The sequence below is a fragment of the Pseudomonas sp. GD04058 genome (genome assembly GCF_029836855.1).
Taxonomy (GTDB): domain Bacteria; phylum Pseudomonadota; class Gammaproteobacteria; order Pseudomonadales; family Pseudomonadaceae; genus Aquipseudomonas; species Aquipseudomonas bharatica.
This window is the reverse complement of sequence record NZ_JAOECN010000041.1, coordinates 1-42,547: the sequence shown is the minus strand read 5'-3', so window position 1 is coordinate 42,547 and position 42,547 is coordinate 1. Positions and strand designations below refer to the sequence as shown.

At 65.6% G+C, this 42,547-nt stretch carries 37 protein-coding genes and 1 pseudogene; 27 read left to right on the top strand and 11 right to left on the bottom strand.

Features of this window, described 5'->3' with window-relative positions; genetic code table 11:
- The first annotated feature begins 7 nt into the window (after positions 1–7).
- Together N7650_RS23920 and N7650_RS23915 are read left to right on the top strand one after the other, a co-directional pair.
- On the top strand, positions 8–706 hold the full coding sequence (locus N7650_RS23920; protein ID WP_009400292.1) for a hypothetical protein: 699 nt from the start codon (positions 8–10) through the stop codon (positions 704–706).
- Between the two features lie 14 nt (positions 707–720).
- Positions 721–1,323, top strand: coding sequence for a hypothetical protein (locus tag N7650_RS23915; protein WP_279900303.1), 603 nt, complete (start codon positions 721–723; stop codon positions 1,321–1,323).
- 23 nt (positions 1,324–1,346) lie between these two features.
- Here the strand turns inward: N7650_RS23915 and N7650_RS23910 are convergent, their stop codons facing one another.
- From N7650_RS23910 to N7650_RS23895, 4 genes are all read right to left on the bottom strand, one after another.
- Entirely contained in the window at positions 1,347–2,600 is a 1,254-nt protein-coding gene (locus N7650_RS23910) for an arsenic transporter (protein WP_279900302.1), read from the bottom strand.
- A 7-nt stretch (positions 2,601–2,607) separates the two neighbouring features.
- A complete protein-coding gene (locus N7650_RS23905) occupies positions 2,608–3,852 on the bottom strand; it encodes an MFS transporter (RefSeq protein WP_279900301.1) in 1,245 nt (414 codons plus the stop codon).
- 59 nt (positions 3,853–3,911) lie between these two features.
- Positions 3,912–5,411, bottom strand: a complete 1,500-nt coding sequence (locus N7650_RS23900) for a sensor domain-containing diguanylate cyclase (RefSeq protein ID WP_279900300.1) — start codon at positions 5,409–5,411, stop codon at positions 3,912–3,914.
- 163 nt (positions 5,412–5,574) lie between these two features.
- A complete protein-coding gene (locus N7650_RS23895) occupies positions 5,575–6,369 on the bottom strand; it encodes a substrate-binding domain-containing protein (protein WP_037061253.1) in 795 nt (264 codons plus the stop codon).
- Between the two features lie 531 nt (positions 6,370–6,900).
- On the opposite strand from N7650_RS23895, the gene N7650_RS23890 reads away from it, so the two are divergent.
- From N7650_RS23890 to N7650_RS23880, 3 genes are all read left to right on the top strand, one after another.
- Positions 6,901–8,466, top strand: a complete 1,566-nt coding sequence (locus tag N7650_RS23890) for an AMP-binding protein (protein WP_279900299.1) — start codon at positions 6,901–6,903, stop codon at positions 8,464–8,466.
- A 15-nt stretch (positions 8,467–8,481) separates the two neighbouring features.
- The gene (locus N7650_RS23885; protein ID WP_279900297.1) at positions 8,482–9,645 is read left to right on the top strand and encodes an acyl-CoA dehydrogenase family protein; all 1,164 of its coding nucleotides are present in this window, start codon (positions 8,482–8,484) and stop codon (positions 9,643–9,645) included.
- A 66-nt stretch (positions 9,646–9,711) separates the two neighbouring features.
- Positions 9,712–11,022: an MFS transporter gene (locus N7650_RS23880; protein WP_279900296.1), complete on the top strand. Its 1,311-nt coding sequence runs from the start codon at positions 9,712–9,714 to the stop codon at positions 11,020–11,022.
- Here the strand turns inward: N7650_RS23880 and N7650_RS23875 are convergent.
- On the bottom strand, positions 11,007–11,969 hold the full coding sequence (locus N7650_RS23875; protein ID WP_279900295.1) for a LysR family transcriptional regulator: 963 nt from the start codon (positions 11,967–11,969) through the stop codon (positions 11,007–11,009). The genes N7650_RS23880 and N7650_RS23875 overlap by 16 nt on opposite strands.
- Positions 11,970–12,118: 149 nt before the next feature.
- Between N7650_RS23875 and N7650_RS23870 the strand changes: the two genes are divergently transcribed.
- Genes N7650_RS23870 through N7650_RS23860 form a run of 3 tightly spaced genes read left to right on the top strand, consistent with a single transcriptional unit; the run spans position 12,119 to position 14,148 of the window.
- Positions 12,119–13,456, top strand: a complete 1,338-nt coding sequence (locus N7650_RS23870) for a DUF1329 domain-containing protein (protein WP_009402839.1) — start codon at positions 12,119–12,121, stop codon at positions 13,454–13,456.
- A 13-nt stretch (positions 13,457–13,469) separates the two neighbouring features.
- Positions 13,470–13,856, top strand: coding sequence for a DUF202 domain-containing protein (locus N7650_RS23865; RefSeq protein WP_009402840.1), 387 nt, complete (start codon positions 13,470–13,472; stop codon positions 13,854–13,856).
- Positions 13,849–14,148, top strand: a complete 300-nt coding sequence (locus N7650_RS23860; RefSeq protein WP_009402841.1) for a DUF202 domain-containing protein — start codon at positions 13,849–13,851, stop codon at positions 14,146–14,148. The genes N7650_RS23865 and N7650_RS23860 overlap by 8 nt, the downstream gene beginning before the upstream one ends.
- A gap of 18 nt (positions 14,149–14,166) precedes the next feature.
- On the opposite strand, the gene N7650_RS23855 is transcribed toward N7650_RS23860, so the two are convergent.
- A complete protein-coding gene (locus N7650_RS23855) occupies positions 14,167–16,131 on the bottom strand; it encodes an alkyl sulfatase dimerization domain-containing protein (protein WP_279900293.1) in 1,965 nt (654 codons plus the stop codon).
- Positions 16,132–16,234: 103 nt separating this feature from the next.
- Positions 16,235–17,140 carry a LysR family transcriptional regulator gene (locus N7650_RS23850; RefSeq protein WP_279900292.1) on the bottom strand — a complete coding sequence of 302 codons (906 nt, stop codon included), beginning with the start codon at positions 17,138–17,140 and terminating at the stop codon, positions 16,235–16,237.
- Positions 17,141–17,241: 101 nt separating this feature from the next.
- On the opposite strand from N7650_RS23850, the gene N7650_RS23845 reads away from it, so the two are divergent.
- From N7650_RS23845 to N7650_RS23820, 6 genes are all read left to right on the top strand, one after another.
- A complete protein-coding gene (locus N7650_RS23845) occupies positions 17,242–18,480 on the top strand; it encodes a 3-hydroxyacyl-CoA dehydrogenase (RefSeq protein ID WP_279900291.1) in 1,239 nt (412 codons plus the stop codon).
- On the top strand, positions 18,477–20,264 hold the full coding sequence (locus N7650_RS23840) for an acyl-CoA dehydrogenase C-terminal domain-containing protein (RefSeq protein ID WP_279900289.1): 1,788 nt from the start codon (positions 18,477–18,479) through the stop codon (positions 20,262–20,264). Before N7650_RS23845 ends, N7650_RS23840 begins: the two co-directional genes overlap by 4 nt.
- 42 nt (positions 20,265–20,306) lie before the next feature.
- On the top strand, positions 20,307–21,470 hold the full coding sequence (locus N7650_RS23835) for an iron-containing alcohol dehydrogenase (RefSeq protein WP_279900288.1): 1,164 nt from the start codon (positions 20,307–20,309) through the stop codon (positions 21,468–21,470).
- A gap of 2 nt (positions 21,471–21,472) precedes the next feature.
- A complete protein-coding gene (locus N7650_RS23830; protein WP_279900287.1) occupies positions 21,473–21,907 on the top strand; it encodes a thioesterase family protein in 435 nt (144 codons plus the stop codon).
- A 21-nt stretch (positions 21,908–21,928) separates the two neighbouring features.
- Positions 21,929–23,113 carry an acetyl-CoA C-acyltransferase gene (locus tag N7650_RS23825; RefSeq protein WP_279900285.1) on the top strand — a complete coding sequence of 395 codons (1,185 nt, stop codon included), beginning with the start codon at positions 21,929–21,931 and terminating at the stop codon, positions 23,111–23,113.
- A gap of 183 nt (positions 23,114–23,296) precedes the next feature.
- Positions 23,297–25,150: a DUF1302 domain-containing protein gene (locus N7650_RS23820; protein ID WP_279900283.1), complete on the top strand. Its 1,854-nt coding sequence runs from the start codon at positions 23,297–23,299 to the stop codon at positions 25,148–25,150.
- A gap of 414 nt (positions 25,151–25,564) precedes the next feature.
- Here N7650_RS23820 and N7650_RS23815 read toward each other — a convergent pair whose 3' ends face one another.
- Positions 25,565–27,043 carry a TolC family protein gene (locus N7650_RS23815; protein ID WP_279900282.1) on the bottom strand — a complete coding sequence of 493 codons (1,479 nt, stop codon included), beginning with the start codon at positions 27,041–27,043 and terminating at the stop codon, positions 25,565–25,567.
- A 103-nt stretch (positions 27,044–27,146) separates the two neighbouring features.
- Between N7650_RS23815 and N7650_RS23810 the strand changes: the two genes are divergently transcribed.
- From N7650_RS23810 to N7650_RS23795, 4 genes are all read left to right on the top strand, one after another.
- Positions 27,147–27,749 carry a TetR/AcrR family transcriptional regulator gene (locus tag N7650_RS23810; protein ID WP_240500590.1) on the top strand — a complete coding sequence of 201 codons (603 nt, stop codon included), beginning with the start codon at positions 27,147–27,149 and terminating at the stop codon, positions 27,747–27,749.
- A gap of 79 nt (positions 27,750–27,828) precedes the next feature.
- Positions 27,829–28,935: an efflux RND transporter periplasmic adaptor subunit gene (locus N7650_RS23805; protein ID WP_279900280.1), complete on the top strand. Its 1,107-nt coding sequence runs from the start codon at positions 27,829–27,831 to the stop codon at positions 28,933–28,935.
- A complete protein-coding gene (locus N7650_RS23800) occupies positions 28,932–32,054 on the top strand; it encodes an efflux RND transporter permease subunit (protein ID WP_279900278.1) in 3,123 nt (1,040 codons plus the stop codon). Before N7650_RS23805 ends, N7650_RS23800 begins: the two co-directional genes overlap by 4 nt.
- The gene (locus tag N7650_RS23795; RefSeq protein WP_279900276.1) at positions 32,051–33,277 is read left to right on the top strand and encodes a multidrug effflux MFS transporter; all 1,227 of its coding nucleotides are present in this window, start codon (positions 32,051–32,053) and stop codon (positions 33,275–33,277) included. Before N7650_RS23800 ends, N7650_RS23795 begins: the two co-directional genes overlap by 4 nt.
- 38 nt (positions 33,278–33,315) lie before the next feature.
- Here the strand turns inward: N7650_RS23795 and N7650_RS23790 are convergent, their stop codons facing one another.
- Positions 33,316–33,945 carry a TetR/AcrR family transcriptional regulator gene (locus tag N7650_RS23790; RefSeq protein WP_279900275.1) on the bottom strand — a complete coding sequence of 210 codons (630 nt, stop codon included), beginning with the start codon at positions 33,943–33,945 and terminating at the stop codon, positions 33,316–33,318.
- A gap of 190 nt (positions 33,946–34,135) precedes the next feature.
- Here N7650_RS23790 and N7650_RS23785 point away from each other — a divergent pair, with 190 nt between their 5' ends.
- On the top strand, positions 34,136–34,678 hold the full coding sequence (locus N7650_RS23785) for a 2Fe-2S iron-sulfur cluster-binding protein (protein WP_279900274.1): 543 nt from the start codon (positions 34,136–34,138) through the stop codon (positions 34,676–34,678).
- Between the two features lie 68 nt (positions 34,679–34,746).
- Positions 34,747–35,172: an anti-virulence regulator CigR family protein gene (locus tag N7650_RS23780; protein ID WP_279900272.1), complete on the top strand. Its 426-nt coding sequence runs from the start codon at positions 34,747–34,749 to the stop codon at positions 35,170–35,172.
- A gap of 68 nt (positions 35,173–35,240) precedes the next feature.
- Here N7650_RS23780 and N7650_RS23775 read toward each other — a convergent pair whose 3' ends face one another.
- Positions 35,241–36,371, bottom strand: a complete 1,131-nt coding sequence (locus N7650_RS23775) for a HAMP domain-containing sensor histidine kinase (RefSeq protein WP_037060070.1) — start codon at positions 36,369–36,371, stop codon at positions 35,241–35,243.
- A gap of 200 nt (positions 36,372–36,571) precedes the next feature.
- Between N7650_RS23775 and N7650_RS23770 the strand changes: the two are divergent.
- A pseudogene (locus tag N7650_RS23770) lies at positions 36,572–37,150 on the top strand (N-acetyltransferase); the annotation flags it as partial.
- Positions 37,151–37,180: 30 nt separating this feature from the next.
- Positions 37,181–37,540, top strand: coding sequence for a cupin domain-containing protein (locus N7650_RS23765; protein ID WP_205884573.1), 360 nt, complete (start codon positions 37,181–37,183; stop codon positions 37,538–37,540).
- Between the two features lie 68 nt (positions 37,541–37,608).
- On the opposite strand, the gene N7650_RS23760 is transcribed toward N7650_RS23765, so the two are convergent.
- Complete coding sequence (locus N7650_RS23760) at positions 37,609–38,511, bottom strand: LysR family transcriptional regulator (RefSeq protein ID WP_279900271.1); 903 nt, start codon at positions 38,509–38,511, stop codon at positions 37,609–37,611.
- A gap of 93 nt (positions 38,512–38,604) precedes the next feature.
- Here N7650_RS23760 and N7650_RS23755 point away from each other — a divergent pair, with 93 nt between their 5' ends.
- From N7650_RS23755 to aroE, 5 genes are read left to right on the top strand one after another with little or no spacing between them, the layout of a single operon-like run.
- Positions 38,605–39,552, top strand: a complete 948-nt coding sequence (locus N7650_RS23755) for a ketopantoate reductase family protein (protein ID WP_279900270.1) — start codon at positions 38,605–38,607, stop codon at positions 39,550–39,552.
- Positions 39,549–39,947, top strand: a complete 399-nt coding sequence (locus tag N7650_RS23750; RefSeq protein ID WP_279900268.1) for a VOC family protein — start codon at positions 39,549–39,551, stop codon at positions 39,945–39,947. Before N7650_RS23755 ends, N7650_RS23750 begins: the two co-directional genes overlap by 4 nt.
- Complete coding sequence (locus tag N7650_RS23745; RefSeq protein WP_064301441.1) at positions 39,944–40,399, top strand: MaoC family dehydratase; 456 nt, start codon at positions 39,944–39,946, stop codon at positions 40,397–40,399. Before N7650_RS23750 ends, N7650_RS23745 begins: the two co-directional genes overlap by 4 nt.
- Positions 40,396–41,628, top strand: a complete 1,233-nt coding sequence (locus N7650_RS23740; RefSeq protein ID WP_279900267.1) for a CoA transferase — start codon at positions 40,396–40,398, stop codon at positions 41,626–41,628. Before N7650_RS23745 ends, N7650_RS23740 begins: the two co-directional genes overlap by 4 nt.
- Positions 41,625–42,443 carry a shikimate dehydrogenase gene (aroE, locus tag N7650_RS23735; protein ID WP_279900266.1) on the top strand — a complete coding sequence of 273 codons (819 nt, stop codon included), beginning with the start codon at positions 41,625–41,627 and terminating at the stop codon, positions 42,441–42,443. The genes N7650_RS23740 and aroE overlap by 4 nt, the downstream gene beginning before the upstream one ends.
- The last annotated feature ends 104 nt before the right edge of the window (positions 42,444–42,547 follow it).

The window sequence follows — 42,547 nt, the reverse complement described above, 5'->3', positions numbered from 1 at the left end:
AATGTCCATGGGTGTGACGCATCGTCTCAATCTTTCAGCGGTAGAACAGGCCTTGCGCGAAGTGCAGGGGCACTTCGCCGAGCTCAGCCGGCATTTCGTCGAGCCCCGCGACCCGTTCACCGACGAGGTCCTGGAAAATGTGCTTGAAGGCTATGCGCTGATTGATGACTATGTTGCCCGGGGCGTCGACCTGTTCGAGTTGCGTCAGCTCAACCTGATGCTCGAGATCAATGCCACCGTGTTGTGCGGCAGCGATCCTGTACGCCGTCGGGAGTTTGCCCAGCACCTCGCGGCCACCGAAGAGCACTTCTTCAACAACGTCGAAGGCGGCATCAAGGACCTCTACAACTGGTACTGTGCCTACCGCAGCGACTCGGTGTGGAAACGGGCGGCCGGGGTGTACGTACGGATCCTCAGCAAGCCGCAGCTGTTCATCGAGGGCAACAACCGCACCGGCTCGCTGATCGTCAGCTACCTGTTGATGCGCGCCGGGCTGCCGCCCTTCGTGTTGTCGCTGGATAACGCCGAGGGCTACTTCAACCCGTCCTCGGTCATCCGCAACTCTGCCAAGCATGGCGTCAAGGCGTTGTACGAGTTGCCCAAGATCAAGAAGAAGTACGCGGCTTTCCTGGAGTCCAGGGCGCCGGCCCCGGGGAAATTCTTTCTGAGTGCACCGCGCATGCCGATTTATCAGGAGAACCAATGATGGCCAGGTACCGAATGCTCGAACGAACGCAGGCCAGCGGAAGAAGGGCATGGCAGGCCATCGGCCATGCCCTGGACCGCCCGCGCATCCGCGTGTCGTTCGACATCGACGACACGCTGGCCTGCCTGCCGCATCACAGTCCTGCCGAAGACAGCCGACTGCCTGACTTCATCCACCGCTGGCTGGGCGAACCGCTGCGCAGCGGTACCCGCTCGTTGATCCGCGACCTGCGCCGCCAGGGTTGCAGCATCTGGATCTACACCTCTTCCGGGCGTACCCCTTCCTATATCCGTCGCTGGCTGATGCTGTATGGCATCCGCGTCGACGGCGTGGTCAACAGCGACCGGCATCACCATGTGGTGACTGCACGCGGCTTCGAGAAGATGCCGTCGAAATTCCCGCCGGCCTTCGATATCGACCTGCATGTGGACGACTCCGAAGGCGTGCGGATCGAAGGCGACGATCACGGTTTCCGTGTGGTGGTGGTCTGCCCGAAGGACAAGGCCTGGACGCAGAAGGTGCTGGAGGCGGCGGTCGAGGTGCAGGCGAAGCTTGTGCCACAGCGGGTGGCAAGGCCGGTGGTGGCTGCTCGTCGTGCCGGGGCCGTGACGTCCTGACGTGGCAGCCTCCGGCCTTGTCTTCAGATCGACAATGCCAGCAACGCCGCCGCCAACGCCGGCGGCATCACCAGCAGCCCCAGGCGCAGGAAGCGCCAGGCGCTGACATGTTCGCCCTCGCGGCGGATCGCCACCAGCCATAGCAAGGTTGCCAACGAGCCGGTGATCGACAGGTTCGGCCCCAGGTCCACGCCGATCAGCAGGGCGGCGGTGGTCTGCTGCGGCAGCGCGACCAGCGAGCCCATGGAGCCAGCGATCAGTCCGGTCGGCAGGTTGTTGATCAGGTTGCTGGCGATGGCCACGCCCACGCCGCCCAGCCAGCTGGCCCGGGTTGGCGATTCCGCCGCCAGGCTGGCCAGGCCCTGGGCAAGGCGCGCGATCAGGCCGGTCTGGGCGACGGCTTCGACCAGTACGAACAAACCCGCCACCAGCGGCAGCACGCCCCACGCCACATGGCGCAGTACCGGCATCGGGCTGCGCCGCTGGCGCAGGTGGATCAGCACGGTGGTCGCCACGCCGGCGCAGAAGGTCGGCAGGCCCAGCGCCCGGTCCAGCGCCGAGGCGCCCAGCAGCAGGGCGGCGGTGAAGGCGATGCCCAGGGCACACAGGCGGGCACCGGCAGACAGCGGCTGGGACTCCACGCTCAGGGCCAGCGGTTGGCGGATCTGCCGGCGCTGGGTCAGGCGCAGCACCAGGTAGGTCAGGGCGATCGCGGCCAGCGACGGCAGGCTGAATTGCCTCAGCCAGTCCAGCAGCGGCGGCATCTGGCTGCCGAAGACCACCAGGTTGGCCGGGTTGGAAATGGGCAGCACGAAACTGGCGGCATTGGCGATGAAGGCACAGATGAACAGGTAGGGCAGGGGTTCGGCCCGGGCGGCCTTGCACGCGGCATAGACCGCCGGGGTCAGCACCACTGCGGTAGCGTCATTGGACAGGAACACCGTGACCAGCGTGCCCACCAGGAACACCAGGTCGAACAGCCGTTGTCCCGATCCCTTGGCGTGCTGCACGGCATAGCGGGCCAGCCAGTCGAACAGGCCCTCCTGGCGGGCCAGTTCGGCCAGCACCATCATGCCGATCAGGAACAGGTAAACGTCGCCGCCTTCGGCGACGGCCGCCAGGGCACGCTGCGGTGTGATCAGGCCCAGGCCGGCCAGCAGCAGTGCGCCGCCCATGGCCCAGACATATTCCGGGATCCGCCACGGACGCAGGATGACGCCGCAGGTGGCGAGGGCGGCTATCGCCCAGATGATCGAAGCATTTTCACTAAAGGACATGGGGCGTTCAGGTTCCGGCAGGAGAAGGCAGGGACGATGGCGAGGTGCGCGGGTGGGTTTCGGGCAGTGCCAGCAATACCAGCATGAAGGCGGCCCCGGCAATCGCGGCCAGGGTCAGGAAGGCTGCATCGTAGCCGGCGGCCTGCACCACCAGCCCGGCGATGCCGGGGCTCAGCGCGGCGCCCAGGCCGAACACGGCGGTCAGGGCGCCGAGGCTGACGTTGAAGCGCCCGGTGCCTTCGGTCAGGTCCTTGACCACGATCGGGAACAGCGCACCGAAGATACCGGCGCCTATGCCGTCGAGCAGTTGCACGCCCACCAGCCAGAACGGGTTATCGGACACCACGTACAACGCGCCGCGCAGCGGCAGGATGAGAAAGCCGGCCAGCAGGAACGGCTTGCGTCCCCAGTGCTCGGCCTTGGCCCCGACCAGCAGCGCCATCGGCACCATGACCAGTTGCGCCGCGACGATACACGCAGAGGTAAGCGGGGTGGCAAGGTTCAGGTCGATCTGCGACAGCTTCTGGCTCACCAGCGGCAGCATCGCCGCATTGGCCAGGTGGAACAGCGCGCAGCACACCGCGAACAGCAGCAAGGTGCGGTTGTGCAGCAGCAGCTTGAAGCCGGCAGGCTGGTCGACAGCGCCCGGGCCATGGACCAGTCCGCGCGCCAGTTGGTGATCGATGGCCGCCGCCGGTACACGTGCCGTGGCCACCACACTGGCCACGGTCATGACCGCCATCAGGTAGAACACCACCACCGGGCCGAACAGGTAGGCCAGGCCGCCTGCCAGCATGGCCGAGCAGGCATTGCCGGCATGGTTGAAGGTTTCGTTGCGGCCGACCCGGGCGGTGAAGGCCTTGGGCCCGGTGATGCCCAGCGAGATCGCGGCAATCGCCGGGGCGAACACCGAGCCGGCCAGGGCGCTGACCGTCTGGGTCAGGGCCACGGCGCCGAACGACGAGAGCAGCGGTAGCAGCAGGCAACTGCCGGTCACCAGCACGGCGGCAATCACCACCACTGCGCGCTTGGCCGGGGTGCGGTCGATCAGTGCCCCGGCCGGGGTCTGCGCCAGCAGCGCGGCAATGCCGGCCAGGCTCATCACCAGGCCGATGCTCGCCGGTTGCCAGTGGTGCACCGCCAGCAGGTAGATGGCCAGGTACGGTCCCAGGCCGTCGCGCACGTCGGCGAGGAAGAAGTTCAGCCAGTCCAGGGCACGCTGGTGTGACGCGGGGGGCCTTGAGTGTTGCAAGGATGAAGTCTCGAAAAAGCCATGGGGAGCGCGATCGGCCGTTGCCGACCGCGCCGGTTTCAGCCGATATGCAGGCGGTTGCGGCCCGCTTCCTTGGCGACGTACAGCGCCTGGTCGGCACGTGCGATCAGCGCCTGCCCGTTGTCCAGATCATTGCCGTTGATACAGGCGACACCGATGCTCACGGTCACCTGAGCAAAGGGACTGTCGTGGTGGGCGATAGGTTCCTGGCCCAGGGCTTCGAGCATGGCCCGGGCCACATTGGCGGCACCGGCAGCATCGGTATCGGGCAGGATCGCCGCCAGTTCCTCGCCACCGTAGCGTGCCAGCAGGTCGGGCGGGCGGCGCACGCAGGCCGCCAGCCGCCTGGCCACCTCCTGCAGGCAGCCGTCGCCGGCCAGGTGGCCGTGGCTGTCGTTGTAACGCTTGAAGTGATCGATATCCACCATCAGCAGGGCCAGCGGGTTGCCGCTGCGCCTGGCCCTGCCGATTTCCCGGGCCAGGGCATCGTCGAAGCAACGCCGATTGGCCAGCCCGGTCAGCGCATCGTGCATCGCCAGGCGCGCGAGTTGCTGGTTGCTTTCCAGCAGTTGCTGCTGGGCCACCAGCAATTCGGCTTCCGCCTGGCTGCGACGGCACATGGTGCCTATCAGCATCCAGCCGATACCACCGGTCAGGAGCAGCAGCCCGCAGACCACCAGCGCCGACCACTGCGCCTCCAGCCTCCAGGCCGCCAGTGCCTCGCTCTTGCCCAGCGCCACGGTGGTGACCAGGGGCAGGGTGTCGCTCTTGCGAAACGCATACAGGCGCTCGACACCATCCAGGCTGGAGGTGAACGATGCGGTGCCCACCGACTTGTCGACCAGGTACTTGACGTAGATCGGTGAACTGGAAAAGTTGCGGCCCATGTCCTGCTCGCGGAACGGGTAGCGCACCAGCAGCGCACCGTCGGTATAGGACAGCCCGATGGCACCGTCATGGCCAAGATCGATCTGGCCGAACAGGCGCAGGAAATTCTCCACGCCCAGGGTCACGGCAACCACCCCTGCGAATTGTCCTTGCGCGTCGTCGAAGCGGCGGCTGATGGTGATCACCCATTCCTGGTTCGAGCGACTGCGGATGGGCAGGCCGATGAAGGGCTCGCGGGAAGGGTCGTCGCGGTGATGGATGAAATACGCCCGGTCACTGCTGTTGGCACCGACCGGGATCGGCCGGTTGGACGACATCAGCCAGCGCCCGTCCTTGTCGTATACGGTGATGCCGCTCATTTGCGGCATCAGTGGCTGCTGGCGGCTGACCAGCTGGCTGAGCCGCTCGATCTGCCGCGGCCCGCTGCCTTCGGTTTCCAGGCGCTCCACCAGCCCGAGCAGGATCATCGAGCTTTGCCGCACGATGCCTTCGGAGTAGGTGGAGAGGGCCTGGGAGAGGTTAAGGCCGTGGATGTTGATTTCTTCGAGGGCGCGTTCACGGGAAGCCATCACTTTCCACAGTGCCAACGAAGCGAGCGAGCAACCGATGATCGACAGCAGCAGAACAACGAGGTGAATGTCACGTTTCACGGTGGTACCTGGTGGAAATCCGAATTCCGACGCTTGCGATCAATCGCTGAAGGCCATAGCACATCGCCATTCCTGGCGTTGTGCAATGATATAGGGAGTCACCTTGAAGTACAGTAAATACGCTGCTTTCACTCGGGTATCGCGATGTTCGGCGGGCTGACGATCAACTGGTGTGGTGGGGCAGGGGTTTCAGGCCGCTGTCTTCGATCGCGGCGTCGGCCTCGGGTGACGCCAGGTAGTCGAGCAGTGCCTTGGCCTCGGCATGATGTTGGGTCTTGCTGACGATGGCGCCCGAGTACAGGGTCATCTTCTGCGCTTGCTCCGGGATCAGGCCAACGATGTCTATACCCTCGACCGGCTTGAGCTCGCTCAGTTGTTGAAAGCCGACCTGGGCCTGGCCGCGGGCAACCACCGCGCCAACCGGTTCGGCAGGAATCATGTGGGCCTTGGCCTGGAACCCGGCGCCCAGTTGCATGCGCGGGAACAGCGTGCGGGACAGGTATACACCGCTCGCGCTGTCGGAATAGGCCACCGAACTGCTTTGCAGCAGCACCGAGCGCAGGCCTTGCAGGGTGCTGATATCCGGCTTCGGCGCGCCTTTGCGCACGGCCATGGCAATGAAGGATTTGCCGAGATCGACGCGGCTGGCCTGTTCCGCCTGGCCGTGGGCGATCAGGTCGTCGAGTGCCGAGCCGACCATCAGCACCACGTCGGCCGGCTCGCCCCGGGCCAATCGATTGGGCACCGCCTGTGGAGTCTCGCCCATCGAAGGTGCGGCCAGGACGTTGAGCCTGACGCCGAATTTCTTCTCGTAGGCCGGTGCCGCCTCCCGAATGGCTCCCATGATCCCGCCGGAACTGAGCACGGTCAGGGTGTGTTCATCGGCCTGCGCGGCGTCGGCCGCCGAGCAGGCGAGCGTGGTCATCAACAGGGCGGTGCAGGACAGCATTCGAAGCATTGGAACAGTCTCCACGAACTCAAGGCCGGCCACTGTAAGGGAGCACGCGGTGTGGCGGGATTAAGCGCGGGTTAAGAATGTTTCATATTGCGGATCAAGGCCGGCTGTGTGTACCGAGGGTTTGTGGGCTGGCTTGAAGGCTTCATCGCTGGCAAGCCAGCTCCCACAGGGACCGTGTGTACCGAGGGTTTGTGGGCTGGCTTGAGGGCCTTATCGCTGGCAAGCCAGCTCCCACAGGGACCGCGTGTACCGAGGGTTTTTGGGCTGGCTTGAGGGCTTCATCGCTGGCAAGCCAGCCCACAGGGACCGCGTGCACCGTTGAACCTGTGGGAGCTGGCTTGCCAGCGATGAGGCCATCAGCATCAACCAAAATGCTGGATCCGCGGAAGTCCGATAAGTCAGCGGGCTCATGCCGGCGAGTTGGCTGACCCAGCCAATAACGTTATGGCTGGCATCCGAATCTGGTATTTCATCCCGCATTGCACGGCTGATTAGCATCGTCGATGTCTTCCTGTCGACGAGAACAATAACGTGAATCTTGGAACGATCATTACCCGAAGCAGCCGGTACTGGCCTGAGCAGGTTGCCGTGGCGGACAGCCGCACGCGCTTGACCTACGCCCAGCTGGAGCGCCGCGCCAACCGCCTGGCTTCGGCATTGGGTACGCTGGGCGTAGCGGCCGGCGAGCATGTGGCGATCCTCGCTGCCAACCGTGTGGAGCTGGTGGAAGCGGAAGTGGCGCTGTACAAGGCAGCGATGGTCAAGGTGCCGATCAATGCGCGGCTGTCGCTGGATGAAGTGGTGCGGGTGCTGGAGGATTCCTGCAGCGTTGCGCTGATCACCGATGCCGGCTTTGCCCAGGCATTGGCAACACGGCGCGCCGAGTTGCCGCTGCTGCGCCAGGTGATCGTGCTGGAGGGCGAGGCGGGCGAGACGGGAGAGGAGAGCAACGTGGGTTATGCCGCGTTGCTCGAGCGCGGCAGCGAAGCCCCCCTCGGCCTGGACCCGGCCGACGATGAGCTGGCGGTGCTGCACTACACATCCGGCAGTTCGGGTGTGCTCAAGGCCGCCATGCTGTCCTTCGGCAACCGCAAGGCGCTGGTGCGCAAGAGCATCGCCAGCCCCACGCGGCGCTCCGGGCCGGGCTACGTCATGGCCCATGTCGGGCCCATCACCCATGCCAGCGGCATGCAGATCATGCCGCTGCTGGCGGTCGGGGCCTGCAACCTGTTGCTCGACCGCTACGACGACCGCCTTCTGCTCGAGACCATCGAGCGCGAGCGGGTAACCCGGCTGTTCCTGGTGCCGGCGATGATCAACCGCCTGGTGAACTACCCCAACGTCGAGCGTTTCGACCTGTCCAGCCTGAAGCTGGTCATGTATGGCGCCGCGCCCATGGCACCGGCGCTGGTGAAGAAAGCCATCGAACTGTTCGGGCCGATCCTCGCGCAAGGTTACGGCGCCGGTGAAACCTGCTCGCTGGTGACGGTGCTGACCGAACAGGACCACCTGGTGGAGGACGGCGACTACCGGCGCCTGGCCTCCTGCGGCCGGTGCTATTTCGAGACCGACCTGCGGGTGGTCAACGAGGCGTTCGAGGACGTCGCACCCGGCGAGGTCGGCGAGATCGTGGTCAAGGGGCCGGATGTCATGCAGGGCTACTGGCGTGCGCCGGCGCTTACTGCCGAGGTCATGCGCGACGGTTACTACCTCACCGGCGACCTGGCGACGGTCGATGCCCAGGGTTATGTGTTCATCGTCGATCGCAAGAAGGAAATGATCATTTCCGGTGGGTTCAATGTGTACCCCAGCGAAGTGGAACAGGTTATCTACGGCTTCCCCGAGGTGTTCGAGGTGGCGGTGGTCGGCGTGCCCGATGCGCAGTGGGGCGAAGCGGTGCGGGCGGTGGTGGTGCTCAAGCCCGGCGCGCAGCTGGACGCCGCCGAGCTGATCGAACGCTGCGGCCGGGCGCTGGCCGGTTTCAAGAAACCGCGCGGCGTCGACTTTGTCAGCGAACTGCCGAAAAACCCCAACGGCAAGGTGGTGCGCCGCCTGGTCCGGGACACCTACTGGCAACACAGCGAACGTCGTATCTGACCAGGGAGCATCACCATGTATCAACCAAGTGCAAAGGCTGCGCAGATCATCGAAGCGATCGAGGGTTTCGTCCGCGACCAGGTTCGCCCGCTGGAGCAGGAGGCCCGGCTGGACTGGGCGCGCCCGCATCCGCAGGCGGTGCTGCGGCAGGTATGGAAACGCTCCAGCGAGCAAGGCCTGTACACCGTCATGCTTCCCGAGAGCATGGGTGGGGCCGGCCTGAACGTGGCCGACCTGTGCGCGGTGAAGGAGGCCACCGTGCTCACCGGCTCCATGCTCGCGCCCCATGTGCTGGGCGAGCTTTCGGGGCCACCGCGGGTCGGTCACCTGTTCAAGGTTGCCAGCCCCTACCAGGTCGAAACGTTCCTGAAACCGGTATGCCGCGCCGAAAAAGCCGTGTGCTTCGCCCTGACCGAAGCCGAGGCCGGCTCGGATGCGACGGCCATTCGTACCCAGGCACGCCGCGACGGTGATCACTACGTACTCAGCGGCAGCAAGCGCTACATCTCCGGTGCCACCTACGCCGATCTCGCCGTGCTGCTGGCGGTGACCGGCCCGGGGCAGGGCGCCCAGGGCATTTCGGCGTTCTTCGTCGACCTCTCCGCCCCGGGTGTGCGCATCGAGAGTGACTATTCGGTGATGTCCGGGGGCGGCGCCCATGGTGACATCGTGCTCGACCAGGTGCGGGTGCCGGCGGCCAACCTGATCGGCGATGAAGGGCAGGGCTTCAAGCTGGCCATGGGGCGCATTACCCTCAACCGCCTGCTGCATTGCCCGACCCTGCTGGGGCTGGCCGGCCTGGCCCTGAACCTGTCCATCGAGCATGCCCGCAGCCGCAAGCAGTTCGGCCAGCCGATCGCGATGTTCCAGGCGGTCAATCACATGATCGCCGACATGGCCACCGAGCTGCATGCCGCGCGCAGCATGGTCTACGCCACCGCCCAGGTGAACGACGCCGGCGGCGATATCCGCACCCAGGCGCCGATGTGCAAGCTGTTCGTCTCTGAAGCCGCCTTCCGCATCGCCGACAAGGCAGTGCAGGTGCATGGCGGGGCCGGGTTGATGCAGGGCCACCCGGTGGAGTGGATTTTCCGCGCCACGCGGATGATGCGTATCCTCACCGGCACCAGCGAAATCCAGCGCAACACCATCGCCAAAGGCGTCTTGATGCCTGCCTGACCGACGGGTCGCCCTCGATGGCGACCCCTTGGCAACACCCTGACAACAATAACAAGAGTACTCGCCATGACTGCGGATTCTTCATTGCCCAACCCCCGTACTGCCTGGCTGGTAGCGGTGCTGCTGGCCCTGCTGATGCTGGTCAACTTTCTCGACAAGGTGGTGATCGGCCTGGTGGCGGTGCCCATGAGCGCCGAGCTGGGGCTGACGGCCACCGAGTTCGGCCTGATCGGCGGTGCCTTGCACTGGTTCTTCGCGATCTCCGCCGTGGTCGGTGGCTTCATGGCCAACCGCCGTCCGACCCGCACCCTGTTGCTGGGCATGGGACTGTTATGGGCGCTGATCCAGTTGCCGATGCTGTTCGCCACCTCGCTGTGGGCTATCGTCGCCTGCCGGGTGCTGCTGGGCATCGGCGAAGGGCCGGCATCACCGGTCGCCACCCATGCCTTGTACAAGTGGTTTCCCGATGACCGGCGCAACCTTCCGGTGGCCCTGCTGCATGCCGGCAGCGCCATGGGACTGCTGGTGGCCGGTGCGATGATCCCTTGGGTCAGCCTGCACTACGGCTGGCGCACCAATTTCATCATCCTGGCGCTGATCGGCCTGGCCTGGTGCCTGCTGTGGTGGCGGCTGGGCCAGGAGGGCACCCTGGAACGCCTGCGTGCCAGCCAGCTGAGGACCGATGAGCCCGCCATTCCCTATCGCCGGCTGCTGGGCGACCCCAGCGTGCTGGGCAACTACCTGTGTCACTTCGCCGCCAACTGGTCGCTGGCCCTGACCCTGACCTGGGTGCCCAGTTACCTGCAGACAGGCCTGGGTATCGATCCACTGCAGACCGGGCGCATCTTCATTATGTTCGTGGTCGTGACCACGCCGCTGAGCTTGCTGCTGGCCTGGTTGTCCCAGCGCCTGATGCGCCGCGGCCTGCCTTCGCGGGTTGCACGGGGCGTGTTCGTTTCAGTGTGCCTGATCCTCGGCGGGCTGCTGTCGGCGTCGCTGATCCTGCCCGGGTTGAGCACCGCGGTGCGGGTCGCCGCGCTGACCTTCAGTGGCGGCATGGCGTTGGTCATGTATTCGGTGGGCCCGGCGATGCTCGCCGAGTTCACCCCGACGGCCCAGCGCGGTGGCATTCTCGCCATGGGCAATGGCATCGCCTCGCTGGCCGGCCTGGCGGCACCGGTGGTCACCGGCGTGCTGGTACAGGGCGCCGGTGCCGAGCACCCGGCGGGCTATGCCCAGGGGTTCCTGGTCTGCGGCGCGGTGCTGGTGGTGGCCGGCCTGGTCGGCCTGGCCACGCTCAACCCGCAGCGCACCTTGCAGCGCCTGCGCGAGTCGGCTGGCGCAGGCAGGCCGGCGCGGGCTCAGACGGCCAACTGAACACCCAGCACGGACTCGAGCGGTTCGGCCTCCTTGCCGATCAGTTCGCCGCGCCAGCGCCCGCTGTTGACCAGGTCGACCAGTACGCTGCGCACCAGGTCGCGCAGGCAACCGGCGGCGAACGACAGGGGTTTGTGCTGCGAGTGCGCCAGGGCGATGGTGCGGCTGATGCGCGGCTCGACGATGCGTCGTGCCGCCGTGGGTTCGAGCAGTTCGCTCAGTGGCGGCCAGTTGCTGATGGTCGCCGCCAGGCCGGCGCGCACCAGGCTGGCGATGCCGGGCGCCGATTGCTGTTCATAGGCGGCGGCCAGGGACACGCCGGCCTCCATGGCGGCCTGCTCGATGCGTCGACGCAGATGCAGCGCCCGCGGCGGCAGCACCAGCCGGGTGGCGGCGGCTTCGGCCAGGGTGATGGTATCCGGCGCGCCGGGCGCCGAGGCACCGACCCAATACAGTGACTCGATGAAGATCGGGTCGGCCTCGACGTTCTCGAGTTCTTCGGCATTGGGCACCACGCCGAAATCCACCTTGCCCAGCTCGATGGCCTGGCCGCCTTCGCGGCTGAGGCCATCCCACACCGTCAGGGTCACGCCGGGGAAGCGTTGCTCGGCACGCCTGACGATTTCCGGCAGCAGCAGGTCGGCTGCGGTGGCTGGAATGGAGATGGCCACGTGGCCCTTGGGATCGCCGCGGCTGGATTTCAGCTCGTCCTTCACCGAGTCGAGTTTCTGCACCACCTGGCGCGCGACCTCGTAAAGCTGGCGCCCGGCGTCGGTCAGGGCGATGCCATCGTGCTGGCGGTCGAGCAGTTGCATTTCCAGTTCGCTTTCCAGCAGGCCGATCTGCCTGCTCAGCGCGGGCTGGGCGATATAGGCGCGGCGCGAGGCCGACGAGAAGCTGCCTGCTTCGACGATGGCGATCAGGTAACGGAGCTGTTTCAGGGTCATCGGAGCGGTTCCAAGGCTATGCCGAACTGATATGGCACGTATCCGAACACGTTATTTGTGGGGTTCGAAGCGCGGCTCCTAGTATCACCCCGAAAGGGCGGGCCAAGGCAACCCTGACCGGGACAACACAACGACAAGAGGCAATCCCGATGAAACCTGTCACGCTGCTGCGCAGCTGTCTGTTGGTCTGCGCCAGCTTGCTGGCCATGCATCTTGGGGCGACGCCGCTGCCCCCCGGCCTGACCCCGGTGGGGGCCGAGCTGGCGGCCAGCGGCGACGGCCGCATTCCGGCCTGGAACGGTGGTCTGCAGGCCGGGCAGGTGCCGCTGGCGGCCAACGGTACGCCGCTGGATCCCTACGCCGATGAACAGCCGCTGTACGTGATCAGCGCCGGCAACTACCGGCATTACCGGGAACAGCTCACGGCGGGGCAGGTGGCCTTGATCCAGCGCTATCCCGAGTCGTTTCGCCTGCCGGTGTATCCGTCGCACCGCAGTGTGGCGGTGCCGCCCCAGATTGCCGAGTGGGTCCGGCACAATGCTGCCACTGCCCGCCTGGTCAATGATGGCAACGGTGTGCAGGGCTTCATCGGAGCGGTGGCATTCCCCACGCCCGGCAACGGCCTGCAGGTGCTGTGGAACCACCTCACCCGGCCACGCAACGGCAGCTATGTCCTGGCCTCGGACAGCATTACCCCAAGGGGCGACGGGCGCTTTTCCACGATCAGCCTGCAACAGGCGTTCGCCCGACCCGACGCGTTGGATGATGGCCAGGCCGATGCTGTGCTGTATTACCTGAGCTACCGCCTGACCGCGCCGTCGCGCCAGGCGGGCGATGCCGTGGTGCTGCACGAAACCCTCGACCAGGTGGCGCAGCCAAGGCTGTCGTGGCTGTACAGCAGCAGCCAGCGGCGGGTGCGGCGCATCCCGGCACTGGTCTACGACGACATCACCCCGGGGACTGCCAGCCTGCGCACCGCCGACAGTCGCGACATGTTCAATGGCGCCCCCGACCTGTACCAGTGGACCCTGGTGGGCAAGAAAGAACTGCACGTACCCTACAACAGCTACCGCCTGGCCTCGCCGCTGCTCGGCTACGCCGCGCTGATCGGCACGGGGCACGTCAATCCGCAGCCCACCCGCTATGAATTGCATCGGGTGTGGGAGGTGGTGGGGACCCTCAAGCCTGGAGCGAAGCACATCTATGCCAGCCGCCGCTATTACCTCGACGAGGACAGCTGGGCCATCGTCGAGGCGGATTTCTTCGATCACCAGGGGCGCTTGTGGCGCACGGCGCAGGCCCACAGCTACTACCACGTCACTGGGCAAACACTGGTCAATGCCATGGAAGCGATCTACGACCTGCGCAGCGGTCGCTACCAGCTGTCGGGCCTGACCAACGAGCAGTCCAGGCCCTATGCCTTCGATGTGCGCACCAGCGCTTCCTATTTTTCGCCCGGCGCATTGCGCAGCCAGGGGCTGCGCTGACACAGGACTACCGATGGCTTCCGAACACCGTGACAGCGCCTGGGCGCGCTGGTTGCTGGGGCAGGGCAAGGCGCCTGATCCGCGCTTCACCCTGGCCAATGAACGCACCTTTCTTGCCTGGATCCGTACTGCCCTGGCCTTGCTCGGGGGCGCAATCGCTATCGAGACCTTCGCCGCCCATGCGTGGCCTACGGCCGGGCGCGTGGCGATGGAGCTCGTTTTGCTGCTGGCGAGCCTGATGGTCAGCCTGGGCGCCGGCTGGCGCTGGCTGATGGTGGAGCGCGCGTTGCGCCGCCAGGCCCCGCTGCCCCTGCCGCGCCTGGTCCCGTTGCTGAGCATCGCATGCGCGCTCGCCGGGGTGGCGGTGGTCGCGGTGTCGTGGGGCCGTTGGCATGCCTGAAGATTCCGCCGACGCCGGGTTGCAGGCCGAGCGTACGGTGCTGGCCTGGCGGCGCACCCAGGTATCCTTGTGGCTGGTGGCCTGCCTGGCCTGGCGCGGCGAGCTGCTGCTGGTCGCCGGCATGGCGGCGTTGTTGGCGCTGCTCGGCCGGGCGCGGGAGCGCGAGGTCTACCGCCGAGGCCTGGGCATGCTGCGCCGCGAGCAAGGGCTTCCCGCGGTCTGCAGCGTGCCGCTGTGCGCCCTGGGCATGGCGCTGCTGGTGCTGGGGGCAGGGTTGCGCCGCTCACTGTAGAGCGGCGCGGTTGCGGGGTCAGGGGGTGACGATATTGAAGCGCCCGTCCGCTTCGTCCAGCCCCGCCATGAAGTGCATGAACTTCACGCGCTCGCCAGTGATCTCGATCCCGCCGCCGCTCGCTTCCTTGAGAAAACCGGTCTGCTTCAGTGCGATGCGGTCCAGGGTGGCCTTGCTCATGTTCACCTCGACATCCGCCCGGGCGTGCCGGCTATGGTCGCGGTGGGTGAGCACGCCGTTGCGCAGGGTCAGCGCGTGGTCTTCGTTCAGATCGGTGAAGCGCCAGTTGATGGTCAGGTCCTGCGCGGCGGCCTTGGCCGCGTCCACCCGCACGCCAAGGTAGTCGAAGAACAGCGACGGCGTCAGCGCGCGCACCAGGTCGTCGGCGCTGCCGCCCCGGCTGGTGGCTGGCGCCAAGCCGTTGCGCAGTTCCTGTGCGCCGGTCAGGTACGCGTTGCGCCAGGTGGCGTTCTCGCTTTGGTAGCCCATTTGCTCGAGGGCATCGGCCTGCAGTGCGCGGGCCGCGGTATTGTCCGGTTGCGCGAACACCAGGTGGCGGGTCAGCTCGGCGACCCAGCGATAGTCACCCTTCTCAAAGGCTTCCCGGCCCAGGGCCAGCACCCGCTCGGCGCCGCCCAGGGCCTTGACGTAGCGTTCCCCGGCCGCGCTCGGCGGCAACGGGTCGAGGGTCGCCGGGTTGCCATCGTAGAAGCCCATGTAGCGTTGATACACCGCCCGCACGTTGTGGCTGAGCGAGCCGTAGTAATCACGGCTGTACCATTTGCCGGCCAGCCGCGGCGGCAGGCTGGTCAGTTCGGCGGCGATCTCGGTGGGGCCCAGGCCGCGGTTGATCAGGCGCAGGGTCTGGCTGTCGATGAACGCGTACATGTCGCGCTGGTCGGCCAGGTAGTCGCGGATGGCGGCACCGCCCCAGGTCGGCCAGTGATGCTGGGCGAATACCACATCGGCCTGGTCGCCATAGCGCAGCAGCGATTGGTCCAGGTAGTGCGCCCAGACCTTGGCATCGCGCACCTGGGCACCGCGCAGGGTCAGGATGTTGTGTTGCACATGGGAGGCGTTTTCGGCCATGCACAGGGCCTTGAAACCGGGGAACCACAGGTTCATCTCGGCAGGCGCCTCGGTGCCTGGGGTCAGCTGGAACTCGATATCGACACCGTCGATGGTCAGGTTCTCGATGGGTTGCTCGATCAGCCGCGTGGGGGCGATCAGGCTGACGGTGGCATTGGCCGGCACGCCTTTGCCCAGGCCGGCATCCACCTGGCCGCGGGGGCCACGGGGCAGCGGCGCACCATACATGTACTGGGCCCGGCGTTTCATGGCCGGCCCGGCCAGCACGTTCTCGCTGACCGCATGCTCGAAGAAGCCCTGGGGGGCGATCACTTGCACCTTGCCAGCCTTGACGTCGGCCTCGTCGATCACCCCGCGCACCCCGCCGAAATGATCGACGTGCGGGTGCGTGTAGATCACCGCCACCACCGGCCGTTGCGGGCGATGACGGAAGTACATGGCCAGCCCGGCCCGGGCGGTTTCCACCGAGAGCAGCGGGTCCATGACGATCAGGCCGTGCTTGCCTTCGATCAGGGTCATGTTGGCCAGGTCCAGGCCGCGCACCTGGTAGATGCCGTCGGTGACCTTGAACAGCCCGGCGATGGTATTGAGCTGGGCGATACGCCACAGGCTCGGGTTGACCGTGGCCGGGGCCTCGCCCGCGAGGAAGGCATAGCGCTGCAGGTCCCACACGGGTTTGCCGTCGGCATTGAGCACCGCCTGGTCCACTGCTTCGACCAGGCCGCGACGGGCATTGTCGAAGTCGCTGCGGTCGGCGAAGGGCAGGCGCTGCAACCATTGCTGGTTGCCCTGGCGGGTGAGGTCGGTGGCGTCCTTGGCAGGCACATCGGCCAACGCCGCGAAGGGCAGGGCCAGGGCCAGGGCCAGCAGGCAGGGCAGTGAGCGTAGGCGCATGGGGGTGATCCTTGTTGTTCTGGGGGGCGAACACTCTAAGGACAGAGTTCCTCGCCGAACCAATACCACTCTTGCCTGGCAGCCCATGCCGCAATGCGATGGCTCAGGCGGGCCTGGCTCCGATGTCCATGATGCGTTCCACCAGCCAGGCCAGGGCCGGATCGTGCTGGCGATGGGCAAGGTGCACCAGCTCCAGCTGGAAAGGCTCCAGAGCGAACGGCAGGTCGAACAGCTGCAGCGGCAGCAGCCGGGCGAAATGCACGGCCAGCGCGGTGGGCAGTACCACGCACAGGTCGGAGCTGGCGGCCAGGTGCGCTGCCTGCAGGTAGTTGGGCGTGGTGTAGACGATGCGCCGGGCCAGGCCCTGTTCTGCCAGCCATTGATCGACCATGCCACGGGTCTGGCCGCCATGCACCCATAGGTGGCGCAGGTCGAGGAAGGTCTGCAGGTCGAGCGTACCCTCGACGTCCGGGTGGCCCTGGCGCAGCGCCACGCGCAAGGTCTCGCTGCGCCAGTGGCGCCGTTCATAGCGCGCCGGCAATTCATCGAAGCGCCCGAGCACCAGGTCGAGTTCGCCACGATCGAGCGCTTCGGCGGGAAGGCTGGGCATCAGGTGTTGCACGTCCACGCGCAGATGCGGCGCCTGGGTCTGCAGGGTCACCAGCAAGCGCGGCATGCACAGCTGTTCGGCAAAGTCGGTGAGGGCGATGCGCAATTGCCGGTGGCTGAGCTGCGGATCGAAGCTGTCAGCGCCACCGAGGGTTTGCTCTATCTGCTGCAGCGCTGCACGGATCGGGCCTTCCAGGGCCAGGGCGCGCGGCGTGGGGCGCATGCTCCGGCCCACCCGTACCAGCAGCGGATCGCCGAGCAGGTCGCGCAGACGCGCCAGGGCGTTGCTCACGGTCGGCTGGGTCAGGGCCAGGCGCTCGGCAGCACGGGACACGTTCTGTTCGCGCAACAGCATGTCCAGCACGCGCAGCAGGTTGAGATCGAAGTTTGAGATATTCATGTGAAAAATACATGGGATGGAAAATTAGAATTTCAAAAATAGTAGGCGCCTGACTAGGGTGGGGGCAATGCCCTTTACAACAACAATCAGGAGCCTTATCCGTGAGTACTCCCTTCAACGTACGGCAGGCGGCGGTGATCGGCGCCGGCACCATGGGCCGCGGCATCGTTATCAGCCTGGCCCGCGCAGGCCTTCCGGTGCTGTGGCTGGATAACGACCCCAGCGCCACCGAAGCCGGCCTGGCGATGCTCGCGCAGACCTGGGCGCAGCAGGTGACCAAGGGCCGCATCGACCATGCCGAGGCCGATGCGTGTCTTGCGCGGGTATGCGCGGCTGGCGCCTATGCCGATCTGGCCGACGTCGACCTGGTGATCGAAGCGGTGTACGAGAACCTGGCGCTCAAGCAGGACATCTTCCGCACCCTGGATCGCACGCTCAACGCCCAGGCCATTCTTGCCAGCAACACCTCGGCCCTGGACATCGACGCCATCGCTGCCGTCACCGGTCGGCCCGAACAGGTGCTGGGGCTGCATTTCTTCAGCCCCGCCCATGTAATGAAGCTGCTGGAAGTGGTGCGCGGTGCACGCACCTCGCCCGCCGTCATCGACGCCGCCCGGGCCCTCGGGCAACGCATCGGCAAGGAAGTGGTTGTGGCCGGCAACTGCCCGGGCTTCATTGGCAACCGCATGCTTGCCACCTATGTCGCCGAAGCGCGCAAGCTGTTGCTCGAAGGCGCCACGCCCCGCCAGGTGGACGAGGCGCTCCAGGCATTCGGCATGGCCATGGGCCCGTTCCGCATGTATGACGTCGTCGGCATCGACCTGGAATGGCGTGCCCGCCAGCTGGCCGGCACAGGCATGGAGGCGCCCTTGGTGCAGGTCGACAACGCCCTGTGCGAGCAGGGGCGTTTCGGGCAGAAAAGCGGCCAGGGCTACTACCGTTACGCACCCGGCAGCCGCGAAGCCGAGCATGACCCCGAGGTCGATGCCCTGGTGTTCAAGGTGGCCCAGGGCCTCGGCATGCACCGGCGCACGATCGATGACGAGGAAATCCGCGAGCGCTGCCTGCTGGCGCTGGTCAACGAAGGGGCGAAGATACTCGAGGAGTCGGTGGCCGATTGCAGTGCCGACATCGATCGGGTGTACCTGCATGGCTATGGTTTCCCGGCGGCGCTCGGCGGGCCGATGCACTGGGCTGACCAACAAGGCTTGAGCCTGCTGCTGGCGCGGCTGGAACGCTTGCAGGGCCTGTTCGGCGAGCACTGGCGCCCGGCCGGGCTGCTGATGCGCCTGGTGGCCGAGGGCAAACAGCTGGCCGATGTCCGCGAGGGTCGCGCATGAACTACCGTGCCCCTCTGCGTGACATGCAGTTCGTCCTGCATGAAGTGTTCGACGCCAGCACCCATTGTGCCCGCCTGGGCAATGAGCTGGACCGTGAAACCCTCGATGGCATCCTCGAACAAGGCGCGCGCTTTGCCGGCGAGGTTGTCGCGCCGCTGAACCGCCAGGGCGATGAGCAAGGCTGCCGGCTGGAGCACGGCACGGTGCGCACCCCCGACGGCTTCCGCCAGGCTTATCAACAGTATGTGACGCAGGGCTGGGCCGGCATGACCGGGCCGCTGGAATACGGCGGCCAGGGCCTGCCGCAAATGGTCTCCGCCTGCTTCCATGAAATGCTTATGGGCGCCTCGTTGTCGTTCCGGATCTATTCGGGCCTGACCGAGGGCGCGGTGCTGGCCCTGCACCGGCACGGCAGCGCCGCGCTCAAGCGCGATTACCTGGGGCGCCTGGTCAGCGGCGAGTGGGCCGGCACCATGTGCCTGACCGAGCCGCAGGCCGGTACCGACCTCGCGCTGCTGCGCACCCGCGCCGAACCCCAGGGCGATGGCAGCTACCGCATCAGCGGCAGCAAGATCTTCATCAGCGGCGGCGACCAGGACCTGACCGACAACATCGTCCATCTGGTACTGGCCCGCCTGCCGGATGCACCGGCAGGCGTGCGTGGCATCAGCCTGTTCCTGGTGCCCAAGTTCGAAAGCACCGAGGGGGGCGGCCTGGGTGCGCGCAACGCCGTCGAATGCGGCGCGCTCGAACACAAGATGGGCATCAAGGGGGCGGCGACCTGCGTGCTGAACTTCGATGGGGCCCGTGGCTGGCTGGTCGGCGAGGCCAACCAGGGCCTGGCCTGCATGTTCACCATGATGAACGATGCGCGCTTCCAGGTGGGGCTGCAGGGGCTGGGCATCGCCGAGGCAGCGTTCCAGGGCGGGCTTGCCTACGCCCGCGAGCGCCTGCAGTGCCGCAGCCTGGCCGGGCCGGCTGCGCCCGATCGCAATGCCGACCCGATCATCGTCCACCCTGATGTGCGGCGCATGCTGTTGACCCAGAAGACCCTCAGCGAGGGCTGCCGCATGCTGGCGGCCTTCGCAGCGCAGGCGCTGGACCTGGAACACGGCGCTGCGCAGCCTGAAGTGCAGGCGGCCGCCGGGCGCCGGGCGGCCTTGCTGATCCCCATCGTCAAGGCCTTCCTTACCGACGTCGGCCAGGAGGTCGCCAGCCTCGGCGTGCAACTGTATGGCGGGCACGGCTACATCCGCGAATGGGGCATGGAGCAGTTGATGCGCGACAGCCGGATCACCCAGTTGTACGAAGGCACCAACGGCATCCAGGCGCTCGACCTGGTGCGCCGCAAGGTACTCGGCGACGGTGGCGAACAATTGAGGTTGTTGATCGATGAGTTGCTCGAATGGGCTCATGGCTGCCGCACCGAGTCGCTTGCCGGCATGGCCCGGGCCGTCACCGAGCGCCTTGAGGAGTGGCGCAACCTGAGCGCGGAGGTGCTCGACGCCTGCCGCTGCGACCCGCAGGAAGTCGGCGCGGTGTCGGTGGATTTTCTCGCCTGCTCGGGCTACGTGCTGCTCGCCTCGCTGTGGCTGCGGGCTGCCGAAACGGCCGCCACGGCACTGGCGGCAGGCAGTGAAGAGAGCGCCTTCTACCAGGCCAAGCTGCACGCCGCCGACTTCTACTGGCGACGCCTGCTGCCGCGTGCCGCTGCCCACGGCGAGGCTTTGCGCGGCGGCGCCCGGAGCCTGATGAGCCTGGATGAGGCGCACTTCGCCTTCTGACCCTTACGGCGGTTCACCTACAAGAACAAGAGGAACCCGAACATGCAGCCTTTCAGCTTCAGCACCACCGCCCATCTGCTGTGCGAGCCCGGCGCCGCCGGGCGCCTGGCGCAGCTGTGCCAGCAGCGCGGCGTGCGCCGCGTACTGATCGTGACCGACCCGGGAATCGTCAGCCTGGGCATGCTCGATGATCTGTTGCCGGGGTTCACCCAGGCGCGCCTGAGCGTGGCGATCTTCAGCGAGGTCAACGCCGACCCCGGCCATGCCTGCGTGCTGGCCGCCGTGGCCCGTGCCCGGCATATCGGCGCGGAGCTGATCGTCGGTTTCGGCGGTGGCAGTTCCATGGATGTGGCCAAGCTGGTGGCGCTGCTGGCCCATCCCGACTGCGACCAGACCCTGGACGGGGTGTACGGGATCAATCAGGCCAAGGGCCAGCGCCTGCCGCTGATCCAGGTACCGACCACTGCCGGGACAGGTTCGGAGGTGACGCCCATCGCTGTGATCACCACCGGCGAGGCTGCCAAGATGGCGGTGATTTCACCGCTGTTGCTGCCCGACCTGGCCCTGCTCGATGCCGAGCGTACGCTGGGCCTGCCCCCGGCCAGCACCGCCGCGACGGGGATCGACGCCATGGTCCATGCCATCGAAGCCACCACCAGCCAGTTCAAACGCAATCCGCTGTCCAGCCTGCTGGCCCGTGAAGCCCTGGCGCTGTTGGCGGGCAACATCCATCAGGCGGTGCACAACGGTGGCAACCTGGAGGCGCGCCAGGCCATGTTGCTGGGCGCCTGCCTGGCCGGCCAGGCGTTCGCCAATGCCCCTGTGGCGGCGGTGCATGCGCTGGCGTATCCGTTGGGCGCGCGTTACCACGTGCCCCATGGCCTGGCCAACGCACTGATGCTGCCCCATGTGCTGCGCTTCAACCGCCGCGAGGCATTCGCCGATTACGCTGCGCTGGCCCCGGCATTGCTGGGCGAGCGCTTGGTGCCCGGCGACCCGCACGAGCTGTGCAACCAGTTCATCGACGAGCTGGAACAACTGGTACCCCGCTGCGGGCTGCCCAGCCGGTTGCGTGATGTCGGCGTGCCGCGACACAGCCTGGCGCTGCTGGCCGAGGATGCGCTGCAACAGCAACGCTTGCTGGTCAACAACCCACGCAAGGTGGCCGTCGCCGATGCCCTGGCGCTCTACCAGGCGGCGTTCTGAACATGGCCAGGAAACGCGCGCTGCGCGGCGCCTACCGTTATTTCCAGCCGATCACCACGCGCTGGCACGACAACGACCTGTATGGGCATGTGAACAACGTCGTTTATTACGGCTTTTTCGACACGGCCGTGAACACCTGGCTGATCGAGCAGGCTGGCCTGGATATCCATCGCGACCCGGTGGTGGCCTACGTGGCCGGGTCTGCCTGCGACTATTTCGCTGCCGTGGCCTTTCCGCAGCGTATCGAGGTCGGCATCGCCGTCGAGCGCCTGGGCCATAGTTCGGTGCAGTACGCCCTGGCGGTGTTCGCCGAGGGCGCAGTGCAAGCCTGCGCGGCCGGCCGGTTCACCCATGTTTTCGTCGATCGGCGCGACAACCGCCCGGTCGCCATTCCCGCCCGGCTGCGCAGCGCCTACGAGCGCCTGTTGCCGGCCTGACTGTCCAAGGAGAAGCGTTCCATGCAAGACGCCGTCATCGTATCCACCGCGCGTACGCCAATCGCCAAGGCCTGGCGCGGCGCCTTCAACGACCTCACCACGCCGAGCATGAGTGCCATTGCCATCCGCGCTGCGGTCGAGCGCGCGGGCATCGAACCCGCGGAAATCGAGGACCTGGTGCTGGGCACCGCCATGCAAAGCGGTACCGCCGCGATCAACCCGGCGCGCCTGTCCGCCCTGGCGGCCGGCCTGCCGCTGTCGGTGGCAGGGCAGACCATCGACCGGCAGTGCGCCTCGGGCTTGATGGCCATCACCATCGGCGCCCAGCAGATCCGCGGGGAGGGCATGCAGGTGGTGGTCGGCGCCGGCCAGGAGCAGATCAGCCTGGTGCAACAGGCGCACATGCAGGCCGCCAACGCTGCCCAGGACGCCACGGTCCGGCGCCTGTGCGAGCACGCCTATATGCCCATGCTGCAAACCGCCGAACATATTGCCAGGCGCTACGGTATCGATCGCCAGGCACAGGACCGTTACGCCTTGCTATCGCAGCAACGTACGGCCGCCGCTCAGGCGGCCGGGCTGTTCGCCGACGAGATCGTGCCGGTCACGGCGCAGCGCAGGGTCGTCGACAAGGCCACCGGCCATGAAAGTCGCGAAAGCGTGCATCTGGCCCGGGACGAGGGCAACCGACCGCAGACCCGCCTGGAAGATCTCGAGGCACTGCAACCGGTGATAGAAGGTGGATGCGTGACCGCCGGCAACGCCAGCCAGTTATCCGACGGTGCGAGTGCCTGCGTGCTGATGAGTGGCGCCCGGGCGGCCCGCGCAGGGTGCCAGCCGCTGGGACTCTACCGGGGCATGGCGGTCGTCGGCCTGGCGCCGGAGGAAATGGGCATCGGCCCGGTGCTGGCGATACCGCGCCTGCTGGCGCGGCATGGGCTGCGGGTCGAGGACATCGGCCTGTGGGAGATCAACGAAGCCTTCGCCTGCCAGGTGCTGTATTGCGCACAACACCTGGGTATCGATCCGGCCCGCCTCAACGTCAATGGCGGGGCCATCGCGATCGGGCACCCCTACGGCATGAGCGGAGCGCGCATGGTCGGGCATGCCTTGCTCGAAGGCCGCCGGCGCAAGGTGCGCTATGTGGTAGTGAGCATGTGCGTCGGCGGCGGCATGGGCGCTGCCGCGTTGTTCGAGGTGCTTTGAGCGCAGCTTTGAACCTATGCCGAGCCATAACGAATCGGCATGGCATTGATCCGAAGACGCTATTTGTGAGCGCCGTTGCACCTCCCTGATACTTCTCCTCACCGACACCGCCGGCCTGTGCGGCCGGCGCGTCCGCGCTGAACCCATCATTTTCCTCTCTAATAAAACAATAAGAGGTCAAGTGTGAGCGCAATCCTTGTTTTCTGCCGGCGCCGTGCGCCGCTGGCGGCCCTGTGCTGCCTGCTTGCTACCCCGGTCACCGGGGCGCAGTTCGAATTCGCTACCCTGCAGGGGCACTTCGATTCGGCGCTCTCCATGGGCGCCACCGTCAGCACCGCCAACCCCGACAAACAGCAGTTGCAGGCTGCCAATGGCAATGACGGGCGGCGCAACTACCGCGCCGGCGACGTGTTCTCCGTCATTTTCAAAGGCACCCATGACCTGGAACTTAGCCGGGACAACCTCGGTGTGTTCCTGCGCGGCACCTACTGGTACGACACCGCGCAGCGTGACCACAGCCAGCGGGCAGTGGACATCGACGACCGCAATCGCCAGATCTCGGCGAAAACCGCGGGCGCGGAACTGCTCGATGCCTTTGCCTATGGCCTCTACGACATCCATGGCGAACCCGGCTCGCTGCGCCTGGGCAGGCAGGTGGTCAACTGGGGGGAGAGCCTGTTCATCCAGGGCGGGCTGAACGTGATCAACCCGTTCAACCAGGCTGCACTGCGCCGCCCCGGTGCCGAGGTGAAAGACGCCCTGGTCCCGGTCAACCTGGTGTACGTCACCCAGAATCTTAACCAGGCGCTATCGCTGGACGCCTTCTACCAGCTTGACTGGGACCAGTCCCGGCTGGACAACTGCGCCACCTTCTTCTCCGGCAACGACTTCATGCCCGAGGGTTGCCAGGGGCTGGATGTCGGCGGGCAGATGGTGACCAATCCGCTGGTTTCGCAGGCCCTGGCAGCCTTCGGCGTGACGCTGACGGAGGAGGGCGTGCGCGTGCCCCGCGGCAGCGACGAGAATGCTCGCGACGGCGGCCAATGGGGACTGTCGCTGCACTGGTACGTCGAGCACCTGGACACCGAACTTGGCCTGTTCGCCGCCAACTACCACAGCCGTACTCCCTACCTGGGCACGGTCAGCAGCCGTTACTACGCCAACGGCGGTTTTGCCGGCGAGCTCTGCGCCAATGTCGGTGTGGCGTTGGCCAACTGCGGCGCGTTCCTGGCCTCGGGTAGCGGGCAGACCCTGGTCGGCGCACTGCGCATGGGCACCGCGCAATACCGGGCGCAATACCCCGAGGATATCCGCCTGTACGGCCTGACCTTTGCCACCACCCTGCGCAGTGGCGTCGCCGTTCAAGGGGAGCTCAGCTACCGGCCGAATGTGCCGGTCCAGCTCAATGGCAACGACGTGTTGCAATCCTTGCTCAACGCCCCCGGGCGCAGCCCGCTGAACGCCGACGGCCTGCGCCCGCCGACCGACACTACGGCGTACGACGGTTACCGGCGCAAGGAGGTGACCCAGGCCCAGGTTTCGGCGGTACAGGCGCTCGGCCAGGTCATGGGTGCCAACCAACTGGTGCTGATGGGCGAAGTGGGGGCCACCTGGGTCGGCGGGCTGGAGGGGCGTTTCGGGCCGCGCTACGGCCGCTCCGGCGCCTACGGCAATGGCGAACTGGCCGACAACGACCTGTGCCTGGCGATCTCGAAAAGCCCTGGCGATTGCAACGGCGAAGGCTTTGTCACGCCGTTTTCCTGGGGCTATCGGCTGCGCGCTACCTGGAGCTACCCGGGACTGGTGTCGGGCCTGGATATCCGCCCCAGCCTGGCCTGGGCCCACGACGTGAAAGGCTACGCCCCTGCCGACGGCTCGGCGTTCAACGAAGGTTCGCGCTCGATCAGCCTGGGTATCGATGTCTCGTTGGCCGGCCAGTACCGGGCGAGCCTTGTCTACACCGATTACCTCGACGGTGATTATGGCGTCCGCGGTGACCGTGATTATGTCGCGTTCAGCGTGGGGGCCAATTTCTAGTGCAACTCAGCAGCGCAGGTTCAACGGTGGGCACGATCCTTGTGGGAGCTGGCTTGCCAGCGATGGGCATGGGGATCTGCACATATTTTGAGGTAAGAAGGCCCGTCAGTAGATCGCATCAGGGCTGGCAGGTGCTCGTCATGGCTTTTCCGGCGTCCTTGAGATCGAGCGCCGCCCGCGCGGCGCATCGCTGGCAAGCCAGCTCCCACATTTGTTGCAACGTGCCTATGCCTGTCAGGCCATGGTTGACCGCCTTGTTCGGACGACGCGATACCACGTCGAGCCCAACAGCCTCCCCGCAGTAGATCGCCGAACATCCAAAGGCTGGCAACGGAGATCTCACAGGCCATGGCACGTTGCGACAAATGTGGGAGCTGGCTTGCCAGCGATGCGCCGCGCGGGCGGCGCTCGATCTCAAGGGCGCTGAAGATCTTCCGGCGTGCGCCTAGTGGCCACCAGATGCCCCGCGCTCCAGCCACCGCCCAATGCACGAAAGACGGCGATGGCAGCCCGTGCCGACGCCGCTTGCGCCTGAGCCCGCGCGTCAGATGCTCGCAGCAGCGTCTGGTCGGCATTGAGCACTTCGATCAGGCTGGCAGTACCGTTCTGGTAGGCGGTGAATGCTGATCGCCTGGCGCTGTCCAGCGAGGTTTCGCCTGCGGCCAGCGTTGCTGCCTGGGCTTCCCGATTGACCAGTGCCGAGAATGCGTTCTCGACGTCTTCACCGGCTCGCAGCACCGATTGTGCATAGGCTGCGAGCGCTTGCGCCTGCTGTCCCTTGGCCTGGTCGATCTCGGCATTTATCCGGCCGAAGTCGAACAGCCTCCAGCGCAGTCCCAGCAGCCCCGCCGACTGGCTGGCGCCGCCGCCGAACAGATGGCCGCCGGAGGTGGTGGCGCTGCCGATCAGCGCACCCAGGGAAAACCTGGGGTAGTACTCGCTGACTGCAACGCCGATCCGCGCATTGGCGGCCTTGAGCCGCCGTTCGGCCGCGATGAGGTCGGGGCGTCGGCGCAGCAGATCGGCCGGCGAGCCGATGTCCGAAACCTGGGGTGCGCGTGGAATCGCCCCGGCTGCAACCAACGCCTCACGATGCGTACCGGCTGGCGTGCCGAGTATCACATCGAGCGCGTTCATGGCAGCATCCAGCCTGGACTGCAGCACCGGTACGCTTGCCCGAACCTGCGACAGCTCGCCCTCGGTCTGATGGATCTGGTACTCGGCGGCGAGGCCTCTGCTGTGCAGCAGGCGAACCTTGGTCAGCAAGTCCTCCTGGGTCTTGACCTGCCGCTCGGCGATGTCGAGGCGGGCCTGCAAGCCGCGAATGGTGGTGTAGATGTCCGCGGTTTGTGCGGCGATGGCCAGCCGGGTGGCGCTCACGCCAGCCTCGGATGCCTGGTATTCGGCCCGGGCTGCCTCCCGGTCACGGCGCAGGCCGCCGAATACATCCAGCTCCCAACTCGCTTCGAGGTTGGCCTCATAGCTATTACCATAGCGGTCATAGCCCGGTGTTGAATCCAGCACCCTGCCCAGTGGGGTTTCCACCGACTGGTAGGCGCGTGCGGCTTGTCCCTGGACAGTGGCGGAGGGCAGCAGCGCGGCGTTGGCCGCGCCGAGGCCGGCACGAGCCTGGGAAAGTCGGGCCTGAGCCTGTGCTATATCAAGGCTTTGCTCCAGAGCCTGGGTGACCAGGCTGCTTAGCAAGGGGTCGCCAAAACCGTCCCACCATCGAGCAAAATCGGCGTGTCCAGTCGCTGAGCGTTGCTCGACGGCGGACTGGCCGAGATACCTGCCGGGCAGGGGAGGGTCCGCTGGCTGATAGTCCGGACCGACCGCGCAACCTGCAACCACGCTGGTGCTTACCACGAGAGCAAGAATACGGAAGGGAGGCATGGCGTTACTCTCAAGCGAGATATAAGGTGTGACCATATTATAGATTGGTCACTTGCTGTCAATCGGCTCACCGAGGAGCTAAGCTGCAAGAATGAATGAAAACATGAGTACACCTTCCACGCGTGGCCCCCAGGACCATGATGTCCGCGACCAGGTCATCGAGGCGGCCACCCGGCATTTCGGGCATTACGGTTACGAGAAGACCACCGTCTCCGACCTGGCCAAGGCGATCGGCTTTTCCAAGGCCTACATCTACAAGTTCTTCGACTCCAAGCAGGCCATTGGCGAGGTGATCTGCTCGAACCGCCTGGCCATGATCATGGAAATCGTCAACGCCGCGATCGACCAGGCACCGACGGCTTCGGAGAAGCTGAGGCGTCTGTTCCGCTCGATTTCCGAGGCCGGCAGCGATCTGTTCTTCCATGACCGCAAGCTCTATGACATCGCGGCGGTTGCCTCCCGTGATCAATGGCCGTCGGTGCAGGCACACGAGCTGCGTATCCGCGCGATCATCCAGCAGATCCTGGTCGATGGCCGCGAGGCGGGTGAATTCGAGCGCAAGACACCGCTGGACGAGGCTGCCAACGCGATCTTCCTGATCCTGCGCCCCTACGTGAACGCCGCTCAATTGCAGTACAACCTCGACACCGTTTCGGAGGCTGCGGCGCATTTGCCGGCACTGATATTGCGCAGCCTGGCGCCATAGACATCGCTAGTGACTATTGACAATATTGGTCACTAGAAAAAGAATGGGGTTCTTGCATAGTCCATGAGCCCGGAACCCCATGCGCCTCAAGCCAGCTGCTTTCGCCGTTTGCGTACTGCCTTTCGTCCTGGTGGCGTGCGGCGACCCCTCCGTCAGCAAAGACGCCCGTACAAAGCCGCCCGTGGTCAGGACGGCGGCGGTCGAGCGAGCAGTCGATGCGCCCCGTTCGTTCACCGGCGTGGTTGTCGCACGGACCCAGAGCGATCTGGGTTTTCGCGTTTCGGGCAAGGTGCTCGAGCGCCTGGTCGACACCGGGGAGACGGTCAGGCGCGGCCAGCCGCTGATGCGCATCGATCCTGTCGACCTGCAACTGCAGGCGCGCGCGCAGCAGGAGGCCGTGGTGGCCGCCCGGGCGAGAGCCAGCCAGACGGCCGATGACGAGGCCCGTTATCGCGGTCTGGTTGCGGAAGGTGCCGTATCGGCATCGACCTACGATCGGATCAAGGCCGCCGCCGACGCGGCGAAGGCCCAGCTCAGCGCGGCGCAAGCCCAGGCGGATGTGGCGCGTAATGCCACCGGCTACGCGGTACTGTTGGCCGATGCCGACGGCGTGGTGATGGACACCCTGGCCGAGCCCGGCCAGGTGGTCAGTGCCGGGCAACCGGTGGTGCAACTGGCACGCGCCGGGCAGCGCGAAGCCGTCGTGCACCTTCCCGAAACCTTGCGCCCGGTGCCGGGCTCCACTGCCCAGGCGATCCTGTATGGCAACAGCGGCCCCGCGGTTACCGCCAGGCTGCGTTTGCTCTCCGAGGCCGCTGACGGCACCACCCGCACGTTCGAAGCCAGGTATGTGCTCGACGGTGCGCTGGCGAACGCGCCGCTCGGTTCGACCATTACCCTGAACATCGCCAAGGAAAAAACCGTAGACCAGGTACTGCAAGTGCCCATCGCCGCGCTTTACGATCCGGGTAGCGGCACCGGCGTCTGGGTGATCGCCGGAGAGCCGGCGAAGGTCTCCTGGCGGCCTGTGCGGGTGTTGGGCATCAGTGATGATGCGGCGCGTGTCACCGGCAACCTCGACGCAGGCGAACAGGTGGTGGCGCTGGGCGCGCACCTGCTGCGTGAAGGCGAAGCGGTGCTGTTGGCGCAAATGGCTGGGACATCGGTCGCCGGGGTCCAGCCATGAGCCAGCAGCGTTTCAACCTGTCGGCCCTTGCCGTGCGCGAGGGTTCCATCACGCTGTTCCTGATCCTGTTGATCGCAGCGGCCGGGACGCTGGCGTTCTTCAAGCTCGGCCGGGCGGAAGACCCGCCCTTTACCGTCAAGCAGATGACCATCATCACCGCCTGGCCAGGCGCTACCGCCCAGGAAATGCAGGATCAGGTCGCCGAACCGCTGGAAAAGCGCATGCAGGAGCTGCGCTGGTATGACCGCAGTGAAACCTTCACCCGTGCGGGGCTGGCGATCACCCTGGTGTCGCTGCTCGACAGAACGCCGCCGTCGGCAGTCCAGGAGGAGTTCTACCAGGCGCGCAAGAAGCTCGGCGATGAAGCCAGGGCGCTGCCGGCGGGAGTGATCGGGCCGATGATCAACGATGAGTTCTCGGATGTGACCTTCGCGCTTTATGCGCTCAAGGCCAAGGGCGAACCGCAGAGGCAACTGGTGCGTGACGCCGAGTCGCTGCGCCAGCGCTTGTTGCACGTGCCGGGGGTCAAGAAGGTCAGCATCATCGGCGAGCAAGCCGAGCGGATTTTCGTCTCCTTCTCCCATGATCGCCTGGCAACGCTGGGGGTGACGCCGCAGGACATCTTCGCTGCGCTCAACAGCCAGAACGCGCTGACCCCCGCCGGAGCGGTCGAAACCAGCGGGCCGCAGGTGGTGGTGCGCCTGGATGGCGCCTTCGACGAACTGGCGAAGATCCGTGAAACCCCGATTGCCGTGCAAGGGCGCACGCTGAAGCTTTCCGACGTGGCAACCGTGGAGCGCGGTTATGAAGACCCGGCCACCTTCCTGGTTCGCAACGGCGGCGAACCGGCATTGCTGCTGGGCGTGGTGATGCGCGAGGGTTGGAACGGCCTCGATCTCGGCGCAGCGCTGGACGCCGAGACGGCGAGTATCAACGAGGCCATGCCCCTGGGTATGACCCTGGCCAAGGTCACGGATCAGGCCGTCAACATCACCTCGTCGGTCGATGAGTTCATGGTCAAGTTCTTTGTCGCGCTGCTGGTGGTGATGCTGGTGTGCTTCCTCAGCATGGGCTGGCGCGTGGGTGTGGTGGTTGCCGCGGCCGTGCCCTTGACGCTGGCCGTCGTGTTCGTGGTGATGGCGGCCACCGGCAAGAATTTTGACCGCATCACCCTGGGTTCACTGATTCTTGCCCTGGGCCTGTTGGTAGACGATGCCATCATCGCCATCGAAATGATGGTGGTGAAAATGGAGGAGGGCTACGACCGCTTCAAGGCGTCGGCCTACGCTTGGAGCCATACCGCCGCGCCGATGCTTTCCGGGACCCTGGTCACCGCCATCGGCTTCATGCCCAACGGATTCGCGCAGTCCACGGCGGGTGAATACACCAGCAACATGTTCTGGATCGTCGGCATTGCCCTGATCGCCTCCTGGATAGTGGCGGTGGCGTTTACCCCGTACCTGGGCGTGAAGCTGTTGCCGAACATCAAACGGGTCGAAGGCGGCCATGGGGCTATCTACAACACCCGCCACTACAACCGTTTTCGCACCCTGCTGGCGCAGGTCATCGCCCATAAATGGCTGGTGGCGGCTGCGGTCATCGGCCTGTTTGTCATGGCCGTGCTCGGCATGGGGCTGGTGAAGAAACAGTTCTTTCCGACCTCCGACCGCTCCGAGGTGCTGGTCGAGTTGCAGATGCCCTACGGCACCTCCATCGAACAGACCACCGCCACCGCCATCAAGGTCGAATCCTGGCTGCGCGAGCAAGAAGAAGCCAGGATCGTCACCTCGTACATCGGCCAGGGCCCGCCGCGCTTTTTCCTGGCCATGGCACCTGAACTGCCCGATCCGTCGTTTGCCAAGATCGTGGTGCTGACAGGCAGCCCCGAGGCCCGCGAAGCCCTCAAGTTGCGTCTGCGCGAAGCCGCCGCGCAAGGGCTGGCGCCCGAGGCCAGGGTGCGCGTCACGCAGTTGGTGTTCGGCCCGTATTCGCCTTACCCGGTGGCGTATCGGGTGATGGGGCCCGACCCTGTGCAGTTGCGCCAGATCGCTGCGCGCGTGGAGGAGGTTCTGCAGGCCAGCCCGATGATGCGCACGGTGAACGCCGACTGGGGCCCGTTGGTACCGACGCTGCATTTTTCGCTGGACCAGGATCGCCTGCAGGCGGTGGGCCTGACGTCCAGTGCGGTCGCGCAACAATTGCAATTCCTGCTCAGCGGTGTGCCGATCACCTCGGTGCGCGAGGACATCCGCTCGGTGCAGGTGGTCGGTCGCGCGGCCGGGGCGATTCGCCTTGATCCCGCGAAGATCGAAGGCTTCACCCTGGTCGGCTCGGCTGGCCAGCGCATACCGCTCTCGCAGGTCGGCGAAGTCGATGTGCGCATGGAAGATCCCATCCTGCGCCGCCGTGACCGCACGCCTGCCATCACCGTACGGGGCGATATTGCCGAAGCGCTGCAGCCGCCAGACGTGTCTGCGGCGATCTGGAAAGCGTTGCAACCGATCATCGCGACCTTGCCGGCCGGCTACCGTATCGAAATGGCCGGCTCCATCGAGGAGTCGGGCAAGGCCAGCCGGGCGATCCTGCCGCTGCTGCCGATCATGATCGCCCTGACGCTGCTGATCATCATCGTGCAGGTACGCTCGATCTCGGCCATGGTCATGGTGTTCCTTACCTCGCCGCTGGGGTTGATCGGGGTGGTGCCCGTTCTGCTGCTGTTCCAGCAACCGTTCGGCATCAATGCCCTGGTGGGCCTGATCGCGCTGTCGGGCATTCTGATGCGCAACACGCTGATCCTGATCGGGCAGATCCACCACAACCAACGCGACGGGCTCGACCCGTTCAATGCCGTGGTGGAGGCTACGGTACAGCGGGCCAGGCCCGTCCTGCTGACCGCGCTGGCGGCCATCCTCGCGTTCATTCCGCTAACCCATTCGGTGTTCTGGGGCACGCTGGCCTACACCCTGATCGGCGGGACATTCGTCGGCACCATCATGACCCTGGTGTTCCTGCCCGCGATGTACTCCATCTGGTTCAGGATCGGCCGCGACATCACGCCGCCGAAGCGCAAGCCCGAAGCCGAACGACGCACGTACAGTGAAACGAGGAGTGTGCAATGACCGATCTGCAGAACCAGTCCGTAGCGCTGGATGGGCTGGCGCCTCCCAGGGGCAGCCCCATACTGACGGGCAGGCTCGTCGCCTTGCTGGCGTGTCTGTCGGCGATCAGCGTGCTGTCTACCAACATCATCCTTCCTGCGTTCCCGGAAATCGGCCAGGAGCTAGGCGTTTCTTCCCGTGAATTGGGGCTGACCCTCTCCAGTTTCTTCATCACCTTCGCGTTCGCGCAATTGCTGGTGGGGCCGCTGGCGGACCACTACGGGCGCAAGGGATTCGTGTTGGGAGGGCTGGCCCTGTTCGTGATCGGCACAATGGTCGCAGGCGTTGCCGGCACCCTGGATGTGCTGATTGCCGGGCGTGTCATACAGGCGTTGGGGGTGTGCGCCGCAGCCGTGCTGGCGCGGGCCATTGCCCGCGATCTGTTCGACGGCGAGACCCTGGGGCGTGCGTTGTCGCTGACGATGATCGCGACTGCCGCGGCCCCCGGATTTTCACCGTTGCTTGGCAGCCTGTTGACCACCGCCATGGGATGGCGGGCGATCTTCGTGATGGTCGGGGCAGCCGCCGTCCTGATCGCCTGGTTCTACGCCCGCAGCCTTGGCGAAACCTTGCCACCTGGGCGCCGCACGGCGCTATCGGCAGCGAGCGTGGTGTCCGCCTATGGCAGGCTGCTCCGTGATGGCAGGTTCATCCTTCCCGCCGCCTCGGTGAGCTTGTTGATGAGCGGTCTGTTTGCCTCGTTCGCCGCCGCGCCGGCCATCTTGATGAGCGGGATGGGCCTGTCTTCGTTGCAAGCGGGTCTCTACTTCGCCGCCACCGTTTTCGTCGTCTTCGCTGCCGGCCTGGCGGCCCCGCGACTGGCCCATCGTTTTGGCAGCCGAACGATCACCACCCTGGGGCTCGCCACGGCGCTGCTGGCCGGGGCCCTGTTGCTTATCGGGCCGAAGAACCCCGGCCTGGGCTGGTACTCGCTCTCGATGGTGATTTTTCTCTGGGGCATGGGCCTAGCAAACCCATTGGGCACCGCCATCACCATGAGCCCGTTCGGCAAGGAAGCGGGCCTGGCGTCCGCGTTGCTCGGCTTCTTGACCATGGGCGCCGCGGCGATCACCACCTGGCTGGGATCGGTACTCGAATACCCGCCGGTGCTGACCCTGGGGGCTATCCAGGCGACGGTGTGCGCGGTGGCACTGGTGACGTTCTTTTCGAGTAGACGCGGTTAACCTCGCAACGCCGAGGTCAAAGGGGGCAAAAGGCCCGGTCAGGCACGGCCTGCATCCCCGGACCTGAACAGGTGTTCGAAGCCCAGCAGGGTGCTGTCGACGAAGCGCGCGTCAGTGATGTCGGCGGGGAATTGCAACACGCCGTGGATCACCAGCGAAGCCAGCCCGTGGGTGTACGACCAGCCTGCCAGGGCGGCGCGGCGGACGTCGGCGCTGTCGATGTCCTGCCGGAGGATTTCGGCAATGATGCGCTTGAGTTCGCCGAAGGCTTCGTCCCGGGCTTCACGGTATTGCACCGGCATTGCGTCGCCGCCCAGCTCCGGCCCGAACATCAACTGATAGAGCGCCGGGTTGGCGCGGGCGAAGCTGAAATAGGCCAGGCTGGCCTCACGCAGTTTCTGCAGGCCAGCCTGGCCCTGATCGCCCTTGCGCAGCGCCATTCCCAGCTCGCGAAACCCCTGGGCTGCCAGATGGGCAATCAGTTCGGCGCGGTTGGCGTAGTGGTAATAGGCGGCCGTCGAGCTCACGCCAACCCGCTCCGATACCGCGCGAAGCGACAGTTTGGTCGGTCCCACTTCTTCGAGCATTTGTCGCGCGGCGTCGAGAAGCTGCGGCGCGAGGTTGCCTACGTGGTAGGTGTCGCGGGCTCGCTGGGGAGACTTGGTCATGTGGAGGAGGCCTTGATCCTGTGGGTTTCGAAGCGCCGTGATCTTAGCATTCGAAAGTATCTTGACGATGCTAAGATCAGATCTTAGCATCGTTAACATTGCTCCCGTGGTACGCCCATGCCTTCACGGTGCGACCGTCCGGAGCCTTTTTTTGCAATTAAACTAAGCGCTGATAAGTTCGAGGTGAAGCATGAAGCACTACGACGCCGTGGTGATTGGCGCCGGCATCTCGCGGCCTCCCGCCGGCTACGCCGGCCGCAGCGGCCGCCTGAACCGGAGCATGTTCCAGGAACTGCTGGGCGAGATCGGCAACCGGATGTTCTACATCTGCGGCCCGACCTCGTTCAACGACAATTGCATCAGCCTGCTGGGCGAGCTGGGCGTGGCCCGCAGGCGCATTCGCGTCGAGGCCAACGGTGCGCCCAAGGCGCCGGACGAGCAGCATGGCTGGCCGGAAGGCGTGAGCCTGGACGACGAGGTGCAGATCACCGTGCAGGGCAGGGGCAGGTTCCGCAGCAAGGTCGGCGAGCCGCTGCTCAACGCCCTGGAGCGCAATGGCTACTTTGCCGAGAACGCGTGCCGCTCCGGCGAGTGCAGCCTGTGCCGGGTCAAGCTGGTGGCGGGCAGCGTGTTCAACCCCCAGGAGGCGCGCCTGCGCACGTCCGACCGCGATTTCGGCTGGATTTATTCCTGCGTGGCCTTTCCCACGGGCGATATTGAAGTGCTGTTGTGAGTCGCCGCGTTGCGCTGGCAGCGCGATTGGCTAGGCTCTGTCTGGATAGCTGATTGGAGGATGCCCGCATGGGAACCAGATTGAATCTCGCCGTAGCGCTCTCGTTGGTAATGGGGATAAGCCCGATGCTGCTGGCAGACCCCGGAAAAGGAAAAGGCCACGACAAGGGTGGTCAACACGGCAACCAGGGGCATCAAGGCAACGGCAGCGACTGGCAGGGAGGGCCTGCCATCGACTTGGGCGGGGTGCGGGTCATACTTAACGACAATCGTGCCTACTGGAACCCGGGCTCCGCGCTACCGCCAGGGATCCAGAAAAACCTGGCACGTGGCAAGCCGCTTCCGCCTGGGATCGCCAGGAAGCTGGACGGCAGGCTGGTGGGACGACTTCCTCACTATGAGGGCTATGAGTGGCAGCAGGCTGGCACCGACCTGTTGCTGGTGGCCATCGCCTCGGGTGTCATCTACGAGGTGCTGCATAACGTGCTGGATTGAGGTCGCCAGCCCTGCCGGGGAAAAGTGGCGCACCCGTCGCCCAGGCTGCAGCGGGTGACGAGGTGCGATCACTTGGCGGGAGAAGGCAAAATCACCGCGAAAAGGGTGCCGTCCTGTTCGGTCGATTCCACTTCGATCCTTCCGCCGTGCCCTGCGACGATCTCCGCCGCGATGAACAGGCCCAGGCCGAGCCCCGCCGCAGAGCCTCGCTCACCGGCCGAATAGCTTGAATATCGACCTTCAGGTTTGAAGATATAGGGCATCACCTCGGGTGCAATAGGCTCTCCCTCGTTATGAATGCTGACCCGCGCAACGCCCTGTGCCTCGGCTATGGTGACCTTGATCGGGGCGGTGGAGTCGCCATGCCGAAGGGCGTTGCCAATCAGGTTGGTGAACACCTGGGAGAGGCGCTCCGGATCGAACCGGCCGGTTATATGGGCCTGCTCATCGAGAACGATGCTGGCATGCGGAGATCCGGTGCGTAGCTCGGCAATCGCAGCGCGGCAGATCGGGTTCAACTCTGCGCTCTGCAGGTCCACTGGAATACCGCTACCCAGGTTGCAGCGAGCCAGATCCAGCAGGTCCCTGATCAAGGCGTCTGCGCGGCGCGCGCTGACACAGACCTGCGCCGCCAGATCCATGCCTTTCTCATCCAGCCCCTGTTGCCGCTGGATCAACTCGCCAGCCATGAGGATCGCGCCCAACGGGGAGCGCAGATCATGGCCTAGCACTGCCAGCACCGTTTTCCGGGTTGATTCGACGGCCGCTCCATAGGCCGCGATCGACTCTGCCAGCGCCTGGTCGATTGCCTCGTTGAACCTGATCATGTCCTGGACCCGATGCGGGTCTGCGAACGTCTCCTGCTCCAGCCAGAGCGCCAATACGCTTGCGCGCAACGCCCTGTATTCGGACACCAGCTGATCCATGGAAAACCCGGCTATCAAGCGCGCGACTGCGTGGGTCTGCGCGGCGGTATCGCTTGAACTCGTAGGGCCTCTTCCCTGGGCCTTCTCGGCTTGCTGGTGCCTGGTTTGTGCGGTTCGCATATCGGCGACCACCGTGTGCAGCATCATTTCGGCATGATCTCGCAAGCCGATCGAGTCCAGCTTCGGCAGCTCTGTTTCAACCGAGCGAGCGTAGTTCTCCCACGCCTGGAGAATCATCTCCATGTCGTTTTCGATGAAATCAAACAATCTCATGGAAGGGCGACCCCTGTTCTTGAGAAAGGCGCCCGAAAAGCCTAGCCCACATGTCATTGGATCACCACGCCCGTTTGAGCATCGGGCAACGTCGCACACGGTGCCGACAGTGTTCGCCCGGAGCATGATGGTCATCCTTCAAACCGCCTACCCTGCCACCCCGGCAAGGCGTAATCCTTGAAAACCAACCACCCGATCCCATGGGCGCACCGTACATGCGCGTCGACTTCAGACCCGCTCAAGCCTCGGACGCGCACGACATTGCGCGCTTCTTTCAACTGACATCGGAAGGCATGGCCGATTACATATGGAGCAAGCTTGCCGCGCCTGGAGAAGCCTTGCTGGATGTCGGTGCGTCTCGCTATGCCAGGGAGCAGGGCGACTTTTCCTACAAGAACTGCCTGATGGCCACTTTCGAAGGGCGTGTCATCGGCATGATGCATAGCTATGCCTTGCGCGAGATCCCAGACAGGTCGGTCGAGACAGACCCGGTCCTCGCCCCTTATTCCGACATGGAAATACCCGGCACCTTGTATATATCCAGCCTGGCCCTGGATGAGGCCTGGCGCAGCCAGGGGCTGGGCGTCCAGTTTCTTCGCCACGCCCAGCAACGCGCCGAGGACGCTGGCCTGGATGGGCTATGCCTGATCGATTATGCAGAAAACCACGGTGCGCGCCGCTTCTACGAGCGTCACGGGTTCCGGATTGTCAAAACCTGCCAGATCGTTCCGCACCCGATGCTGGGCGTAACCGGTGAAGCCTATTTGATGTATCGCCCTAACCACGAAGCCCGAGAAAAAACCATGAACATGAAGAAGACACTAACCGTGTTCCGCGATCTGGAAATCCAACCGGTGCGCGACCTTCCCTTTTTTGAAGAGGTCGTTGAAGGCACCCCCCATACATTGACGTCGAAGTACTATCACGATGAACAGCACGGTCGCATTTCCGGAGAATGGCAAGCCAGTACCGGAGCGTGGCGCATCGACTATAAGGTCTGGGAGTTCTGCCATGTCCTGAGTGGATGCTGTGTCATCGAACTCGAGGGTTGTGCCCCCGTCACACTGGCCGCCGGCGACACCTTCATTATCGAACCGGGCGCCAAGGGCAAATGGACCGTGCTGGAAGACATGAAAAAGAATTTCGTGATCCTCTTGCCCGCGAACTAGATCGAGCGCTGAGCAGGAGCGCTTTGCCTGCTTGCCCGATAGCAGCGCTCGATGCTCTTGCGCAGGCTTCATGCCTGGAACAACCCACGAACGACCTCTCTCAGCCAGCGGTTCCCGGTGTCCTGGTGGTAGCGGGCGTGCCAGTGCTGCTTGACCGTGAACCCCTCCACTTCGAACGGGCAATCATGCACCCGCAGCCCATGCATGTCGGCCAGGGTCTGCCCGATATGCCGCGGCAAGGTGGCCAGCAGGTCGGCCGTCCCGATGATCATCCCCAGCCCGAGAAACCCCGGTAGCTCGAGCATGATCCGCCGCTCGATGCCAGCCCGTGCCAGCCCTGCCTCCAGCAGCTTCTGCCCGGTGCCGGAACTGACCTGCACATGCCCCTCGGCGCGGTAGCGCGCCAGGTTCATGCCCTTGCGCAGGCGTGGGTGTTGCGGATTGCTCAGGCACACCCAGTCCTGCTCGAACAGCACCTGCTGGTACATCCCTCCACCCAGGGAAGGCACGAAGCCGATGGCCAGGTCCGCCTCGCCGGATTCCAGCGCGCTTTCGGTGTTGCCGTCGATCCGCGCCGCCTCCAGGCGGATGCCCGGCGCATGGCTGCGCAGGTGGTTGAGGAGGCTTGGCAGCAAGGTGATATGGCTGGCGTCACTGACACACAGGCGAAAGCGCCGCTGCGCGCTGGCCGGAATGAACTGCGGCTCCCAGGTGGTCAGCCGGCGCATGGATTCGAGCACTTCGCGGCACGGCCCGATCAACTGGTCGGCCCGCGGGGTAGGGGCCATGCCACCCGGAGTACGCACGAACAACGGGTCGTTCAACTGCTCGCGCAGGCGTGCTAGCCAGATGCTGATGGTCGGCTGGCTCTGTCCGAGCTGCTCGGCGGCGCGGGTCACGCTGCGGCATTGGTACAGCACTTCGAACAACTGCAGCAGCTTGGGGTCCGGCAGGGGCGCCAGTGTTGTCATTATTGCAAATCCCAATAGCGGTATTGGCGCCATTGTATAGCTCAAATAATCGTCGCTGCATAAGGTAGTCGCAAACCACAGGAGGTCTGCGATTTGAAAATCTGCATTCTGGGTGCCGGCGCCCTGGGCTGTGCCATCGGCGCAGCGTTGAGCGAGGCCGGGCACGACACCTGGCTGATCAACCGTAGCCGCGCGCACGTCGACGCCATGAACGCGAACGGGCTGCAGGTGCATGACGAGCGCGGTGAGCGCCAGGTACGGGTCAATGCGACCACCGACGCCAACGACGTCGGTGTAGCCGACCTGGTCGTGGTACTGGTGAAGTCGTTCCACACCGCCGAGGCGATCGCCGGGGCCACGGCCTTGCTGGGGCCGCAGACGCTGGTGCTGTCGCTGCAGAACGGCCTGGGGCACGAGGACATCCTGGCCGAAGCGGTGGGCCGGGAGCGGGTGCTGGCTGGCAAGACCTATGTCGGTGGTGTCTTGCTGGCGCCGGGTTGCGTTCGTGCCGGGGTGGCGGGCAAGCACACCTATATCGGGGAACTCGACGGGCAATCGACCCCGCGCGTGCAAGCGATCGCCGAGGCCTTCAACGGTGCCGGACTGGCCACCACGGTCAGCGACAACATCCTCGGCACCATGTGGGACAAGCTGCTGGTGAATGTCGCCACCGGCGCACTCAGCGGCATCACCATGCTCAATTACGGCCAGTTGTACGCCGAGCCGTTGCTGGCGCACACCGCCAGGGCGGCGGTGGCCGAAGCCATCGCCGTGGCCGAACGTGCCGGTGTCCGCCTGAGCCTGAACAGCCCCGACGCCGCCTGGCAACTGGCGGCCGAAGGTCTGCCGGCAAGCTTCAGTACCTCGATGTTGCAGAGCCTGGAAAAAGGCTCGGTCACCGAAATCGACTTCATCAATGGCGCCGTCGTGCGCTGGGGCGAGCGTCATGGCATCGCCACCCCGGTCAACGCCACCTTGGTGGCCTGCATCAAGGGCATCGAACGCGCAATGGCCGATCACCAGAAAGAGGGCAATTCATGAGCCAGCCGAAAGCCTACCTCGAACACGTCGCCTTCTGGGTGCGTGACATCCACTGGCACATCCGCTTTTTCAGCGAGGTGTGCGGCATGACCATGCGTGAAGTGCAGGGTGATCCCGAGCAGCCGGCGCAGTACTGGACCCTTGGAGGCCTTCAGTTCATTCACCAGCCGGACTTTGCCGGGCCGGAAGGGCGCATGGCGCACCTGGGCATCATGTGCGAGGACCTTGAGGCCGCACTGGCGGCGGCTCGACGCTTCGCTGTCAGCGAAATGCCCCAGGGCCGCAACTGGCTGCGCCTGCCTGACGGCCTGGCGGTGGAATTCATCCAGGCGCGGCCGGCCGGGTGCGTGGCCCAGGCACTGGCCATCGACCCACGTGCGGAGGTAGAGGCATGAAGGTGGTGGAAAAATACTGGGACGATGCCCGCGAAGGCGACGAATGCATCAGCCCCACCTACACCGTGACCCGCGAGCGCATCATGGCCTACGCCGACCTGACCGGCGACCACACCCCGGTGCATGTCGATGAGGCCTACGCCAACGCCAGCCACTTTGGCTGCCTGGTCGCCCACGGGCTGTTCGGCCTGTCGATTGCCGACGGCCTGAAAACCCAATGCGAGTACCGCTTCGTGCCGGGCATGTCGCTGGGCTGGACCTGGGACTTCGTCCTGCCGATCAAGGTCAACGATGTGCTGCACGTGCGCATGCGCGTGGGCGCGATGCGCCCGAGCAACAGTCGGCCGGGGTGGGGCATCGTGGTGTTGCCGTCGGAACTGATCAATCAGCACGGCGAAGTCGTGCAGCGCGGCGAGCACCGGCTGATGGTGCCAAGGAGGGCGCAAGCATGAGCCAGGCACTGCCTTTGGCGGGAATCCGCGTTATCGACTACAGCCACTTCCTCGCCGGTCCCTATGTCGGGCGGTGCCTGGCGGCGCTGGGCGCCGAGGTGATCAAGGTCGAACGGCCGGGGAGCGGCGACGCCGGTCGCCAGCACGCCTTCACCCTGGACGACCAGCAGAGTGGCTACTTCCTGCAACTGAACATGGGCAAGCAGGGCGTTAGCGTGAACATGAAGGACCCACGCGGCAAGGTCTTCATGCAGCGCCTGACCGATTCGGCCGACGTGTTCATCGAGAACTATCGCCCTGGTGCCCTGGACAAGCTTGGGCTGGGCTACGCCGAACTGTCGGCGCGCAACCCGCGCCTGGTGTACTGCTCGATTTCCGCCTACGGCCACACCGGGCCGGATGCCCATCGCGCCGGCTTCGGACTGATTGCCGAAGCCAAGAGCGGGATCATGCAGATGGTCGGCGTGCCGGGGGAAGCACCGCCGTTGCTGCGGATTTCGCTGGGCGACATGTACACCGGCATCCACGCGGTCGCGGCGATCAACGCGGCGTTGCTGGGGAGGGTGAGCAGTGGCCGCGGCCAGCACATCGACATGGCCCTGTACGACACGCTGGTGTCGATGCATGAATACGCCGTGCAGTGCTTCACCTTGTCGGACGGCACCGTGCTGCCCGAGCAGACCGGGCATGACATGCCGACTTCCACCTTGTATGGCGTGTTCCGCGCTGCCGACGGCGACCTGGTGATCGCGGCCCAGGTCGATGATGCCTGGCAGCGCTTTGCCGCCATGCTCGAAGCCAACGGCGGCCCGGCAGGCTTCGCCAGTGACCGCCGTTACCACAGTCTGAGCGGCCGCAATGCGCACCGCCAGGCGATTCTGGCGGTGGTGCGCGACTGGGTGGGCGCGCGCTCCGTGGCCGGGATTCTGGCACTGCTCGATGCCATCGACGTGCCCGGCGCCAAGGTCCAGCGCATCGACGAGGTGCTGGCCGACCCGCAGATCCAGGCGCGCAATATGGTCATCGAGCAGCAGCACCCGCGCTTCGGCACGTTGCGCCTGCCTAACCTGCCGTTCCGCTTTTCCGATTGCGACACCACGGTCCGCCAGGTCGCCCCGGACCTTGGCCAGCACAACGCCGAAGTGGCCGCCGCGCTCGGCTTCAGCCCTGAAGAAATCACCGCCATGCAGGCAGACGGTGTCCTGTTCACCCACGGAGATGCACGATGAGCGACCGCTATGCAGTGATCGGCCGACCGATCAACCACACCAAGTCACCGCTGATTCACGGCCTGTTCGCCCAGGCCAGTAGCCAGGTGCTGGAGTACGGGGCGATCGAGGGATCGCTGGAGGATTTCGAGGCCCAGGTGCAGCAGTTTCGCGACGAGGGCGGGCGGGGGATGAACATCACCGCGCCGTTCAAGCTGCGGGCCTTCGAGCTGGCCGAGCGGCGCAGCGAGCGTGCGCAACTGGCCCGTGCGGCCAATGCCTTGAAGTTCGAGGATGGCCTTGTCGTCGCCGAGAACTTCGATGGTATCGGCCTGCTGCGCGATATCGAGGAAAACCTTGGTGAGCCGCTGCGCAACCGACGCGTGCTGGTACTGGGCGCCGGTGGCGCAGTGCGTGGTGCGTTGTTGCCTTTCCTGCAAGCCGGGCCTGGCGAGTTGGTGCTGGCCAACCGCGACATGACCAAGCCCCTGGCGCTGCGCAACGAACTCGACCACCCACGGCTGCGCATCAGTCGCTATGAAGCGTTGCAGGGGCAAACCTTCGATATCGTGGTCAACGCCACGTCCGCAAGCCTGGTCGGTGAATTGCCGCCGTTGCCTGGCGGTGTGCTCGGGGAGGCACGGTTGGCGTACGAGCTGGCGTATGGCAAGGGGCTTACCCCGTTCCTGCGCCAGGCCCGCGAGGAAGGGGTCGCCCGCCTGGCGGACGGCGTGGGCATGCTCGTCGAGCAGGCGGCGGAGGCCTTTGCCTGGTGGCGCGGGGTGCGGCCCGATACCCGTGTCGTTATCGATCGACTGACCATTGCGCTGGAGTAGGCTCAGGGGCATGGGTATCTACACACCTTTTGAGGTAAGAAGGCTCCGTCAGTAGATCGCATCAGGGCTGGCAGGTGCTTGTCATGACTTTTCCGGCGTCCTTG

What these genes read in the sequence shown, in the direction of transcription:
- N7650_RS23920 (WP_009400292.1), top strand. Translation starts at nt 8, where the DNA reads ATGGGTGTGACGCATCGTCTCAATCTTTCAGCGGTAGAACAGGCCTTG.
- N7650_RS23915 (WP_279900303.1), top strand. Translation starts at nt 721, where the DNA reads ATGCTCGAACGAACGCAGGCCAGCGGAAGAAGGGCATGGCAGGCCATC.
- N7650_RS23910 (WP_279900302.1), bottom strand. Translation starts at nt 2,600, where the DNA reads ATGTCCTTTAGTGAAAATGCTTCGATCATCTGGGCGATAGCCGCCCTC.
- N7650_RS23895 (WP_037061253.1), bottom strand. Translation starts at nt 6,369, where the DNA reads ATGCTTCGAATGCTGTCCTGCACCGCCCTGTTGATGACCACGCTCGCC.
- N7650_RS23885 (WP_279900297.1), top strand. Translation starts at nt 8,482, where the DNA reads ATGTATCAACCAAGTGCAAAGGCTGCGCAGATCATCGAAGCGATCGAG.
- N7650_RS23880 (WP_279900296.1), top strand. Translation starts at nt 9,712, where the DNA reads ATGACTGCGGATTCTTCATTGCCCAACCCCCGTACTGCCTGGCTGGTA.
- N7650_RS23875 (WP_279900295.1), bottom strand. Translation starts at nt 11,969, where the DNA reads ATGACCCTGAAACAGCTCCGTTACCTGATCGCCATCGTCGAAGCAGGC.
- N7650_RS23870 (WP_009402839.1), top strand. Translation starts at nt 12,119, where the DNA reads ATGAAACCTGTCACGCTGCTGCGCAGCTGTCTGTTGGTCTGCGCCAGC.
- N7650_RS23865 (WP_009402840.1), top strand. Translation starts at nt 13,470, where the DNA reads ATGGCTTCCGAACACCGTGACAGCGCCTGGGCGCGCTGGTTGCTGGGG.
- N7650_RS23860 (WP_009402841.1), top strand. Translation starts at nt 13,849, where the DNA reads ATGCCTGAAGATTCCGCCGACGCCGGGTTGCAGGCCGAGCGTACGGTG.
- N7650_RS23855 (WP_279900293.1), bottom strand. Translation starts at nt 16,131, where the DNA reads ATGCGCCTACGCTCACTGCCCTGCCTGCTGGCCCTGGCCCTGGCCCTG.
- N7650_RS23850 (WP_279900292.1), bottom strand. Translation starts at nt 17,140, where the DNA reads ATGAATATCTCAAACTTCGATCTCAACCTGCTGCGCGTGCTGGACATG.
- N7650_RS23840 (WP_279900289.1), top strand. Translation starts at nt 18,477, where the DNA reads ATGAACTACCGTGCCCCTCTGCGTGACATGCAGTTCGTCCTGCATGAA.
- N7650_RS23835 (WP_279900288.1), top strand. Translation starts at nt 20,307, where the DNA reads ATGCAGCCTTTCAGCTTCAGCACCACCGCCCATCTGCTGTGCGAGCCC.
- N7650_RS23830 (WP_279900287.1), top strand. Translation starts at nt 21,473, where the DNA reads ATGGCCAGGAAACGCGCGCTGCGCGGCGCCTACCGTTATTTCCAGCCG.
- N7650_RS23825 (WP_279900285.1), top strand. Translation starts at nt 21,929, where the DNA reads ATGCAAGACGCCGTCATCGTATCCACCGCGCGTACGCCAATCGCCAAG.
- N7650_RS23815 (WP_279900282.1), bottom strand. Translation starts at nt 27,043, where the DNA reads ATGCCTCCCTTCCGTATTCTTGCTCTCGTGGTAAGCACCAGCGTGGTT.
- N7650_RS23810 (WP_240500590.1), top strand. Translation starts at nt 27,147, where the DNA reads ATGAGTACACCTTCCACGCGTGGCCCCCAGGACCATGATGTCCGCGAC.
- N7650_RS23805 (WP_279900280.1), top strand. Translation starts at nt 27,829, where the DNA reads ATGCGCCTCAAGCCAGCTGCTTTCGCCGTTTGCGTACTGCCTTTCGTC.
- N7650_RS23800 (WP_279900278.1), top strand. Translation starts at nt 28,932, where the DNA reads ATGAGCCAGCAGCGTTTCAACCTGTCGGCCCTTGCCGTGCGCGAGGGT.
- N7650_RS23795 (WP_279900276.1), top strand. Translation starts at nt 32,051, where the DNA reads ATGACCGATCTGCAGAACCAGTCCGTAGCGCTGGATGGGCTGGCGCCT.
- N7650_RS23790 (WP_279900275.1), bottom strand. Translation starts at nt 33,945, where the DNA reads ATGACCAAGTCTCCCCAGCGAGCCCGCGACACCTACCACGTAGGCAAC.
- N7650_RS23785 (WP_279900274.1), top strand. Translation starts at nt 34,136, where the DNA reads ATGAAGCACTACGACGCCGTGGTGATTGGCGCCGGCATCTCGCGGCCT.
- N7650_RS23780 (WP_279900272.1), top strand. Translation starts at nt 34,747, where the DNA reads ATGGGAACCAGATTGAATCTCGCCGTAGCGCTCTCGTTGGTAATGGGG.
- N7650_RS23775 (WP_037060070.1), bottom strand. Translation starts at nt 36,371, where the DNA reads ATGAGATTGTTTGATTTCATCGAAAACGACATGGAGATGATTCTCCAG.
- N7650_RS23765 (WP_205884573.1), top strand. Translation starts at nt 37,181, where the DNA reads ATGAAGAAGACACTAACCGTGTTCCGCGATCTGGAAATCCAACCGGTG.
- N7650_RS23760 (WP_279900271.1), bottom strand. Translation starts at nt 38,511, where the DNA reads ATGACAACACTGGCGCCCCTGCCGGACCCCAAGCTGCTGCAGTTGTTC.
- N7650_RS23750 (WP_279900268.1), top strand. Translation starts at nt 39,549, where the DNA reads ATGAGCCAGCCGAAAGCCTACCTCGAACACGTCGCCTTCTGGGTGCGT.
- N7650_RS23745 (WP_064301441.1), top strand. Translation starts at nt 39,944, where the DNA reads ATGAAGGTGGTGGAAAAATACTGGGACGATGCCCGCGAAGGCGACGAA.
- N7650_RS23740 (WP_279900267.1), top strand. Translation starts at nt 40,396, where the DNA reads ATGAGCCAGGCACTGCCTTTGGCGGGAATCCGCGTTATCGACTACAGC.
- aroE (WP_279900266.1), top strand. Translation starts at nt 41,625, where the DNA reads ATGAGCGACCGCTATGCAGTGATCGGCCGACCGATCAACCACACCAAG.